Below are 57,671 nucleotides of genomic sequence, written 5' to 3'. Positions count from 1 at the left end.
GCGGCGAGGGCTGCCTGTCGGTACCGGGTCTGTCGGCTGCCACCCCGCGCAAGAACTGGGCGCGCGTGACCGGCGTGAACTGCAAGGGTGAGCCGGTGGTCTACGAGGGTGAGGGGCTCTTTGCCCGCATGCTCCAGCACGAAACCGACCACCTCTACGGCACCATGTTCATCGACCGGGTCGAGGGCGAAGACAAGAAAAATATCTGGCGCAAGATCCGCCAGGCCGACTACAACCAGGTAGCCGCTGCTGTTCAGGGTGAACGCGCTGCCAAGACGTCATCGGGTTTCGGTGCCCTGGGCGGTTCCTTCGGCGCGGCTAGCCCGACCGGCGGGGCCCAGCAGCCTGCCGGTAAGAAGCCCGGCGCTTTTGGCATCTAAACCTGCTGGTTCTTAAGTTTGAGTGGAAAGGTAAGCATGAAGGTTCTCTACGCCGGTACCCCGGAGGTTGCCATCGCGCCCTTGAACGGCCTGCTGGAGGCAGGCTACGAGGTGGTGGGGGTTCTCACCCGCGAGGACGCCCCCGTGGGCCGCAAGCGGGTGCTCACCCCTTCGCCGGTGGCAGCCCGCGCCCAGGAGCTGGGCCTGCCCATCATTAAGGCCAACCGCTGGTCTGATGAGGTTGCGGACGCCGTCGCCCAGCTGGGTGCCGATGTTGCGGCGGTGGTGGCCTTCGGCGTCCTGCTGCCGCAAAGCGCTCTCGACCTGCTGCCCCAGGGCTGGATTAACCTGCACTTTTCCCAGCTGCCGGCCTGGCGCGGGGCCGCCCCCGTGCAGCGGGCCCTGATGGCGGGGGAAACCGAGATTTTCTCCAACACCTTCCGCATTGATGCCGGTCTCGATACCGGCCCGGTTTTCCGCTCTGAATCAGCCACGGTAGGGGAGCTCGATACCGCCGGGGATATACTGAACCGTCTGGCCACAACCGGTGGTTCCCTGCTGGCTGCGACCTTTGACGATATCGCTGCCGGCGCTACCGGTACCCCGCAGACCGGCGACGCCACCCACGCAGCCAAGCTCACCATCGCCGACGGGAAAGTGGACTTTACCCGCCCGTCCGCTGAGATTATCGCTCAGGTGCGCGGGGTCATCCCTGAACCCGGTGCCTGGGCTGAACTCGATGGCGCTCGCTTCAAGCTCGGAATGGTGCGGGCACTTGACCTAGCTCCGACCGGTAATCCCGGAACCCTCTTCTGGGCCGGTAAAAAGGTGGCCGTCACCTGTGCTGATGGGGCTCTTGAACTGACCCAGGTGCAGCCTGCTGGTAAGAAAATGATGAACGCCGCCGATTGGGCGCGCGGTCAGGGCACCGCCCTGGCAGAAGGGAAAGTGGTGCTGGTATGAGCATGAATGCAGGCGGACGCGGTTCAGGCGGCCGATCTAACAGCGGTAAAGGCCGGGCTGGAGCTAACCGCTCCGGCGCTAACCGAGCTGGCCAGGGCAGAAGCGGGGCCCGAAAACGCGACGACCGTACCCAGCAGGGGCAGCCCGGGGGCACCCCTAACCCCCGCGGCTCCCGCGGCAACCGCAACCCCGGTGGTGAGCCCCAGGCCAAGCAAGGTGGTGGGGGAGAGACCCGCCGCAACTCCAAGGGGCACGAGCGCAACCGTAAGGCGGTGAAGGACCGGGCGTTTTCGGCGTCCGCTCCCTCCCAGCGTGCCCGCACAGCAGATAGGGCCCGTGCAGTCGCCTTCGAGGTGCTAAGCGCTGTTGCCCTGGACGACTCCTACGCTAACCTGGTGCTGCCCAAGGCGATTCGCTCTGCCCGGCTGGATGCCCGGGACGCTGGCTTTGCCACCGAGCTGACCTACGGCACCCTGCGCAACCAGGGTACCTACGACGCGATTCTGGCTCACTGCGTTGACCGCCCTGTGGCGAAAATCGGCACCAAGATCCTGCTGGTGTTGCGTCTGGGCGTACACCAGCTGCTGGCCATGCGCGTGCCCGATCATGCCGCCCTCAACCAGACAGTTGCCCTGGCCCGGGCTGAGATCGGCACCGGCCCGGCTAACTTTGTCAACGCCGTGCTGCGCCGGGTCTCTGAGCGCACCCCGGAAGACTGGTACGCCCTGATTGTCGATGAGGCTCCCGATGAGCTGACCCGGCTGGCGCTGGAAAAGTCCCACCCGGCCTGGGTGGTGCGGTCCTTCCGTCAGGCTCTGGCGGCCCACGGCCGTAACCCTGGTGAGGTTGAGGCCCTATTGGATGCCGATAACGCCTCACCCGTGGTCAACCTGGTGGCTCTGCCGGGCCTGGGAACTCTTGACGAAGCCCGCGCCGCCGGTGCCGAGGAGGGCCCCCTGGTCGAGGGTTCCGCCCTCTACTCGGCAGGCGATTTGGCCCGCCTTGAATCGGTGCGGGAGGGAGTTGTACGTGCCCAGGACGCCGGCTCCCAGCTGGTTGCCCGCGCCCTGGCTGATGCCCCGCTTGAGGGCAGCGACAACAACTGGCTTGACCTCTGCGCCGGGCCCGGCGGTAAGGCCGCCCTGCTCGGTGCCCTGGGCACCCAGCGCGGTGCCCGCCTGCTGGCGAATGAAGCCGCCGACCACCGAGCTGAGCTGGTGCGTCGATCCCTGGCCCCGCTGCCGTCTGCCTCCTACTCGGTGATAGCCGGTGACGGCCGCCAGATTGAGCGCACCGTCGCTGCGGGTACCAACCTGCCCGAGAGTATGCCTGCCGATGTGCGCTTTGACCGTGTGATGGTCGATGTGCCCTGCTCCGGCCTGGGCGCCCTGCGCCGCCGCCCCGAAGCCCGCTGGCGCAAGAGCCCCCGCGATATCGCCGAGCTGCTGCCTCTGCAGCTCGACCTGTTTAAGGCAGCTGCCTCGGTGACCCGCCCCGGCGGTCTCATCGCCTACGTGACCTGCTCACCCCACACCGCTGAAACCCAGAGCATCGTGCACGACATTCTGCGCAAGGTCGATGTGACCCTGCTGGACTCCGGTGCCGCACTCCGGGCCGTTGCCCGCAAGGACGAGGCGGGGGCGTCCGCTCTATCTGGTGAACTGGACCCGGCCTTTACCCCGGAGGCCCCCAAGGGCGCAACCCTAGCTGAGGGAGCGACGACCGCCCAGCTCTGGCCGCACATCCACGGCACTGACGCCATGTTCTTCGCCCTCTTCCGCAAGAACTAGGCGCTCAGTCCTCACCGCAAACTTATGGCCACCCCACTGAACACGAGGGGACCTGAAAACTAAAAAAGGACCGCATATTATGCGGTCCTTTTTTAGTTTTCAGGTCCCCTTGCTGGGCGCTAGAGCACCATCGCCGCTACCCAGCCTGCAATCAGTAGAGGAATATTGAAGTGGAGGAAGGTGGGGATAACCGAGTCGCGGATGTGGTCGTGCTGGCCGTCCGCGTTCAGACCTGCGGTTGGGCCCAGGGTGGAGTCTGAGGCGGGGGAGCCCGCGTCCCCCAGGGCACCGGCGGTACCGATAATAGCCACGGTAGCCAGGGGCGAGAAGCCCAGAGCCAGGCAGAGGGGCACATAGATGGTGGTGATGATGGGCAGGGTGGAGAAGGACGAGCCAATGCCCATGGTGACAATCAGACCCACCACCAGCATCGCTATAGCGGCAGTCGCCTTGTTGCCAGCAAAAAGGTCAGCCACGGTAGTAACCAGGGGGGCGACATCGCCGGTGGCGTCCATGACGGCAGCGAAACCCTGGGCTGAAATCATAATGAAGCCAATCAGGGCCATCATGCGCATACCGGCGGTAAAAACGTCGTCGGCCTCCTTCCACTTAACCGCACCGGTGACCATGAAGATGGTCAGACCGACCAGGGCACCGACCAGCAGCGAGTTAGCTTCGGTGCCCAAAGCCTGCATGACTACCTGAACCAGGAAGGTGGCGATAATAGCAACAACCGCAACGATGACCTTGAACTTCTTGACCTCGGTGGTAGCTGTCTCTGTGGGAGCTAGATCGACAGTCTGGTAGGCGCGGGGCTTACGGTAGCTAACAAAGATGGCAAAGAGCAGGCCGATGACCATACCCAGGGCGGGGATAGCCATGGCGGCCATGACGTTGATACCGCTGGTATCCATGCCAGCCAGTTCAATGTTGCCCAGCAGAATATCGTTCAGGAAGATCGCGCCAAAGCCGACAGGCACATACATGTAAGTGGTGACCAAACCGAAGGTGAGCACACAGGCAATGAGTCTGCGGTCTAGCTTTAGGCGGTTAAAGACGGCCAGCAGGGGCGGGATAATCAGCGGAATGAAGGCGATATGAACGGGGATGAGGTTCTGCGACATCACTGACATGGCTAGAATACCGGCCAGCAGCATCCACTTGACGGTGAATTCGATGTGCCGGTTGGTCTCTGAGCTGTCTGAGCCGACCTTGGCAATGATGCCGTTGGCGATGAGCTGGGGCAGGCCCGAGCTGGATACCGCCATGGCGAAGGCACCGAGTAGGGCGTAGGAGAGGGCCAGCATGGCGCCGCCGGAGAGGCCTTCCTGGTAGGCGACCATGGTTCCGTCCAGTCCGAGCCCGCCGAGAAGGCCACCCACGAGAGCTCCGATGAAGAGTGCGAGGACGACGTGTACGCGTGCTGCGGAGAGGGCGAGCATGACCAGAACCGCAAGCAGAACCGAGTTCATAATTTTCCTAACCGTTGAATAAATATGTCAGAGACCGTTAAAGTGTAGTCCTCTCTAGGCGCGGGGTGTTCCTGAAAACCACCCATTGGACTGTGATGGGTCTTGCTTTTCGCTTGCCCGGGAGCACGGCACTACGATGGGTAGTAGACCAGCGATGAAAGGACGCCCATGACCTGCTTAATTAACCCCTCTATTTTGAGCGCTGATTTCTCCCGACTGGGGGAGGAGCTCACCGCTATCTCGACCGCTGACGCCGCCCACATCGACGTGATGGACGGCCACTTCGTGCCCAACCTGACCTGGGGGCTGCCCGTGGTCAAGCGCCTCAAAGAGGTCTCACCCGTCCCCTTTGACGTGCACCTGATGATTGAGGATGCTGACCGTTGGGCCCCTGCCTACGCTGAAGCTGGGTGCGAGTCGGTGACCTTCCACGCTGAGGCCGCTATCGCTCCCATCAAACTGGCCCGTACCCTGCGGGAAAGCGGTGCTAAGGTGGGTATGGCCCTGCGCCCTGCCACCGGTGTTGAACCCTACATGGACATGCTCAGTGAGCTCGACATGCTGTTGATTATGACCGTTGAACCGGGCTTTGGCGGCCAGGCCTTCCTGGACGTCACCCTGCCCAAAATCAAGCGGGCAGCTGCCGCGATTGAGGGTTCCGGAGCCGAGGTGATTCTGCAGGTGGACGGCGGTATTACCGAAGAAACCATTGTACGCGCAGCAGAGGCAGGGGCTACCTGCTTTGTTGCCGGTTCCTCTGTCTATGGAACCGAAGACCCTAAAGCCGCTATTGCGGGCCTACGGCGGGCTGCTGCGTCCGCCCACCACCACTAGGACGTCATGACCCAGAACCTAACTCCCCTTGAAGAAGCCGATCGTAAACTCGCCCGCGCCCAGGAACTTATTGCAGCTGGGCAGCTGACCGAGGCCCTGCCCGCACTTGAAAATGCCGTGGGCGGTTTTGAGAGCGCCAGCGAAGTCTTCGGGCAGATTCTGGCCCTCAAAATTCTGAGCGAGGTCAACCGCGACCTGGGGAATCTCGCGCCAGCTCTCACAGAAGTTACGCGCGCCCACGCCCTGCTGGCCGATGCTAAACCTGATGCCGAGCAGCTGCCCGACTTCGCCACCGAGGTGGGTTCCCTGCACGCTGAATTGGGCGACTTTGAGCGCTCCACAACCTGGTACACCCAGGGGCTGCGTGGCTATGAAGCCCTGAGTAATGCTGAGGGGCAGGCCCACAACCTGGTGGCCCTGGCGGGGCTGGCCCGGCAGGCTCAGGACGAAGCGCAAGCCCAGGATTACCTGGCCCAGGCTTATGACCTCTACAAGATGGGCAACCACACGGTGCAGCTGATGCACGTGCGCAATGCTCAGGCCCAGGGGCTATTGGCGGTAGGCGATACGGAGGCCGCCCGCCCCCTGCTGGCCGAAGCCCTTGACCTTGCCGGTGAGCTGGAAGACCACGCCTTCTTGGGCGAAACCTACCAGCTGCTAGCTCTAGTCACGGCCCAGGGCGAGGACGCGGACGCTGCCCAGGCTCACCTAGTGCGGTCAGCAGAGCACTATGCGCAGGCAGGGGATATCGATAATGAGGCCTTCGTGAAGGAACTGCTGAACCAGCTAACCGGTGGTCGCTAAGAGGCTGTTAGGCAGCGGGCAGGTTCTGTTCTGCCCGCTCGGCTGCCTGCTCATTGCCCATAGAGCGGTGAATGGTGGCGAGCATGGTGTAGTAGGCAGTGGCGTCCTCTGAGCCTGCTGCCAGCACCGGCTTAGCCAGGGTGAGCACGTTTAGGGCCTGCTTACCCTGGCCCTCGTCCAGTAGTTTCTGGGCACCCTTCACAGCCCGGGCAACGGCCTGCTGGGGCTTGCGCTTGACCAGGTGCGCCACAGCACCGTGCTCCTGCTTGAAGGTTGTATCGCGTTTTTGAATGTTGGCGGGTTTAGCGTCAGACACAGCTCACCTTAGGGTCGAAATCTTGCTTGTTTCCCCTCAAGTCTAGCGACTCCGGCCAGCGTAGGTGCCTTAGGCTAGCTGCCTGCCCCGAGTTTCAGGAAGTAGGAAGGTTGAGCCAGCTGCGGTGCAGAAGGCAAGGGCGAAGAGAACAAAGAGACCGGCTACACCCACCAGCGGTAGCAGGGCGGGCACCAGCAGGGGAGCGGTAATTGAGGCAAGCCGCCCGAAGCCGCCCGCTCAGGGTCGCTCCGATGGCCATGCCCAGAAAGCTAATAGAGCCCAGCAGCGACGCCTGCCCGGAGCTAATACCCCAGTAGGCAATCAGGGCGGCCATGACGAAGGAGACCAGACCGATATCCATAGCATCCAGGGCCCAGCCGATGCCGGTTACCCCCAGCAGGCGGGCGTGACGGCGGGTAACGGGTAGTTGGGCGAGGGTGGCGGTGAGCTGTTCGGTGTCCATGGCTTCGGGGGCGGACGCCTGGTAGCTGGGCTTATTCTGAGGCAACATAGGTTTTGGGGCAGACTAGATCGGCGGTATTGGCGGGGTAAGGTCTCACCGAATGTACCAATGCTCAACCTGTTACGGGCTTGCCCCAGCCCTCTTCCGGGCAATAAGTCACAATATGACACCGCACCCCCAGATAGGCCTGCGAGCGCCACCGTGCTATAACTTGAAGAGTAAAAGAAAAATATCGTGCTCCGGGACCTGGTGAAAATCCGAACCTGCGGTGACAGCCCGCTAATTGACGGCACACATCTGTGCCTGATACCTGCAAGGTGAAATTCCTTGGCAGACAGTACAGTCTGGATGGAAGGTAGCACGAGCAAACCGTAAGGTACCCCTAGCGGTACCTGCCGTACCCGATTGCTTGGCCCACCGGCGTCCTCACCGACGCCCACCGAAGCCAGCCAACGCCGGGTACCCTCGATTTGTTCTCCCGGAGCCACTCGCTTTGGGAGTTTTTTATGGATTTCTTGCGGTGGCTCTTCGACGCTCAAATTGCGATTGGTGATAACCAGTCCCTCTTGGTGCGCGAAGTCCTTGGCAACATCTTCGGCCTACTATCAGCCCTCGGCGGTATGCGTCGCAAAGTCTGGGCCTGGCCCGTCGGCATTCTCGGCAACCTGCTTCTACTCACCGTCTTTTTGGGTACCCTCTTCGGGTCAACCTACGGTACCGCTAACCTTTTGGGGCAGGCCGGGCGACAAATCATGTTCATCGCCGTCTCCATCTGGGGCTGGTACCGCTGGAACCAAACCCGCAAGACCGGCGCCGCAGGTCAGGCCGCGGTCGTGCCCCAGTGGGCCAGCTGGCGCGAACGAGCTTTCATGGTCGCCTTCATGGCTGTAGGCACCGGGGTGCTCACCCCCATCTTCCGCGCCCTTGGCTCCTACGAGCCGGTCTGGTCAGACGCCTGGATCTTCACCGGCTCCCTACTGGCCACCTACGGCATGGCAAAGGGCTGGGTAGAGTTCTGGCTGGTCTGGGTCGCCGTGGACGTGGTCGGCGTGCCCCTGCTCTGGTCGGCAGGCTACTACGCCAGCGCCTTCATGTACCTCTTCTACGGGGCCTTCACCCTCACCGGCTTCTTCGTCTGGTGGCGCACCCGCAACCGCGAGGCTGCCAAGGTCGAAGTTGAAACCAGCTTCCCCGACCCCACCGTAGAGGTGCGCTAGGCATGTCGCCCAAGGCCCATCTGCCTGAAGCGCCGCGCACTGATACCCAGCTCACCGACACTCAAGCCATGCAGCTTGCCCTCGATAGCGCCCGCAAGGGCGTGCGCGGGGCTAACCCCCTGGTGGGTGCCGTGATTGCGGACGCCACCGGTCAGGTGCTTGCTACCGGCTGGCACCGCGGCGCCGGCACACCCCACGCTGAAGCCGACGCCCTAGCAAACGCGCGCGAAGCCGGTATCGACGTGCGCGGGGCTCGCATGTTCGTTACCCTAGAGCCCTGCAACCACACCGGCCGTACCGGCCCCTGCTCAGTTGCTATAGCCGAGGCCGGTATCGCCGAGGTCACCTACGCCTACGCCGACACCACCGAGCACGCCGCAGGGGGAGCCACCTACCTGTGCTCCCAAGGCATCACCGTGCGCGGCGGGGTACTTGAGGACGAAGCCTACGCCCTCAACGCCCGCTGGTTCGAAGCCGCTGCCGGGCGGCGCCCTTTCGTCACCGCTAAAATCGCCAGCTCCCTCGACGGTTTTGTTGCAGCCGCAGATGGCAGCAGCCAGTGGATCACCGGTGAGCACGCCCGCGCCGACGGCCACACCCTACGCACCCGCGCGGACGCCATCATGGTCGGCACCGGTACCGCCCTGGCCGATAACCCCCAGCTCACCGCAAGGACGCCCGAGGGTCAGCTTGCCGAGCAACAACCCCTGCGCGTGGTGATGGGAACTAGCCAGATACCGGACGGACATCTTGCCGACGCTATCGGTGACGGCAAGGCCGTCCACCTGCCAACCCGCGACCCCCAACAGGCTCTCACCGAACTCTACGCCCGGGGCGTCCGGCATCTGCTCCTGGAAGGCGGGCCAACCCTCATCACCGCCTTTATGCGCGCCAACCTGGTCGACGAACTCTACTGGTACCGAGCGTCCCTGATGCTCGGCGCCGGAAAACCAGCCCTGGGCGACCTCGGAATCACCAGCCTGAACCAGGTGGGACGCTGGGAACTCGACCACCTCACCCACCACCCAGCAGTGCAAACCTCGGGAGCGGACGTCCGCACCCGGTTTGTACCTGCTCAGTAGAGATTTTGGGAGGCGGGGCAGGCTCACAGCGAAGCTGCTGGCTCGGGGCTGGCGTGAATCGCTTGTGAGCGCTAGCGAACCAGCGAGAGGGTCGGCAGCGAGCGTGAGCCTGCCACGCATCCTATCCCACAGAAAATCTCATAAGTTTTGAAAGACTTCATATGTTTACCGGAATCATCGCCGCGACCGGCACCGTAGAATCTCTTGAACCTGTACTCGATAGCTCGGGCCGGATCGAATCAGCCGTTGTCACGATCAAGGCGGGCCCGATTATCGACGACCTTGAGCACGGCGGCTCCCTGGCCGTCAACGGTGTCTGTCTGACCGCCACCCGCACCCGCCAACTAGCCGAGGGCTACTTCGCCGCCGACATGATGGGTGAAACCCTTCGCCGCACCAACCTGGGGCAGCTGGCCCCTGGCGCGCGCGTCAACCTTGAGCGCTGCATGCCAGCTGACGGCCGCTTCGACGGTCACGTCGTGCAGGGCCATGTGGACGGCCTGGGCACAGTGGTCAAGGTTGAAGACCACGAATCTTGGCGTACCGTGCGTGTACGCGTGCCGCGGGACATGGCAGCCCACCTCACCGAGAAGGGTTCTATCACTGTTTCGGGTGCGTCGCTGACCGTTACCGCCGTCTCCCACCCCCAGGCCGACACCCACTGGTTTGAGGTGGGGCTCATTCCCGCCACCCTCGAAGCCACCACCTTAGGTGAGCTGACCGTGGGCGATACCGTCAACCTCGAAACCGACGCCCTCGCCAAGTACGTTCAACGTATTCTGGCTGTCTCGGGTTCAGTGGCGGGTCTTGGTGTTACCCCGGGCAGTGCCGGCGGTGGAACCCAGCACCGGGTTGCAGCCCTCGATTCCGTCGAACGCGCTATCGCCGAGATTGCCCGGGGCGGGGCCGTCGTTGTGGTCGATGACGAAGACCGCGAAAACGAAGGCGACATCATCTTCGCCGCCGAGCACGCCACCCCTGAACTCATGGGCTTCACCATCCGCTATACCTCCGGCGTTATCTGCGCCCCTATGAGCGCAGCCCGGGCAGATGCCCTGAACCTGCCGCCCATGGTCGAGGTTAACGAAGACGCCAAGGGCACAGCCTACACCGTCACTTGTGACGCCCGCGACGGCGTCACCACCGGCATCTCAGCCGCTGACCGGGCCCGCACCGTGCAGGTACTTGCCGACCCGGCGTCCTCAGCTGGTGACCTGACCCGCCCCGGCCACGTCCTGCCCCTACGGGCAGTCGACGGGGGAGTGCGCCAGCGCCCCGGCCACACCGAAGCCGCTGTAGAGCTCTCCCGGCTCGCGGGCCTATCGGGGGTCGGCGTGATCTCTGAAATTGTGAACGACGACGGCACCATGATGCGCTTCGACGCCCTACGCGCTTTCGCCACCCAACACAACATGCCCATGATTTCCATCGCTGACCTGGTCACCTACCTGCAGGAGCGCGACGGTGAGCGATAAAAACATCCTGGTAGCCAGTAGCGAGCCGGTGCTGGTGCCCACCCCTCACGGCACCTTCGCCGTGTCTGCCCACGAGTTTGCTGACGGCACCGAGCACATGCTCGCCACCGCAGTCGGCGCGGACGGACGCCCCCTCACACCTGAGCAGGACGGGCAGGATCACCTGGTTCGGCTCCACTCCGAATGCGCTACCGGGGATCTGTTAGGGTCCTACCGCTGCGACTGCGGGCCCCAACTGGAAAAAGCCCTCGCCACCGTGCAGGAGCTGGGCGGCTCTGTGCTGTACCTGCGCGGGCACGAGGGCAGGGGCATCGGCCTGGTCAATAAGCTCCGTGCCTACGCCCTGCAAGATGCTGGGGACGACACTCTGGACGCCAACCTACACCTGGGTTTCCCAGCTGACGCACGGGACTACACCCAGGCGTCCGCTATCTTGAAGGCAGCCGGGCTGACCCGCGTGCGCCTGCTGACCAACAACCCGGCCAAGGCCGAGGCCCTGACCGCCCTGGGGGTGGAGGTGACCGGGCTGGTGCCCGACGTGATTGCACCCCGGCCTGAAAACGAGCGCTACCTGGCCACCAAGCGCGACCGTATGCGCCACATCCTCAACTACTAGTGGCCCCCGGGCTCGCGCTCACTGCGAGCCCGTGATGCCTTACCACTCAATCAATACAACCCTAGGAGAACACCATGAGCGGAGCAGGAGCACCCGCACACAAACCCAACCCCGCAGACACCGCAAGTCTGAAGGTCGCCGTCATTGCGGCGTCCTGGCACACCCAGATCATGGACGGCCTGCTCGACGGCGCCCAGCGCGCCGCCGCAGACGCCGGTATCGAACCAACCATCGTTCGCGTGCCCGGCACCTTCGAACTGCCCGTCGCCGCAGCCACCCTGGCCGACACATACGACGCTGTGGTCGCCCTGGGCGTGGTCATTCGCGGCGGAACCCCGCACTTTGACTACGTCTGCGACGCCGCCACCAGCGGCCTGACCAGGGTCTCCGTGGAGACCAAAACCCCCATTGGGTTTGGCGTGCTGACCTGCGACACCGAAGAACAGGGCATCGACCGTGCCGGCCTGCCCGGCTCCACCGAAGACAAGGGCTACGAGGTAATGGCCGCGGCGCTGGAAACCGTGGTGGCACTCAAGCAACTCTAAAACCTAGGGGGCCAGCTCCCGAACGTTATGAGCAGACGCCCGCCCTCCTATCTTTAGCGAAGATAGGAGGGCTCCTCTTTGTCTTCACCTATGCAATAGAACATATTTATAGTATTCTGGCGTTATGCAAGGGTGGACGGTTGAAGTAGGTTTCGTTCAAGACTGGCTCCTGGAACTGCCTAGCCAGGAGTATCTTCATGTGCTTGCAGCGCTTGAATACCTTGGGTCTGTAGGTCCTCATGGAGGCAGGCCCTTTATTGATCGCATTACCGGCTCGTCTTTACATAACCTCAAAGAACTGAGACCCCGTGGCCACGCAAAAAATATTAGAATTCTATTCATCTTTGATCCAGAGCAACAGGCGATTCTGTTGGTAGCTGGTGACAAAACCGGCCAATGGAACAAATGGTACAAACAGAATATCCCTCTTGCTGAGAAACGCTATGAAGAGTACCTAAGGAAGCGCCATGACAACTCTTGAAGAACTGAAGCAAATGCGCCCAGTCGATTCCCATGACCTACAGCGCCTAGTGAATGATATGCATGCTGAGGCTCGTGTTTTTCAGCTACAGGAGCTACGCAAAGATTTAGGTCTGACCCAGACCGATTTGGCTGAAAAAATCGGTGTCTCCCAAAAAAGAATTTCCCAGATGGAAAAAGGGGATATCGAGAGCGTTAGTATCAAAACCTTGCACAAATATCTTGCAGCCCTAGGTGCAGACCTTACCGTTACTGCCGATTTCCCGGTAGGTACGCGCCACAAGATTTACAGCACCTTGTAAGAAATAGCAGTATTGAAAACCGTGGTGGCTCTCAATCAGGTCTAAAACCTGCTCACAGGGTAAGCTGGTGCGCAGATCATCATGACACACGAAGCACCTACCTATAAACTGCTGGCTCTGCTGGGGGATTCACTGATCCGCAGCGGAGCCAGTTCTGCAACCACCACCAAAACCCTGCTCGCGGTCAGCTCAGCTGCGGGCCTGAGCGGGGTGACCGTCAGCGTCACTATGGGCCAGCTGATTATCAGCGACTCCCGCGGCGAAAACCAGCTGCCCTACACCGAAATCTTCGATATCACCCCGGGTAGCCTGGCTATCCAGTGGCGTTCAAAGACCGAAAAAATCATTGAGGGTCTGCTGACCCGGGACATCAGCACCGAGCAAGCCATCGAGCTTTTAGAGGAAGAAGACACCAGTTTGCACCCGGTGCACTGGGGCTTTTCCTTGCTGGGCTCTGGCCTGCTGGGCATTGGCTTCAGCCAGCTCCTGGGCGCGGGGAACGTAACAACCGTGGGTGCCTTTCTGGCGTCCGTGCTGGTGGCAGCGGTCTACCGCTGGGTCAAAATCGCACGAGCCCCCGGCATCTTCCGCTACGCTTTGGCTGGGGTTGTTGCGGTCATGGTCGCCACTATCTTCAACTTGGTTTCTCCGAATGGGGCGGATGTTGCCATCACCGTTGTTTCGTCCCTCGCTGCCTACCTGGCGGGGGTCGCCGCCTATGCTGCGGTGCAGGACTCCATCATGGGCTGGTACCTGTCTGCGGTAGGACGCCTGCTGGATGCTCTCATGTGTACAGCAGGTTTGGTCACGGGGGTGGCTCTCGGTATCGGGGTGGCGGGCTGGTTTGTCGATGACGAGTTTAGGTTCATCCGCACCCTTGATGCTGAAACCACGCAGATTATTGACCCCCTGCTAGGGGCTGCCCTGGTGAGTTTGGGCTTTGCCCTGACCTGTGGCGGTAAGAAGATTCAGCTGCTCATACTGACCATAATGGGGGCGCTAGCCTATGGTCTTCTGCTACTGACCGAAAACATGGGCCTGAGCTCCTACGGCGCTGTCGCCCTCACAGCGGTGCTGGTAGGTAGGGCCTGCGTCCTTCTTTCCAAGCCCATGCACCTGACCTCCAACGCGATTATGACGGTCGCCTTCCTGCCGCTCTTCCCCGGAATGCTCATCTACCAGGGCATCTTGGGCACCATCTTCGCTACTGAGGGTGCCGTTGAAACCCTGGGGGAGGCCCTGTTGACTACCTACTGCCTGTCGGTGGGCGGAACCGCAGGTCAGTACCTGGTCTCTGAGCTCCTGTGGGGTGCGCGGCGTGCCCAGTTCAGCAAAACTAAGCCCGGTGAAAAGTTCGATAAGGTCATGGTCGATGAATTCAACGCCCAAGACATCATCTTGCCGGTCTTCAGCAAGCCCTTTTCAAAAGTGACCGAAAGATGAAATCTAGATCGGTCCGGTAACGCCCCCGCTTCAAAGAGCGGTACGCTAGAGACCGTGAAGAACTTTGAAACCCTGTTCGCAGAACTGGCCGAAAAGGCTGAAACCCGCCCCGAGGGATCCGGCACCGTCGCAGAACTCGACAAAGGCGTGCACTTTATCGGCAAGAAAATTGTTGAAGAAGCAGCCGAGGTCTGGATGGCCGCTGAATTCCAGTCTGACGCCGAGTTCGCTGAAGAGGCTTCACAGCTGATTTACCATTTGCAGTGCATGATGATCGCTAAGGGACTGACTCCCGAAGATATCTACAAGTACCTCTAAACCATCACTGCAAAGGAAAAACCTATGCTGCGCGTTGCAGTTCCTAACAAGGGCATGCTTTCTCAGGCTGCCATCACCATGCTGACCGAGGCTGGCTACCTCCAGCGCCGCGACTCCCGCGAGCTGGTGCTCGTTGACCAGGACAACGAGGTCGAATTCTTCTACCTGCGCCCCCGCGACATCGCCGTGTACGTGGGCGAGGGTACCCTGGATGTCGGTATCACCGGCCGCGACCTGCTGCTCGACTCCGGCACCCACGCTGAGGAAGCGCTCAAGCTTGATTTTGCCCGCTCCACCTTCCGCCTGGCCGGGCCCGCCGGTACCTACACCGACCCGTCCGAACTTGAAGGTAGGCGTATCGCCACCAGCTACAAGCGCCTGCTAACCGACTACCTGGAACGCTCCGGTATCAACGCGTCGGTGGTGCGCCTGGATGGCGCTATTGAGTCCTCGATTCGTTTGGGCGTTGCGGACGCCATCGCCGACGTCGTCGAAACCGGCAACACCATGCGCGCAGCTGGCCTGGAACCTTTTGGCGACCCGATTATGCGCTCCGAGGCCCTGCTGATTAAGCGCCCCGGCGTTGAGGACCACGCCGGTCTTGAGCGCCTCCAGCGCCGCCTACAGGGTGTGCTGATTGCCCGCCAGTACGTGATGATTGACTACAACATCGAAGAGGCTAACCTCAAGGCTGCGACCACCCTGACCCCCGGCCTTGAAGCCCCGACCATCTCGCCGCTCTCGCGCGAGGGCTGGGTTGCCGTGCGCTCCATGGTGCCGCGCAAGGCAGCGAATAAGGTCATGGATTCCCTCTACGAGATCGGCGGCCGCGGCATCCTAGTCACCGCCATTCAGGCCGCGCGCCTGTAACCTTATCCGGCGGCGTCCTTGCCCCTGATATGGGCGGACGCCGCCGCTTTAGTTTTTGATTCAAGGAAAGGGGGCGCGCCCGTGGGTGTTGCCATTCGTGTTATTCCGTGTCTTGATGTAGACGCCGGCTGCGTGGTCAAGGGCGTCAAGTTTGAGGGCCTGCGCGACGCCGGGGATCCGGTGGAACTGGCTAAGCGCTACAACGCTGAGGGCGCTGACGAGCTGACTTTTCTTGATGTGACGGCTTCGTCCTCTGACCGTCAGACCACTTTTGATGTGGTCTCTTCCACCGCCGAGCAGGTCTTTATTCCCCTGACCGTGGGCGGAGGAGTGCGCACCCCTGAGGACGTTGACCGTCTGCTGCGCACCGGGGCTGATAAGGCCTCGATCAACACTGCCGCGATTGCCCGGCCCGAGGTCATCAACGAGATTACCGAGCGGTTTGGCTCCCAGGTGCTGGTGCTCTCGGCGGACGCCAAGAAGTCGGACGCTACCCCCTCCGGCTACGAGGTGACCACCCACGGCGGCCGCACATCTACCGGGCTTGACCTGCTCGAATGGGTTGCTGAGGCCCAGGAGCGCGGTGTGGGCGAGATCCTGCTGAACTCCATTGACGCCGACGGCACCAAGGCAGGCTTTGACCTGCCCATGATTCGGGCGGTGCGCTCTGTTGTTTCTGTACCCCTGATTGCTTCAGGTGGCGCTGGCGCCGCCGAGCACTTCCCGCCCGCCATCGAAGCAGGCGCGGACGCCGTACTCGCCGCTTCTATCTTCCACTTCGGCGAGGTCAGCATCGGCGAAGTGAAGGACGCAATCCGGGCGGCGGGGTACGAAGTACGGTAGGAAAGCATCTTGATGATGACTACTGAAGATGATTGGCTAGCAACTCAGGAAACTCTTTACCTTAGTTCTATCTCTGAAGTACGTGAGAGCATTGTGCAAGCTCGACTAGAGCCTTTAGATGAAGGCAGTGCTGAGCTTCCTTGGTGAACTAATTAATCCACCGAGTGCTTTTAACAACTTGTACATCCGATGTACAAAATTTTGTACATTGGATGTACAATTTGACCTATGACCTTCTATCCCAGATTCCTTGAGTCGAAGATCCTAGACCTACTTGCTGTTGCGCCTGTCGTGATTATCGAAGGCGCTCGTGCAGTGGGGAAGACAAGCTTGGTGAACAAGCTGACTCATGAGGGGCATTTGAAAGCAGTTTATTCGATGGCTGATGCCGGTCTGCGAGCAGTGGTTGAGGCTGATACAGTGGGTTGGCTCCGTGGTCTAGAGTGGCCCTGTGCAATCGACGAAGCTCAGCTGGTTCCTGAGCTACCGGTTGCTGTGAAACAGGTTCTAGATGAGAACCAGGACTCAATTCGTCTAGTTCTTACTGGTTCTTCAAGCATCGGGCAAAGCGGTTTTGGCGGCACTGACCCTCTGGCACGCAGGGCTTTACGAGTATCATTAGAGCCTTTAAGCGAGGCAGAAATCAGCTCTCTCCATCAGCAGCCGTGGTCTGTGATAGATGCTCTATTTGATGCAAATCCGGTTACAGGGGAACAAACTCAACCTCTGGATATTGAATCTGATGCGATTGTTCTAGGCGGTATGCCCCAGTATCGTCGGCTTTCTGGCAATTCAGTGACCTCTACTTTAGGCCTGGCTATTGATGAGGGTATAAGAAGCATCTTAACTCAGCGGGTAAAGCCAGGTGAGTCGTTTGATCAGGTGCGCGCACACGAGATTTTGGCTTATGTTTTAAGGCACCCTGCTTCAGAGCTAAATATCTCTGAAATGGGCAGAGAACTCTCAATGGACCGCCGCACAGTTGATTCTTATCTCGATGCTCTCGAAAAACGTTTCTTGATATATGAGGTTCCTAACCTACATCGGGCTTCAAAGAGGTCTTTGCGGTCTTCAGCTAAGTTTTTCCCCGCAGATGTGGCTTTAGCCGCCCGGTCTCTGGTAAGTACAAGTGATGCACAGTTAGTTGATGTAGATGTACGAGGGCGTCTGATTGAGACGCTGGTGATGCAGCAGATACGTGCCCATGCTGGATGGGCTGAGCGTAGTGTGGATATATTCCATTGGCGACAGCGGATTAAGAATAAGGACATTGAGGTCGATGTAGTCTTGCGTGATTCTGCGGGTTCTCTCATCGCACTGGAAGTGAAAGCTTCTGCGCGTGTAAAACCTGAATTCTTGAAGGGGTTGAAGAGCTTTCAAGAATTGTATGGTGACAGGGTTACACGGGGCTTCGTCGTTTGTAATGTGGCTCGGCCTGTGCCTTTAGGTGAGAAAATTTGGGCTCTTCCCTTGGCCGCCTTGTGGGACGCTAGTTTGTGGCAGGGGTTGATGAACAGAGCGCGCGCAACTGCGATAGAGCCACGGGCAGAGCTTGAGCCCTCTAAGAAAACTGGCGATGTTGATGTACGTGTCGTTGCTAGTTTCGCTGCGGCTGATGAGGGCTCTGCGTTAGCAGGGAATATTCGAGGCTTTGCTGAGGATGTTGCTGATGCTGTTGAGGGCCTGTCTGGGTTGAGCGTTGAGCTTGTTTTTGATAATGATCCGGCACATTTTGCTCATATACTGGGTGCGGACGCTGACGAGCAGGTTCCCCTTGTTGGCTTGGCTTTGATGACGCCTCGCTGGGTCAAGCAAATAGGTGACTTGTCTGTGTTAGACAGCAAGAATATTGTGCCGGTTCTGTGGATTGCTAACTCTAAGATTTCAGAGGAACAGAGTAGGGCTGTCCTTGATTTAACGGATGTGCGTCGTGCAGATCGTGATTCCGCACAGTACCGCCTGGGTGTGGAGCAGGTGGCGGAGAGCTTGCTCTCTAAGATGTCCCACAATATCTAGTGGCTCAGCTCCTCCACCTTTTCGCCCCGCAGCAGCTCGTACAGGCCCATGTGAAATATTAGTTATTCCAGATTTCTAATTCTTGCCAGTTGCTAGGAAAACCCATGTTCCGTTCAGCAGTAATAAGCGGTTCAGATAGTTCTTTCAGATATATTTGGGGTAACTTTTTAACCTGCGTTTTGAACGTATTGTGCCAGTTAGTACCGGATTCATGGCATCTAAGCATATGGGCGAGTAAGACACACGGCATGTATATTTTGTCGGCAGGGAGTTCCTTATCTATATGCTTTAAATATTTTTTGAAGTAAGAGTTTGAGTGAACAGACACATTCCTTTTCATGCTCTTATTGAAAACTCTAGCGCCATGAGCGCAGTCGTTTCTTAAGTCCATGATTGCAAGTAGCCAGGAGCCAAACTTGGTGCCTTGTCGAACCCCGAACTTTCTTGCCACATCATTTTGGTCTTCTACCTTCATCAAAAGATAAAAGTGAATTAGGGTTCCAAAGGACACAATTTCTAGTGCTGCCCACACAGGAATTTCTGTCTTGTAGACAAGAGTATGGTGCGCTATGAAATCGTCATTATTTTTGGATTTTTTAGCACTCTCGTACTGAGCTTTCCAAGCCTCAAACTTGGTTATTTCATCTCGAGATGAAGTAAGCTCATAGCATTTAGTGGAATCTAAGCATGAAATCTCAAGATGCCCTTTGGGATTTTTCTTTGCGATGACATGGGCGATAGCGGTTCTTAGTCTTACCTCTAAATCAAAGATACCGGTCAAAATGACGGCACGTAGCTTGGTGTCGAAATCTGCTAACGCTATAGAGTCTTCGAACCTTGAGCCAGCTTCAAACTCATCATGGCGGAACTCTCTGCGTCTCATGAGCTCATCTGTGAGGGGCTCTCGAAGTTTTCTAAAGGGATACCTGTAGCCACTCGTGCGGTGGTAGCCGAGTCTTCTGAGCTCTGTTTCAGCTTTAGTCTTATCGTCGATTTGCATTCCCAGCTGCTCAAGTCTGTTGATGAGATCTGGGTGGTCTAGGAACCCTTTTTCAGCCATAAGCACCTACTTAAAATGAAAACCGCCACATGATACATGCAGAACTTTGGGGTTCCATGTAACAGAGGTGGGCGGTGTCTGATACCTTTACCCTACCACATGCGATGTTGCATTTGAATGCTGGGAGAAACTTGATTCCAAACCGCGTAACAATTTCTAATAAGGTTATAGCCTACTTCGATTCGATGGTCGGAGTTATACCAGCATACAAAGATTGCTAAGGTGGTCCCCTTTTACGGAGTCAGCTCCTCCACCTTCTCGCCCCGCAGCAGCTCGTACAGGCCCATGTCGAGCATGAACTCCACGAACTGCTCCGGGGGCAGCTTGCGCACATGGTTAATGAGGTCAGCTGTATCTGAGCTGTAGTCCCAGAGCTTATTCGCCAGGCCAACGCGCACATTCTTTGAGTGGTAGAAGTCCACCTTGGTGTTGGCCATGGCGCTTTGCTTGAGCCCGGCGTCCTTGGCCGCCTCAGCCACGAAGGTCGTCGCAAAACCGACCTGGTGCTCGTCACTCAAATCAAGGCCGTGGAAGTACTTATTAATCTTCTCAATCAGTTCAGAGCGGGCTTTGCGCTCGCGCTCCTGAATACTGGCGAGGCCGGCCTCCGTCATGCCCTGCAACCCAGCTGCCTGCGAGGACGAGAGTTTCAAGTCTTCCTCTTCACGCAGCTTTTCGAGGCGGTAGTGGGTGAGTACGATGTCGTCCACGTTCACTACCTCGGGCGACACCTCATCGAGGGTGAAGCGGCGCAGCTTGCGCCCGAGCAGGTCAGCGAAGGCGGAGAGTTTCTCGTAGTAGGGGTCGCCGAAGTTGAAGATTTGCGAGAAGAAGGCGTAGGACTTCACGTACTGGGCGAGGGTTGAGCGGAACTCCAGCAGTACTTCAAGGGCGGCTCGGTCAGTAGAACCGTCAAGGCCCTCCTGCGCTGCCCGCCAGCGGGTCACAAACCGCTGCACAGGTATGGAGATGAGGGAGTCAAAGGACGCCTGCCGAGCACCGGGGGCAACCCACTTTTCCCAGAACTGTTCTACATCTGCCCGGTTGTAGATACCGGCCGCGTCGAGCTTGTCGACCTGTTTGGCAACCAGGTCGAGGTCCGATTCGGTCTCGATGCGGGCGTCCTCGTAGTACTCGGCGAAGGCAGCGCGAATCTGTTCGGGGTCGTTGACGAAGTCCAGAATGTAGGTGTTCTCTTTGCCGTCGGCCCGGCGGTTGAGGCGGGAGAGGGTCTGCACGGCGGTGATGCCCGAGAGCTTCTTATCCACGTACATGGCAACCAGAAGGGGCTGGTCAAAGCCGGTCTGGTACTTGTTGGCCACGATTAGAATATGCTGGCCGTCTTGGTTGAAGACCTCAGCGAGGTTCCTGCCTTTGAGGTCAGGGTTCATGGACGCCTCAGTCACGGTGGGGGTATCAACCCCGGGCACTGCCTCAAGGTCGGGGTCGGGCAGTTCACCGGAGAAAGCAACCAGCGTCTTCAGGGGCAGGGCTTTCTCGGTAATAGCCTTTTCAAAAGCCCGCTGGTAGCGCACAGCCGCGGCGCGCGAGGACGTCACCACCATGGCTTTGGCTTTACCGCCGAGCTCCTGCTTGACCCGGCCCTCAAAGTGTTCAAGAATCACCGCTACTTTGGAGGCAACATTGGTGGGGTGCAGCTCCACAAAGTTGATGAGGCTCTTGGTGCCCTTGCGGATGTCGATTTCTTCGTCTGCCCCGCTGTCCTCGTTTTTCTGGGCGATTTTGGCTGCCATCTGGTAGGTGGTGTAGTTCTTGAGCACGTCAAGAATGAAGCCCTCTTCAATGGCCTGCTTCATGGGGTAGAGGTCGAAGGGCTCGTGGGGGCCGGTGCCATCGGCCCGTCGCCCAAAGACCTCAAGGGTTTTAGCCTTGGGTGTTGCGGTGAAGGCAAAGAAGGACACCTGGTGGCCCTCACCCACCACACGCTGGGCCATCTTGGTCAGGGCTACCTGGTCAGCTTCGGGGTCTGACTCTTCGATACCGGCGTCAATCTCGGTGTTGAGCATTTCCTTGATGGAGTCGGTTGCCTTACCTGATTGGGAGGAGTGCGCCTCGTCCGCAATAATCGCAAAGTGCTTACCGGCGAGCTGGCCGCCCTCCTTGGTCATTTCTGCCAGGGCGAAGGGGAAGGTTTGCAGGGTGACGCCGATGATGGGCACACCGGTGGTCAGCGCTTCGACGAGCTGCTTAGATTTGGAGTCGCCGCTGCCGCGCGTAATAGGCTGGAAGGTGCCGGCGGTGGTGACGAGCTGGTCGATGGCGTCCTGGAGCTGCTGGTCGAGTACCTGCCGGTCGGCGATGACGATGACGGAGTCGAAGACGCGCTCGCCGTCTGGGGTGTGCAGGTTGGAGAGCCGGTGGGCTGTCCAGGCGATGGAGTCGGTTTTGCCGGAACCCGCCGAGTGCTGCACCAGGTATTTGTGCCCTGCGCCTTCGGTGCGGGCTGCGTGGACGAGTTTGGTGACGGCTCGCCACTGGTGGTAGCGGGGGAATCTGATGTGACTCTTCTGGGTGGTTTTGCCGGTGAGGGGGTCGGTGATTTTTTGGTGGTTGGTGTAGATGAATTTGGTGAGGATGGTGATCCAGGTGTTGGGGTCGAGGATTTCTTCCCAGAAGTAGCTGGTGGCGAGTTTGCCGTCGATAATGGGGTTGCCTGCGCCGCCGTTGGCTCAGCGGTTGAAGGGGAGGAAGTTGGTTGCTTTCCCTGCCAGTTTGGTGGTCATGGCGATTTCGTCTTGGGAGAGGGCGAAGTGGACGAGGGCGCCGCGGTGTTCTTGGAGCAGTGGTGAGGTGGTGGGGTTGCGGTCGGTGCGGTATTGGTTGATTGCGTCTTGGAGGGTTTGGGTGTATTCGCTTTTGAGTTCGATGGTAGCTACGGGGAGGCCGTTGATGAAGAGCACGAGGTCGATGCGGGCGGTTTCGTCTGTTGGGTTGTAGCGGACTTCTTCGACGACGCGCAGGATGTTCTTGTGGTAGAGGGCTGTGAGTTCGGGGTTGCGGTTGTCTTGGGGTGGGTAGGCGAGTAGGTGGAAGGGGCGGCGTGCGCCGGGTACACTGAAGCCTTTGCGCAGGACGTTGAGGGTTCCGCCGCCTTGTTCTTCTGGGGCTGCGAGTTTGGTGACGAGCCGGTCGAGCAGACGGTTTTCTTGGGCTTGTCGCGCGGTGGGGTCTGTGCCGGGTTTGATGAGGGTGGCGTAGTTTTTGGGGTCGCTGGTTTGTAGCCAGGTGAGGACGTCGGCGGGGTAGAGGGCTCGCCTGGCGTCGTAGCCTGCGGAGTTGGGGGAGTGCACCCACCCGTGAGCGGCCAGGTAGGCGCAGATGTCTTGCTGGAGAGGACGTTCGAGGTGGGTGCGGGGCATGGGGTGAGGCTCCTGCGATACTACGGGAAAATTTAAAAGACTGTCTTATTCTAAAGCACAAGGAATTAACTCAAATTTTATAATATTTTTTACTACCCAAATGCTGATCTATATCTATCTATTGAATTTTTTAATGCAAATTTCTTTTATTAATGAAATAGTATTTTGGAAAAATTCTTCATTAGATAAATTCTCTACATAGAACCTCAACGGCTCACGGAGGTATCCTTCAGATTTTGTTGGCACTCTGTTGAAAGTAGGTTCCGAATTTGAATCCTTATAAACGGATTTCAAAATCATATCATAGTCAGATTCTTTGAATGATTTCTTACCAAATCCAACATCGAAGTATAGCGATGTCGAACTGACACTCATTACACCTATTCGCTTTTTATTTTGCTTGTAAAGTACTGAAAATATCTGAGTTGATTTACCAATAGAAGAAGTTTGTAGATAAGGGAGTGTATCAGATTTCCTATAAAATGATTGAACAGTATCTATGGTTTCCTGTGAATGACCCCTCTCAGACATAGAGTTAATCAAATCTTCATAAAAAGCAGGATCCTCGTTTCGATCATACTCTTCTGCGCTATCGACTTCTACACCTTCATTTTCGATATCGTAAGGGAATTTTAGAATATCACGATAAAAGAAATGATGTTCAGATCTACTACGTTGAATACCATCTTCTTTTAATGCGGAGTCGTACATAATAAATAGTGATTGTGCAGCCTGTGGGTTTTCTTTATTAATCTCATATAATTTAACCCATCTTTCCCATTCTTCATTTCTGCGTTCAGAGGCGGCTTTGCGATTAATTTCCTTCTGATTTAAATGATACGTTGCAGTTGGTATTACTAAAAGTAAGAGTGGTAAAACTAAACTCCCCCAAAAACTTAACCATTCGTTAGCTTTTAGCCCTTTATACTCGCCATATCTTGCCCCGGGAATCAAACTAAAAATAATAAATCCAAAAACTATAGCTGATATAACTATAAGACCAATGTGTATGAATGGCAGTCTTTTAAATTGTAAATATATGGTATTGGCCGCAGATTTAATACCTGTCGTTTTTTCTTGAGATTTTTTGGTTTCAGTCACCCCTGACCTCCTAATGAAGAACCATTCCGATTGATAGATAGATAAATAGACGCTTAGTCAGAGTGAAGTTTAAATTTCATTTAATTTATTGACAAGTTTAACCATTTCTTTCTATATTATCTAAAATTTTATCAATATTTTCCATCATGATTAAAATATGAGATTTGTTAAAATAATGAGTTTTATCGTGCACTATCATGTTTCTGGTAGCCATTACCGACCGTAAGGAATCCCTCATCTCGATGTTGTGCTCTTGTTGATATTTATTTAATTGATAAATAATGGGGTCTTTGTGATATCCTTCTGTGCAATCTTTAAGGTTGTATTTATCTGATATTAAATTACTCATTCTATTGTATTTTTCCATGAATCTGATTTCGGGTAAATTCTTATTCATATGCTCATGTTGTATGATTTTTTCGAATCCATTTAATCTGGTAGCTTCTTTGAGTGTTCTTTTCGATAAAAATAATGCAACTACTGAACCTACTGAAGAAGTCAACGCTGCTAGAATCGGTAAAACTTCCGGATGGATATCTAAATAATCTGGATTTTTAATTAGTAAATAAATTATGCAAAAAAAGGACGCTAGTGAAATGAAGGATATGATAATTGTGAAATATCTATTATAATTCATCGTGTTTTACCTTTCGTTAAAAGGTGATTCCAAACCATGAAAACAAAGGTAAGTATAATAGCACCTACCAGAGTCGCTAGACCGATGGGTTCTTTGATAAAGTTTCCAGAAATTCCTGCAGCAACCCCACAAACAACTGAGAAAAAATTGGTTATTGGGATCATAATATTAAGCTTATCCTTGTAGTATTTTGTTCCTCCCCTTCTTAGTAGAGAGTTTGCATCATCAATCATTTTCGTTGTGTACTCAGGGCTATTGCTTTTTTTATCTCTATCTGCCAATCTTTCGCATTCAAGTGAAAAGTCATTTGAAAATTCTTCTAGGTAGTCCCTAAATCTTCTTTTAGAACTTTCGAAAGAATCAATATTATCTGGATATCTCATTTGTTAAATTCGTAAATTCCCACAATGTTGTCAGGTTAGATGTTTCGAGGGTTTATGCAAAATATTTTTTTATGTACCTATTCTTCCTTTCCTGTAGTAAATCTGATAATTCGACAGCTGTTGATAGTTTGCTGTTGATATTCTTTTGATAGTTATGTTTTTGCAAGATTGAGTGTTGCTGGTTGATACTAGGGAATGGGATTCTGAATTGTTGGATATTTTCACATGTCAATGACCCCTTTGTTGTTCCGTTGCCGGAGTTAATTTCGCGTAGCTCTGGGTATGCAGCTTCCAAAGCTAGTTTTGTGAAATCAATGCTTACTTGAGAATTCTGCATTGGAGTTAAATAAGCAATGTTCTGGCTTAAAGTGGCATCAATACCAGTCTTAGTTACTTTTCCCCGAGTCTTACCCTGACCAATCAGTCCCATCAACAGGCTGCCTTTAGGAATCATCGGTAAATGACATTCCTTGACTGCCAGCTCAGTAACGTAACGAGCAGGCTCAATTGCTAATTCTTGGTTTACAGTCGAGCTATTAAACCACGGTATATCAGTGCTGTCATCGCTCCAATAACTTTCGTTAGTGGAGAGTGGTGTGGATCCGTTACCGATTTTAAAATGCCAGCCAAGCTTTTGAAGAGTCCAGCCCCTTGGGAGGGTCTTCCAGAACGGATGACCAGTATCGTATCGGTCTGGATTCGAAGCATCTGTGGCTAAATCAAAAGTCAGAGATACTAGGCGTTCCTGAAGCAAATCCTGTAGACGTTGTTGATCATCAATGAACTCATCAATCTCCGCCAGCTCACGGTCAAGGTCATCTGCGATTTGCTTTTGCTCTTCAAGTGGAGGTAACGGAATCTGGATTGCTTTCATTGCTGAATATCTAGTTGTCCATAAGTCAGCAACAATCCCCGAGCCAAAACGGTAAAATTCTTCCTGGAATCCAACGCTAGTCAGTAGATATTTTGCAAACTGAGGATAGATACCTTTTGGCTCAAGCACGATGTTAATCAGAGAGACTGATCCATCCCGCGGTGCAATGCCAGCAGACCCTTTTCTATCCGAACGGCTATTAATAACAAAATCGCCTTTTCGAGCAACCTTTTTCGGCGCGCCAATCGCAGAAATAGCAACACTTTCCTGTTGCTCAACAACACCCTTCTTTGTAACTGAAAGAGGTGCTAAATCTTCTGCAGTAGTAGGTTCATTGCGCTCTCTGAACACAGAACCAAGTCGAACAATCCTCCAGCCTGAACGGACTGAACCGCCAAACCAATCGTAGGCTTTATTACCTGGCATTAGCCCAGCACCTCTTCCAGCCTCTTCCTAATCCGGCCCAGCACCTCGTTCAGGTCGCGGTCAATCTCCTCCAAGGAGCGGGGCGGAACGTACTCATAGAAGTGGCGGGTAAAAGGAATCTCCGCCCCCTCCTTGGTCTTAGACTCATCAATCCAGGTATCAGGCACAAAGGGTTTGACCTCACGCTCCAAATACTCGTGAATATCCTCGCCCCAGGGAACATTCTCAGTATCACGCAGGGTAGAATCAGCCACCGGCTTCTTAGCCTTCAACACCACCTCGGCGGATTCATCGCGTTCAGCCAACTCATCCACCAACTTAGCCAAAGCCGCAGGCTTCACCAGGGCACCGGCGTCCGCAAACACCTGCAACAGCTCAGCCTTCACACCAGCCACATCACCGCCAACGGCACCCGCTGTGCTCTCAACCAAAGAAGCAAGAGAAACCCGCACAGCGGTGTCCTCACCCTCAGTCAACTTGAGTTTGCCAAACTCCTTAGAAGCCAAGAGCCTCTCAACCCGCTCAGCAGTAAAGCCCCAATTCAACCGCAAAGGGCGCTCCACCGTAATCGTGCGGTACATAAACTCCTCACGATCAAAAACCTTAGACCGCTTATCATCCGCAGCATCAAAAGCAGCGTAAAGGCGGGTAATCTCAGCAATCTGCTCCTCACTCAGGCGCTTCCGCTTAGACCCCACCGACTTACGCATCTTCTCAAACATATTCGTCGCGTCAATCAGCTGAACCTTACCCCTACGCTCAGCCTTCTTCTGCTTATTCAACACCCAAATATAGGTAGAAATACCCGTGTTATAGAACATGTCAGTAGGCAGGCCAATAATCGCCTCAAGGTAATCCTGATCCAAAACCCACTTACGGATATTCGACTCACCAGACCCAGCGCCACCCGTAAACAGGGGAGAACCATTCAAAACAATGGCACCACGGCCCCCCACCTGGGCAACACCATTGCTAGCCACCGTCGGCTCATTGAGTTTAGAAATCAGATGCTGCAAGAAAAGGAGCGAACCGTCAGACACACGGGGCAGGCCAGCACCAAAACGGCCCGCAAAACCCTGGTTCTTATGCTCAGCCTCAACCACAGCCTTAGCACCCTTCCAATCCACGCCAAAGGGCGGGTTGCTCAGACCATAATGGAAGGTGCGGTTCTCAAAAGCCGGGTCAGTGAGCGTGTTGCCAAGAGCGATATTATCGACGTCCTGGCCCTTCACCACCATGTCCGCCTTACAAATCGCATAAGACTCGGGGTTGAGCTCCTGACCCAGCAAGCTCACATCGGCGGTGGGGTTCAGCTGATGAATCTTATCGTCAGCCACCGACAGCATGCCGCCGGTGCCAGCCGTAGGGTCATAGACCGAGCGGGCAATGTAGTCAGTGCGCAGGTCTTCATCGTCAGCCAGCAGCAGGTTAACCATGAGCTCAATAACCTCACGCGGGGTAAAGTGCTCACCGGCAGTTTCATTCGAAGCCTCAGCGAACTTGCGAATCAGCTCTTCGAAGATGTTGCCCATCTGCTCATTGCTCACCTGATCAGGGTGCAGGTTCACCCGCGAGAAATGCTGAATCACCTGATACAGCAGGTTATGGGCAGCAAGGTCTGCGATGGTGTCTTCAAACTTATACTTCTCAAAAATATCGCGCACGTTCTCACTGAACTGATTGATGTAAGAACGCAAGTTCTGTTCAAGCGTATCGGGGTCATTAGCCACGGTCTTGAGGTTGTGCTGGGAGAGGTTATAGAAACTGTAATCGTGCCCCGCCCGGGCAGACAGCATAGCCGGAGGAATCGTATCGAGTACATAGCCCTCTGTTGCCTCAAGAACAGCCTGCTTGGTCGGCTCAAGCACCGCATCAAGACGCGCCAACACCGTGAAAGGCAAAATAATCTGACCGTACTGATGCTGCTTATAGGTACCGCGCAACACATCAGCCACATTCCAAATGAACTGAGAATAGTTCAAAGAAGACACATACGCCCCTCAAGATTGGCAAACTAATGGCTCAGCATAAAAGCCCTAGCCACCAGGTAGAGCTTTTACCCTGATGAAAACTAATCATACTCAAGGGGCAGGCTGGGAAGTTGAAGTACAGCTCTTGTGTCTTACCTGCTCACCAGGGCCGGGCGGTGAGCTAGCCAGCTGCCGGGTAGGGTAGAAGTAAACCCCATAGCAGCGCAGGCGAAAGGACCCCACATGAAAACCCGCCCCTTCACCCAGGTCGATGTGTTCGGCTCGGTTCCGCTCAAAGGCAACCCCCTCGCCGTGGTGCTCGATGGCAGCGGCCTCACCGACGAGCAGATGCAGAGCTTCGCCCGCTGGACCAACCTCTCAGAAACCACCTTCATCACCCAACTGACTGACGCTCGGGCCGACTACGCCGTCCGCATCTTCACCCCCGGCGGCGAACTGCCCTTCGCCGGGCACCCCACCCTGGGCAGCGCCCACGCCTGGCTAGAAGCCGGTGGCCAGCCACAGCGCCCTGACGTCATCGTGCAAGAATGCGCTGCAGGGCTCATCGACATCACCCGCAGCGGCCAAGAGCTCGCCTTCGCCGCACCGGCAACCGTCCGCTCCGGTGCCCTCGATGAGGCAACCCTGGCAGACATCGCCACCGCCCTAGGGCTAGAGCGCAGCCAGATTCTCTCCCACCAATGGGTCGACAACGGGCCTGGCTGGTCCGCCGTCGAAATCGCAGACCCCGACCGTCTGCTCGCCCTCACCCCGGACTTCGCCCGCGGCACAGACCTCAAACTCGGCGTCTTCGCCATGCACCCGGAAGGGTCAGACATCGCCTACGACATCCGCGCCTTCGTGCCCGGAGTCGGCGTTTCTAAGGACCCGGTCACCGGCTCCCTCAACGCCTCCGTCGCCCAGTGGCTCGCCCGCGAAAACCGGGTCGCCGGAACCTACACCGTACGCCAGGGCACCTGTCTGCACCACGACGGTAGGCTCACCATCACGGTAGGGCAGGACGCCGGCCCCACCGGCACACCCGACATTTGGGTTGGCGGAAGAACTCACACCCTTATCAGGGGAGAGGTTAGCCTCTAGGTCTTTTGGTTACATTCGGGAGCAACTGTGATATAAAGGTGTGTGGCGTCACCCACCGCCCAGCGCTTTGCCCCTGTGACTCTAGCAAGCAGGCCACCAGCGCGAAGGGAAGAGAATTCTCGGGTTGCACCGGCATACCATGGCCGGGGTAGGCACCACCGAACCGTCGATTGATACCGCAGCTAGAGTGCGAAGAAAGTCGATACCCGTGACTGCCCAATCAAACTTCAAAAAGCTCGTGCGCGCCCGTATGGAAGAAACCGGTGAGAACTACACCACCGCCCGAGCAGCCCTCCTCGAGACCAGACCGTCGACCGATGTCCTGAACGATCCCCGCGAACAAGCCTACGCAGAGCACCGCACAGTCGTTGACCGTTTTCTGCAGGGCGGACGCCTGACCTCCTGGCCCTCCAAACGCCGCACCCGCGCCCACCTGCTGCTGCACCTAGTGACCTATTTTGAGCCAGGGCGCACCTACACCGAGAAACAGGTTAACGAGATTCTGGCCGCCCTCTGGCAGGACTATGCCTTTATGCGTCGGGAAATGGTCGAGTACGGTTACCTGGTGCGAACCTCTGACGCCTCCGCGTATTGCCTGGCAACCCGGGCTCCCGACCGGGAAGGTACCGTGCTGGCTGCCGAGGCCCCGGCCTGGGAAGCGATGTGGCTGCCGGGCTACCTGGCAAGCTAAGTAGGTGAGGGATCCATGTTTGGGCTGAAAACAACCGTGAAAACGGTGATCTTTCTCGATGCCTTTGCCAGTGCAACTATATATTTTCTGCTTCTTTTCCGCTTCGCCCAGGACTCAAGCCCTTGGGGAATGACAGCTGTAGCTTTGGTCAGCATGCTCACCGGCGCAGTCTGCGCTGCACCATTAGGAGCATGGGTTGACCGGAGCAACCTAAGAACTTTGTGGATTGGCGCTACTAGCACGAGTGCCTTTTTGACCTTGGGGTTACATCTAACTTCTACTCCGTGGTTTTGGCTAGTACTCCTAGCCTGTATAACTGCTGCTGAGGTGGTCAGTGGAACTGCTATTTTCAAGGCTCTTCCTAAGACTCCCGGTATGACGCAGACTTCTGCAAGTTCATTCCTTGTGGGGATGGGAGCTGTGCTGGGTGTGGTCACTCCGGCAGGTGCGGCTTTGCTCTACGCAGTAGCACCCCACGCTTGCTTCCTGTTTGCCTTCGCATTACAAGTCCCGGCAGTACTGCTGTTACTTAAGGTGGCTCCGAAGGGTGAGGCTCCTCAACTTGAGAAACTCAGTTTCAAAGACGCTGCCCTCGGGCTGGGGGCTTTGAGTAAGAGTTTAGGGCTTCTAGCGTACCTTCCGGTGATGTACTTGGTTGTGATCGCAACGTCAGCAGAAGACCTCTCTGGCCTTATCTACCTCCAGCAGGTGGGTGGCGATTTTATCGCCGGAGCCTTCTCTGGCATGGTAGAAAATCCAGGGCCAGCGGGTTATGCTGCCTTAACCGCCTTCTGGTCATTGGGGCTTCTACTTGGTTCGGCTATACCCAATCGGCGCTGGTTTTCACTGTCTACCTATCAATCTTTGATACTAGGCGGTCTGGCTATTTCCCTGGCCATTGTGGTGGAAGGAATGCTTCCCTATGCACCTGTGATTGCTGTGGCCTTTTTGATCGGGGGGATAGGTAATGCCGTGCATAACGTGGGGGTGCGTTCTTCTGTTTATGAGCAAGTTCCTGAGGAACATACCGGTCAGGTATGGGCTATGGTGAGTGTGAGCTTTACACTTCTAGCCGGATTAGGCAAGATGCTGGGAACCCCGTATCTCTTAGGCGAACCTCAGCAGGTGGTGATTGGCTGTGGGGCTATAGCCACAGGGGCAATATTGCTGTTCTTAGTTCTTCGGCAGATTCGTAAATGGAGTCGCTAGCGACCCGGGCTCCTGACCGGGAAGGTACCGTGCTGGCTGCCGGGCTACCTGGCAGCAGAGGCTATGTAGCAACTAGGGACCAGGTTCCTCCCGAAATCCTTGTGGTGCACACATACTATTGGGAGTTTTCTGGTCCCTACTTGGGGTGGGGCAGGTCGGAGCGCACGTGTGCCACAACCGGCCCTTAGCTCACCTCAACCCGGGCCGCAGCCTCGCGCCCGAACAGGTAGAGCACCAGTTCGCCCGGATCGCCGGTCAGCACGGTCGCAACCTGGCCAGTAGGCGGAGCAATCACAGTATGAACAGCGGGGGAGTAGCCCGGCGCTTCCAGCACCAGCCCGTGAGGGTACTTCTTCCCGGCCATCAGGCGAGCACGCGCCCGCAGCACCTTCCACATCTTCTCCTGCACACCCTCAGCCAGCTCGCGCGGGGCAGGCTGCTCGCCGTCAGCGAGTAAGGCGCGGCGGACGTCCTCGGTATGCACAAAATACTCGACCAGGTTCATTGCTTCGTCCAGGCCCGGGAAGCGCCTGCGCATGTGTAGGTAACCCGGCTGCGCCTCAAAATCACGCAGGGCCTTCTCGTAGCGGCGCTGGCCGGTCAGCTCATCGGCGAGCTGGTTGGTGTGACGCTCGGTGCGTGCTTCCAGCGGCCCGCCCACCACGCCAGCTGCCAGCATTGGCTTGGACTCCCGCAGCAGCAGGTGGGCTGCCAGATGGCGGGTTTCCCAGCCCTCGCAGAGGGTGGGGGCGGACGGCCCCGCGTCAGCAAGAGCCTCGAGCAGGGCGGTGCGTTCTGAGGTAACAAGGGCAGAAGAAGTCATACACCCAGTCTAAACCCGAAGCCGGGCCCGGGAGGGCGAGTCGAGGCTGCCCTTGAGTCAGGTTACGGCTTGCAGGAAATATTCAGCGTCCGCCCATCCCGCCTTGACCCGCGGCCGCTAGGCTTTCACCAGAACCCAACCCCTGAAAGGTCGTATGACAGTTTCTACCAAATCTCGCATGACCCCCTTGCTTACCCTGGCTGTTCTAGCTGTGAGCGGTTGCTCATCCTCGTTCCAGGGTTCTTCACGGGAGGAGCTTCCCACCAGGCTGCCTGCCGCACCTGAGCAGGTGCTGCCGGCGTCCGCGCAACAGGGCGTAACAGAGCAGACCCCTATCGCCGAGCTGGCCGACAGTGCCTGGCTCGATGCCACAGCGGATACGACCGATATTCCCCGGCGGGTGCTGGCGGCGTATGCGGGGGCGTCCTTGCGCGTGGCGCAGACCTACCCGGAGTGCAGGTTGGGCTGGAACACCATCGCGGGCATCGGCGCGGTGGAAACCCTGCACGGCACCTACCGGGGTGCCAGCACCGATGGGGACGGCCAGGTAACCCCCAAGATTTTTGGCCCGGCCCTCGACGGGTCCGAAGGGGTGATGGCGATTGAAGACTCCGACGGCGGGCAACTCGATGACGACACCCAGTGGGACCGCGCCGTGGGGCCGCTCCAGTTCATCCCCTCCACCTGGGATTACATCGGGCAGGACGGCAACGCCGACGGCAAGCGCGACCCTCACCAGATCGACGACGCGGCTCTGACCACCGCCGTCTACCTCTGCCAGGGGCAGCGCGACACCAGCACCGACGAGGGCTGGCAGCGCGGAGTGCTGGCCTACAACCGGTCGGTGGTCTACGCCAACCAGGTAGCTCACCACGCAGAAACCTACCGGCAGGTTGCTCCACCTAGCGCAGGCACTAGCCCTACAAGCACCAGCACCAGCCCGTAGCCAGATGGTGAGAGCCGCCCGAGAGCCGCTAGCGCCATCAGCTAGGATGGAAAGGTGAGTACACCAGCACCCAGCGCCACCGAGGGCGCTTCACTGCCCGCCGATATCGCCGCCCGCCTCAAACGCGATGAACACGGCCTATTCGCTGCCATCATCCAGCAGTACGACACCCGCGACGTGCTCATGCTCGGCTGGATGAACGACGAAGCCCTACGCCGTACCCTCACCGAAGGGCGGGTCACCTTCTGGTCCCGCTCCCGCCAGGAATACTGGCGAAAGGGCGACACCAGCGGCCACTACCAGTATGTCAAAAGCGTCAGCATCGACTGCGACGGCGACGCCCTGCTCATCGAGGCAGACCAGGTAGGGGCAGCCTGCCACACCGGCACCACCACCTGCTTCCACGCCGGGGGCGCCCTGCCAGCTGCCACCGGCGTCCGCCCCGAATAGCACCCCAGACACACCACAACCAGAGGACACCATGCACGACTTGGGAATCGTAGAACCGACCCTAGAAGAGTTCCGTGAACTAGCTGCCAGCCGCCGCGTTATTCCCGTGCGCGTCAAAGTTCTCGCAGACGCCATGACCCCCATCGGTATCTACCGTGCCCTGGTTGCCGCCGACGGCGCACCCGCCCCCGGCACCTTCCTGCTGGAGTCAGCCAACGAGCAGAAGCAGTGGTCCCGCTACTCCTTTATCGGTGCCTCAAGCCGCTCAACCCTCACCACCAAGAACGGGCAGATTGTCTGGCAGGGCCTGACCCCTGCCGGTGCTCCCGTCGAGGGCGACCCCGTCGAAGCAATCCGCCAGACCCTGGAGATGCTGCACACCGAGCCCCTCGATAACCTACCCCCGCTCACCAGCGGCCTGGTCGGCTACATGGGCTGGGACGTCGTGCGCCACTGGGAGAAACTACCCGGCGGCCCGGCGGACGACGTCAACCTGCCCGAGTTCGCCCTGAACATCGTCTCAGACATGGCAGTGCACGATAACTCCGACGGCACCGTCACCCTGATTGCCAACGCCATCAACTTCAACGGCACCGACGACAACATCGACGCCGCCTACGCTGATGCGCTCTCCCGCGTCTACGCCATGATGGACAAACTCGCCCAGCCCGCCCCCGAGTCGGTCTCAACCCTCACCGGCACAGCGGACGTCGAGGCGCAGGTCGCCCAGGTCAAGCACACCTGGGCGGAGCAGGGTTTCTTGGACGCCATTGAAAAGTCCAAGAAAAACATCATCGACGGCGACGTCTTCCAGATCGTGATCTCCCGCCGTTTCGAGGCAGAAAACCGCGCCAGTGCCCTGGACGTCTACCGGGTGCTACGCCAGTCCAACCCCTCGCCCTACATGTATCTCTTCAACTTCGAATCCACCGAAGACGGCGAGCCCTTCCAGATTGTCGGTTCTTCCCCCGAAGCCCTGGTCACCCTCAAAAACGGCACCGCCACCACCCACCCCATCGCGGGGTCCCGTCCGCGCGGCGCCACCCGCGAAGAAGATCTGGCTCTGGCCGAAGAGCTGCTTGCCGACGAAAAAGAACGCTCCGAGCACCTCATGCTCATTGACCTGGCCCGCAACGACCTCTCCCGCGTCGCGGTACCCGGTTCCGTCAACGTCACCCAGTTCATGGAAATCGAGCGATTCAGCCACATCATGCACATCTCCTCCGAGGTGCAGGCCCAGCTGGCCGAGGGCATGAACGCCTACGACGTACTGCGCGTAGCCTTCCCCGCAGGCACCCTCTCGGGCGCGCCCAAGCCCCGCGCCATGCAGCTGCTCGACGAGTACGAGGTGAGCGCTCGCGGTGTTTACGGCGGGGTCTGCGGCTACTTCGACTTTGCGGGCAACATGGACATGGCTATTGCCATCCGCACCGCGGTGCTCAAGAGCGGACGCGCCTACGTGCAGGCTGGTGCCGGTATCGTCATGGACTCGGTGCCCGCTTCTGAAGCCCAGGAAACCGTAAATAAGGCAGCAGCGCCCCTGCGTGCGGTGCTTACCGCGTCGGGTCTGGCGCCCCTGTCGACCGAGGTGATTGACTAAATGAGCGAGTCACAGGCCCAGCCTGCTGAGGTTGCTACCGCGCGCCGGGTGCCGGGCTGGGCTAAGCCTGCCCGTGTGATGCTGGGGGCCATGGCGGTTTCTGCCGCCGCCTTCCTCACCACTTTGCCGACCTGGATTCGCGCCGAGGTCAGCACGGTCGTTTCGACCTCCACCCTGGACATTTCGGGGGCGGACGCCGGCCCTACCGTCTCTGCCCTGGCCCTGGTTGCCCTGGTGGCCTCCGTTGCCCTGCGGATTGCCGGTCCTAAGCTCCGGAAGGTGCTGGCCCTCTTGCTGGTGGGTGTAGGGCTAGGTCTGGCAGTAGCTGCATTTGGTGTGAACGCCGACCCACAGGCTGCGTCTATGGCCCAGGTCAGCGCGATGACCGGCACCAACGCCCCGGCTAACTCCTACGCTGTGACCGCCATGCCCCTGCTGGCGACCGTGTGCGGTGTGCTGGTTGCCCTTGCCGGTGTATGGGCCTTTGTTGCTACCTCCCGCTGGAAGACCGGGCGCAAGTACGATCGGTCAGCTGCCCGGGCAGCCCGCGTGGCTTCTGCCGAAGAAACGGACGAAATCGACGCCTGGGACTCCCTGAGCGAGGGTAAGGACCCCACCCTGTAAGAGGGGTAGGACGTCTAAAGCCGCAGACCCGCTGCGATAGCGGGCTGCGGCTTTGCTGTATCTAGAGGGGGTTATAGGCCGAAGGAGCCCTCTAGGCGGCTGCGGGAACCGGGGTGCAGGAGTACCACCTGGCTGATGAACTCATCGCCTGACCAGGTGCTGCGCAGTAGACGTAGGCAGGGCTCGGTGGGGTTGATCTGCAGGTCGGACGCCTGTGAGCTAGTGGGCAGCACCGCTTCAACGGTGTGCGTCCCCCGGGTGATAGGGGAGCACTGCCCCAGATAAAAGTTGGGGGTAATGCTGGTGAAGTCCTGCTCTAGATAGTCGGGTATGGCTACGGCGTTGACGTAGCGTTCTTCGCGCTGGATGGGCAGCCCGTCGTCGTAGTGGACCAGCACGCTGTGGAAGACCCTTTCGCCCAGCTCGGGGGCTAGGCGGCGCTGGGCCTGGGCTGCCGGTATCTCTTCGAGGGTGAGTACTGTACTGCTGTGGGTATGGCCCCGTTCGGCAATCTCATCTGCAATATTGCGCACCTCAAAGAGGGCAGATGAGTTCTTATGTTCGGCAACGAAAGTACCCACTCCACGCGCCCGCACGAGCAGGCCCTCAAGCGTCATCTCGCGGATAGCTCGGTTGACCGTCATGCGGGAGAGACCCAGGGCGTTAGCGAGCTCGTTTTCTGAGGGGATGGTTTCGCCCGCTGCCCAGTGGCCGCTGTTGATCTGCTCGGTGATGATGGTTTTGAGCAGCTGGTAGGCGGGGGTTTTTGCGGCCTTGTGGTCAGCGAACTGCTGGGACAAGTCGGTAATTTTTTCCACGCCTACTCCATTGACAACCAGTTGTATATACAAGAAGATAGGTGTGTGACCCTCTTCATCTTTCCACTGTACCGCCCCGGCGCGGTCAGGCAAAAGTAAAGAACCAGAAGCTGGGCAAAGCAGACCATCATGTACAAAGGAGTAGACATGACCACCAGCGGCCCCCGCCCCGTCCGCGCCCCTCGCGGCTCCGAACTCAACACCCTTGGCTGGCAGCAGGAAGGCGCCCTGCGCATGCTCATGAACAACCTCGACCCCGAGGTAGCCGAGCACCCCGATAACCTGGTGGTCTACGGCGGCACCGGCCGCGCAGCCCGCTCCTGGGAGGCCTTCGACGCCATTATCGCCACCCTCAAGACCCTTAAAAATGACGAGACCATGCTGGTACAGTCCGGCAAGCCCGTGGGCGTCTTCCGCACCAATGAGTGGGCCCCGCGTGTGCTGCTGGCCAACTCCAACCTGGTGGGGGACTGGGCCAACTGGGAGCACTTCCGCAAGCTCGAAGCCGAAGGTCTGATGATGTACGGCCAGATGACCGCTGGCTCCTGGATCTACATCGGCACCCAGGGCATTCTGCAGGGCACCTACGAGACCTTCGGTGCAGTAGCCCGCAAGCGATTTAATGGCACCCTGGCAGGTACCATTACCCTCACCGCAGGCCTGGGCGGCATGGGCGGGGCCCAGCCCCTGGCAGTGACCATGAACGAGGGCGTAGCAATCTGTGTGGACGTTGATGAGTCCCGCGTTGACCGCCGCATCGACCACAAGTACCTAGACATCAAGGCCCGCGATCTCGACCACGCCCTAGAGCTGGCCATCGAGGCCCGCGACGCTAAAAAGCCCCTGTCCATCGGCGTCGTCGGCAACGCTGCCGAGATTTTCCCCGAGCTGCTGCGCCGCAAGGCTCCCATCGACATCGTCACCGACCAGACCAGCGCCCATGACCCGCTCAGCTACCTGCCCACCGAGGTTACCTTTGAGGACTGGAAGGCAGAAGCCGCCCGCGACCCCGAGCTCTTCACCAAGCGTTCCCGTGAGGCTATGGCAGCCCACGTTGAGGCAATGGTTGGCTTTATGGACGCCGGTGCCGAGGTCTTCGACTACGGCAACTCGATTCGCGACGAGGCCCGCAAGGCCGGCTACCAGCGAGCCTTCGACTTCCCCGGCTTTGTGCCCGCCTACATCCGCCCCCTCTTCGAAGAGGGCCTGGGCCCCTTCCGCTGGTGCGCCCTCTCCGGCGACCCCGAGGACATCAAGAAGACCGACCAGGCCATTCTTGAACTCTTCCCCGAGAACGAGCACCTCAAGCGCTGGATCACCATGGCCGGTGAAAAGGTCGCCTACGAGGGTCTGCCCGCCCGTATCTGCTGGCTGGGCTACGGCGAGCGCCACAGGGCAGGTCTCAAGTTCAACGAGATGGTAGCTAGCGGTGAGCTCTCTGCCCCCATCGCCATTGGCCGTGACCACCTGGATTCAGGTTCGGTAGCCTCCCCCTACCGCGAAACCGAGGGCATGAAGGACGGCACCGACGCCGTTGCCGACTGGCCCCTGCTCAACGCCCTGGTCAACACCTCATCGGGTGCTTCCTGGGTCTCCATTCACCACGGTGGCGGCGTAGGTATGGGCCGCTCTATCCATGCGGGCCAGGTCTGCATTGCCGACGGTTCTGAGCTGGCAGCTGCCAAGCTGGAGCGGGTGCTGACCAACGACCCCGGCATGGGCGTGATTCGCCATGCGGACGCCGGCTACGAGTACGCCCAGCAGGTTGCCGCTGAGCGCGGGGTCCGTATTCCCATGCAGGAAAACCGCTAGCCATGACCAGCCGTCTCTTTACCAATATCGGGTCCCTGGTTACTAACGACCCCACTCTGGACCGCGGGCCCCTGGGTGTGCTTGAGAACGCCGCCTTTGTGGTGGAGCAGGGCCGGATTGCCTGGGTTGGCTCTACCAGCCAGGCACCGGCGTCCGACCGCTGCGTTGATCTGGGCGGGCGAGCTGTGCTGCCGGGCTTTGTGGAATCCCACTCCCACCTGGTTTTTGCCGGTGACCGCTCCCACGAGTTTGCTGCCCGCATGGAGGGCAAACCCTACGAGGCCGGTGGCATCCGCACCACCATCGAGGCCACCCGGGCAGCGAGTGCAGCTGAGTTGGAACTCAATACCCGCTTGCTTATGCAGGAGTACGCCCGGGCCGGGGCGACCACGATTGAGGTGAAGACCGGCTACGGCCAGTCGGCTGAGTCTGAGTTGAAGTCGGTGCAGGTTGCCGCTTCCTGTACCGAAGAGGTGACCCTGCTAGCTGCCCACGTGGCTCCGCCGGAGTACCGGGATAAGCACGATGAGTACGTGCAGATGGTGGTTGACACCATGATTCCCGAGTGCGCCCCCTACGCCTCATGGATTGACGTGTTCTGCGAACGCGGGGCTTTTAGCGAGGACGAATCGCGGGCTGTTTTGCAGGCCGGTATGGCTGCCGGTTTGAAGGCGCGCGTGCACGGGAACCAGTTGACCTACGGGGCCGGTGTGCAGCTGGCCGTTGAATTGGGCGCTGCCAGCGTGGATCACGTGGTTTACCTGACGGACGCGGACGTCGACGCCCTGGCTAATAGCTCCACGGTGGCTACCGTGCTGCCCGGGGCAGATTTCTCAACCCGGGGCGCCTACCCCGACGCCCGCCGCCTGCTAGACGCCGGGGCAACGGTGGCCCTGGGTGCTGACTGCAACCCCGGTACCTCCTTCACCACCTCCATCCCCTTCTGCATCGCCCTGGCCGTGCGAGATCTGCACATGAGCCCCGACGAAGCTGTTTGGGCAGCAACAGCCGGGGGAGCGGCAGCCCTGGGGCGCACCGACATCGGTGCCATCACCGTGGGAGCCCGCGCCGACGTCCTCGCCCTGGACGCCCCCAACCACCTGCACCTAGCCTACCGCCCCGGCGTGCCCCTGGTTGCAGGCGTCTGGAAGGACGGGCAAACCGTCGTACACCTGCACGAGGAGGAAAACTAGTGATTCAGGCAATCACCGACCGGCAGGCCCCGACCTGGAGCGGACGCAACGACGGGCCCGGTGCCGAGCACCGCAGGCTCTTCCAGACGGTGCAGCCGCTTGCCAAGGTGACTCAGCGCCCGGACGCGGTCTTCGTCGGCTTTGCCTCCGACGAGGGGGTCCGCCGCAACCAGGGGCGCACCGGCGCAGCAGAAGGCCCCAGCGCCCTGCGCTCAGCCCTGGGAACCCTAGCCCTGGCTCAGGGAACCACCGGTAACCGCCGCACTGACCTGGTCCTGGGCGATGCCGGTGACGTTGTCGTCACCCACCGCGACCTGGTCGGTGGCCACCGCAGGCTATCGGAGGCCGTCACCGCCATCATCGACGCGGGCTCCCTACCGGTGGTCCTCGGCGGCGGGCACGAAGTCGCCTATGGCACCTATAAGGGGCTGGCGGCGTCCGCCCGCAGAAAAAACCACTGGGGGCAGGGAAAACCTGCGCGTATCGGCATCCTGAACCTGGACGCCCACTTCGACCTGCGCCAAGCGGACGAACCCACCAGCGGAACCCCCTTCAGCCAGGCGCTCGCCGACGAAGAATGGGCAGGCACCGAGCTGACCTACGCGGTCGTGGGCATCTCTGAGGCAGCCAACACCCAGGTGCTCTTCGACGCCGCAGACCGCGCCCGCGTGCACTACCTACTCGATGAAGAAACCCACTGGGGCAACCTGCAAGCCATCGACAAGTTCATTGAGGTCTTCACCGCAAATGTTGACCTAATCTACCTGACCCTCGACCTTGATGTGCTGCCGGCAGCCGTTGCCCCCGGCGTCAGCGCTCCGGCCGCCCTCGGGGTTGATGCAGCCATCATCAACCGCATCATGGGTAAGGTCGCCGCCTCGGGTAAGCTCGCCGCCTTCGACGTGGCAGAACTCAACCCCTCCCTCGACATCGACGGACGCACCGCCAAGACCGCCGCCCGCCTGATGCACACCGTCCTGACCCGGCATACGCCTCTGCCGGAGTAAAACTCTATAGGTTCTGCAGGCTCGCGCTCGCTGCCGACCCTCTCGCTGGTTCGCTAGCGCTCACAAGCGATTCACGCCAGCCCCGCAGCCAGCAGCTTCGCTGCCGACCCTGCTTCACCTCATACACTTTCAAAGGAGAAAACCATGACCACCACTGTCACCGTAGGCCTTGGGCCCGTGAGCTTTGCCGACCTGATCGCAGTTGCCCGCCACGGCGCGGCCGTCACCCTCAGCGACGAAGCCCTGGCCGAAATCGAAAAATCTAGCCAGCGTATTCGCGACCTCGCTAACTCCGACACCCCCGTCTACGGCGTCTCCACCGGCTTTGGCGCCCTGGCTAACAAGCACATTCCCCTGGAGATGCGCAAGGCCCTGCAACGCGGCCTGATTCGCTCCCACGCGGCAGGCTCCGGCCCCGAGGTCGAGACCGAGGTCATTCGCGCCCTCATGCTTCTGCGTCTTTCAACCCTGGCAACCGGTCGCACCGGCGTCCGTCCGGTCGTCGCCCAGGCCTACGCCGATATGCTGTCAGCCGGGCTGACCCCGGTAGTGCGCGAGTACGGTTCGCTGGGCTGCTCCGGCGATTTGGCACCCCTGTCCCACTGCGCCCTGGCCATCATTGGCGAGGGCCAGGTGCGGGACGCCGACGGCCAGCTCTACGAGACCGCAGAGGCTTTCGAGAAGTTCGGGCTGACCGCGGTCGAACTGGCTGAAAAGGAGGGCCTGGCCCTCATCAACGGCACCGACGGCATGCTGGGCATGCTGGTCATGGCCCTGACCGACCTGGACGCCCTGGTCAAGCTCGCCGACGTCGCTGCGGCCATGAGCGTTGAGGGGCTTGCCGGTACCGACCGCGTCTTCGCCCCCGAGCTGCACGAGTTGCGACCCCACCCCGGCCAGGGGGCAGCGGCTGCCAACATGAAGAAGGTGCTGGAGGGCTCCGGTATTATCCAGCACCACGCCGAGAACGTGACCACCTACGTGCAGGACGCCTACTCCCTGCGCTGCGCACCCCAGGTTGCCGGTGCTGTGCGCGACACCATCGAGCACGCCCGCACTGTTGCCCTGCGCGAGCTGGCATCGGCGGTCGATAACCCCGTGGTGACCCTGGACGGCCGTGTGGAATCCAACGGTAACTTCCACGGCGCCCCGGTCGCCTATGTGCTGGACTTCCTGGCTATTGCCGTGGCCGATGCTGCCTCTATCTCGGAGCGCCGCACCGACCGCTTCCTCGATGTTGCCCGCAACCGCGGCCTGCCGCCCTTCCTGGCCGACGACCCCGGCGTGGACTCGGGCCACATGATTGCCCAGTACACCCAGGCCGCGATTGTCTCTGAGCTCAAGCGCCTGGCTGTTCCTGCTTCTGCCGACTCCATTCCTTCGTCTGCCATGCAGGAGGACCACGTCTCTATGGGCTGGTCGGCTGCCCGCAAGCTGCGCAAGGCGGTGGACGGGCTCACCCGCGTCCTCGCCATCGAAATCCTGACCGCCGCCCGCGGTATCGACCTGCGCGCCCCGCAGACCCCCGCCCCGGCAACTGCCGCTGTGGTTAGGCGCCTGCGCAAGGATGTCGCTGGCCCCGGCCCCGACCGCTTCCTCTCACCCGAAATCGAGCAGACCGTCGAACTAGTCGCCAACGGTGAACTGCTGGCTGCGGCTGAGAGCGTCACTGGCCGTCTTGCCTAGTTCTTCCGTCTTACGGAAATAAAAAGGCACACGGGTGCCTAAACTGGGCCAAAGAGCCCGCTATCTTCTAAGATAGAGATAAGCACCCGTGTGCTCAGCACCCCATACACCGGCAAGCGCACGCCCACACACTACAAGGAGACTCACATGGCACAGCAGACCGTTGAGATGGTCCCCGACCTGCCCTACAACAACCACGGCAATACCGCCGCCTCATGGGCCATGGTCATCATCATGATTGCCGGCGCAATCATCGGCGCCGTTGGCTTCTGCATCTCAAACACCCCCATCTTCGTTGTCGGTGTCGCCATCATCGCCATCGGCGTTGTCGCCGGTATCGTGCTTCGCTCAGCAGGCTACGGCCAGGGCGGCAAGCACACCAAGTACCATCACTAAAACCTGTACCCACCCGGGTGAGGTTTAGAGAAGGGGCACCCCGCACAGACGCGAGGTGCCCCTTGTGCTCTTCCAGCTACCCCGGTCATTCTTAGACTTGTTCTCACCGGGTGAACCCATCTGGCAAACGCTCAGCCACCTGAGCGATACTAGAGGGGCACGACCAACCCAACCTGCGCCGTCCGCGCACCAGCACCAAGGGGCACCATGACCGTACTTGACGACATCATCGTAGGCGTCCGCGAAGATCTCGAAACCCGCCGCGCCGCCCTGCCACTTGAAGAGCTCAAGAAGCAGGCAGCCGCCCAGGCTCCCGCGCTTGATGCCCTAGCTGCCCTGCGTGGTGCCGAAGCTGGCAGTGTTGAAATCATTTCTGAGGTCAAACGTTCCTCACCGTCTAAGGGCGCCCTCTCCGACATCCCCGACCCCGCCGAACTGGCCGCCGCCTACCAGGCCGGGGGAGCGGCCGCTATTTCGGTGCTGACCGAAGAACGCCGCTTCAAGGGGACCCTGGCTGACTTGGACGCCGTCCGTGCAGCTGTCAGTATCCCAGTTCTGCGCAAGGACTTCACCGTCGACGAGTACCAAATCTGGGAGGCCCGCGCCCACGGTGCCGACCTGGTCCTGCTCATCGTTGCTGCCCTCGATGACGACACCCTGCGCCGCTTCCTCGACCTCACGCATGAGCTGGGTATGAACGCCCTGGTCGAAACCCACACCCCCGAAGAAATCGAACGGGCTGTTGCAGTGGGCGCCCGCATCGTAGGCGTCAACGTGCGCAACCTCAAGACCCTCGAAGTCGATAACGCCAACTTCAGCAAGCTAGCCCCCCTGCTGCCCGCAGACGCCATCATCGTGGCTGAGTCGGGTGTTGCCAGCCCCGAGGACGTCGCCAACTACGCCTCACACGGCGCCAAGGCTGTGCTGGTGGGCGAGGCCCTCGTAAAATCTGGCACCCCCGCCGAGACCCTGCGCGACTTCCGCGCCGCCGGTAGCCAGGCCCGTCAAGCCTGGTTGGCGTCCGCATCAGCCTAACCCCACACCCCACTTACCCAGCACCGCGCCTGCCGTGCCCCGAGAGAGCCGAGCCCAGGCGTCCGCCCCACACCTAAAAACTTTACGACCAGCCCACCGAAGGGAAACCCCATGACTGAAACCCTCGCAGATCAATTCCTGGCCTCGGGCCAGAGCCTCAAAAACGCGCCCGGCCCCTACTTTGGGCAGTACGGCGGGCGCTACATGGCAGAATCCCTGATCGCCGCCATGGATGAGCTCGAAGCCACCTTCAACGAGGCTAAAAACGACCCCGAATTCCTAGCCGAGTTCCGCCGCCTGTCAGCCGAATACTCCAACCGCCCCTCCCTGCTGACCGAGGTGCCCCGCCTCTCGGCAGAAGCCGGGGGAGTGCGCTTCTTCCTCAAGCGGGAAGACCTCAACCACACCGGGTCTCACAAAATTAACAACGTCATCGGCCAGGCCCTGCTGGCCAAGCGTATGGGTAAGACCCGCCTCATTGCCGAAACCGGTGCAGGCCAGCACGGCGTTGCTACCGCCACCGCCGCCGCCCTCTTCGGCATGGAATGCGTGGTCTACATGGGCGAAGAAGACACCGAACGTCAGGCCCTGAACGTCGCCCGCATGCAGCTACTGGGTGCCACCGTCATTGCCGTGCAGACCGGTTCCCGCACCCTCAAAGACGCCATCAACGAGGCCCTGCGCGACTGGGTCTCCAATGTCGACACCACCCACTACCTGCTGGGAACTGCAGCCGGCGCCCACCCCTTCCCCGCCATGGTGCGCTACTTCCACGACGCCATCGGCACCGAAGCCCGCGAACAGTTCCTTGAAGCAACAGGCACCCTACCTACCGGCATCGCAGCCTGCGTCGGCGGTGGCTCCAACGCCATCGGCCTCTTCCACGCCTTCCTCGACGACGCCGACGTCAAAATCTACGGCTTCGAAGCCGGCGGCGACGGAATCGATACCGACCGCCACGCCGCCACCATCTCCCTGGGCCGCCCCGGCATGCTCCACGGCGCCATCACCTACCTCATGCAGGACGAGGACGGCCAAACCATCGAGTCCCACTCCATCTCAGCGGGCCTCGACTACCCCGGCGTCGGCCCCGAACACGCCTACCTCTCAGACATCGGCCGCGTCGACTACCAGGCTGTCACCGACACCGAAGCCATGGACGCCCTGCGTCTGCTCTGCCGCACCGAAGGTATCATCCCCGCCCTCGAATCGGCTCATGCGCTGGCAGGTGCCCTGCGCGTTGCCCGTCAGTGGGCGGCAGAAGACCCCGCCACCGCGCACGAAAAGTCCATGATTGTCTGCCTCTCCGGACGAGGAGATAAGGACATGGAAACCGCTCTCAAGTGGTTTGGCCTGGGCAAGGCCATTCCCTCCACCAGCTTGAACGTGGGCAACAAGGAAGCGGCGGCAGAGACCACCGCACAGAACGACAAGGCTATGCGGAACGAAAGCAAGGGTGCCTAATGAGCCACATCGATTTTCAGGACGAAACCCGCTACTCCGCGCGCAAGGGTAGCTTCCCTGCCCCCAACCCCAACTCCAAGCTGGCAGCCTGCCTCGCCGAGTGTAAGGCTGAGGGGCGCGCTGCCCTCATCGGCTACCTGCCGGTGGGCTACCCCAGCGTGGACGAGTCTATCGAGGCTGCCATCGAGATGGGCAAGAACGGGGTCGATATTATCGAACTCGGCCTGCCCTACTCGGACCCGGTCATGGACGGCCCCGTAATTCAGCGGGCCACCGTTGAGGCCATTGAGAAGGGCTTCCGCACCGACGATCTCTTCCACGCTGTGCGCGAGATTACCGCCGCCACCGATGCTGTGGTACTGGTGATGACCTACTGGAACCCCGTGCTGCGCCGCGGCGTCGACCGCTTCGCAGAGGAACTTGCCGCTGCCGGTGGCGCCGGTCTGATTACCCCCGACCTGGTACCCGATGAGGCCGCCGACTGGTTTGAGGCCTCCGAAAAGCACGGCCTGGACCGTATCTTCCTGGCAGCTATCTCATCTAGCCCCGAGCGTCTAGCCCTGATTTCGCAGGCATCAAGTGGCTTTGTCTACGCTGTCTCTGTCATGGGCGTAACCGGTGCCCGCTCGTCGGTGAACACCGCCGCAGAGACCCTGGTATCTGACCTGCGCGCCGCCGGTGCCCCCGCTGCCTGCGTGGGGCTGGGCGTTTCAAAGCGCGAGCACGTTGAAGAAATCGGTGCCTACGCCGACGGCGTCATCGTGGGTACCGCCCTGGTGAAGGCTCTGGCTGAGGGCGGCCCGTCCGCCGTTGGTGCCCTAACCCGCCAGCTGGCTGGCCGCGAGTAGGGTAGGGGCTGTGACTTCAACTGTTCTTGCATCTATCCCCTCGCCGTCGATTTCGACCATTGAGCTTGGCCCCCTGACTATCCACTTCTATGCCCTCTGTATTTTGGCGGGCATCGCGGTGTGCATGTGGCTCACCGGCCGCCGCTGGGCCGCCTGGGGCGAAGACCCCGAACGTGTCTGGGACGTTGCCATGTGGGCCATTCCCTCCGGCATTATCGGTGCCCGCCTCTACCACGTGCTGATTACCGACCCCGGCTCTTACTTCGGTGAGGGTGCTGACCCGCTTGATGTCTTCAAGATTTGGGAGGGCGGTATCGGCATCATGGGCGCGATTTCGGTTGGTGGCCTGGGCGCCTGGTACGCCTGCCGCCGCTACGGGATTTCGCTGGCTAAGTTTGCGGACGCCGCCGCCCCCGGCATCATGATCGCCCAGGCTATGGGCCGCTGGGGCAACTGGTTTAACCAGGAGCTCTTTGGTAAGCCCACCACCCTGCCCTGGGGCCTGGAAATTTCGGCCACCTCGCCCAACTTCCCTGACCAGTACCCGGCGGGCACGCTCTTTCACCCGACTTTTCTCTATGAGTCCCTGTGGAACTTACTCGGCGCGGCCCTGCTGATTGCCCTGGGCAGCCGCGGTATCTTCCAGCTGGGCCAGACCTTCTGGGCCTATGTTGTCTGGTACGGTTTTGGCCGTCTCATGATTGAGACTTTCTTGCGCATCGATACCGCTGAGATGCTGCTGGGGGTTCGTATTCACGTGTGGACTTCTGGTTCTATCTTCTTGCTGGGTATCGTCATGTTCGCGCTGATGGGGCTACGAGCGCGCAGACGCGGCGAGCTGCCCGGTGCCTATATGGAAGGGGGTCTCGAGTCTAACGAGGACGAGCCTAGCGCGGACGAGCCCGCCCCGGCGTCCGTCCGCTCCGGCAACTAACGTAGGTACCCGAGCCTAGCGCCCTCCACGAAGCTAATCCGCACTTATTCTGAATAGTCCGCAACTAGTTGCGGGTACATCAGAATAAGTACGGATTACTTTTCGCCCCGAGCCAGTACAAGATTGATATGTCTACTTACTAAATGGTAGGGTAGAGGTAGTCAGTTTCACAGAGGGGGTAATCATGAAGTATTCATCTTTCCCAAATCTCACAACGGTTCCGGCGTATCTACTGTCTTCTGCCCTGTATGCGCTGGCAGGTTACGGGCTGCTTGCCTCGCTAGGAACAGTTTTTCCTTCGCAATTTTTCCAGCCTGGGCTAACGGTTTTGTTCGGAGCCTGGTGTGGTGGCGCGCTGGCGTTCTTGGCTCTACACCACCAGGTCAAAGCTGAGCGTGAACAAGCCGAGGGCGCACAGCGCCGTGGAAACTTCGACTCCTGGCTGCCGGGTAACCCTGTTGAAGCTGTGATGGCACTTCTTGTATATGGTTGTGCTGTCAATGGTGCTGTGTATGTAATTGGGTTAGTAACTGGCGCAGATTTCACCTGGGTCACGGCGCTCATGGGGCTAGTGGCAGCGCTTCCACTCGCCGCTACTGGTTTTAACCGAAACCTAGCTCGCGATGGTAACACCTAATCCGGGCTCCTGATCCGCACTTATTCTGAATAGTCCGCAACTAGTTGCGGGTACATCAGAATAAGTGCGGATTACTTTTCTCCACGGGCCAGTCTGGTCAGCAGGGCGGACGCGCGGTGGGCCCGCATACTCACCAGCGATGAGTTCGTAGAGTCACTGGGCTTCTGCATCGAAGCGTAGAGATAGTAGCCCGCTAGCGCGACGACATTGGCCTTCAAAAACTCAAGCGGAGGGCGCCCGGACGCCGGGACCAGCTCTCTCACCTCGGTGAGGCTCAGACTAGGGTCGGCAATCAGGGCGTCCGTCGCTACAGAAGCGACGTCATAGTGGGGATTGCCCACCGTTGCCCAGGGCCAGTCAATCAAAACGGCCTCGCCGGTGAGGCGAATCAGAATGTTGTCGCCCCGCAAATCGGTATGCACATAGGAGCTCCCCGCCAGGTGGGCAACCAGGTGCTTGTCTACAAAGGCGGCAAACTCAGCGGCCTTCTGGTTGATCAAGGGCAGTAGCTGCACTAGCTGCTGGTAGGAATCAGTGGCCTGAACATAGACCAGGTGCTCCAGAGTCACACCCCGAGCGAGTTTGTGCCAGAAGATGAGTTCTTCGGTCAGGTCAGCTTCGATGGCCGGCAGGTTGAGGCTTGGGTCAACCGGAACCTGGCTCATGCTCTCTAAAGCCCGAAAAACAGCGGCCAGTTCCTCTCTTCGCCAGGGGTATTCTGGGTGCCGCCCCTCGATATCTTCCAGAAGCAGGGCAACCCAGGCTGTGCCGTCCGCCCCTGAAAAATCACGGGTGGCGAGGACGGCCGGGGTCGGGGTGTTGCTGGGGAAGGAGGCGGTGATGCGGCCCTCCTGCCGGTGCAGGTCAGCTGTTTGTGGGTGAAGATTGGCGTCAACAGCCTTAAGGAAAGCCCTGCGCCCTGTGCGGGTGACCAGGCGGTCTGCGGTGCCCAGGCTGAACCCACCGCTTTGCGACTCGGCCCCGACTACGGCGTCACCCAGCTCTTCTTCCACCCAGGCCTGCACGGAATGAGGGAGGTCTGCCCAGGTAGCACGCTGGGTGCGGGGCTTTTCGGAGGGCATCTGATCACTCATGGCTCTAGCTTAGTACATTTCTTTTTTGGGGGTAATAGATTATTGCCGAACTAGAGCCCTTAGGGGTAAAAGCGCCGTAACAGAGTAGAAAAAATATCCAACCCCTGGCGCCTGGATACTCCCAGAATTTAGGCTTTAAGTGAGCCACAACACTCAATCTGCTGTATTTCTAAGGAGCTCTCGCATGGCCACCATGAAAGCTGTTGTTGTTTCTGACCGTCTTGATGGAACCGTGGATATCAAAGATGTGCCCGTACCCGAGGTGGGTCACGGTCAGGTGCTTGCCAAGATTGAATACTCAGGTATCTGCCATACCGACCTGCATGTAGCAGCCAGCGACTTTGGCGAAAAGCCCGGTCGTATTCTGGGTCATGAGGGTGTAGGTGTCATCACTGAAGTTGGCCCCGGCGTAGACCATCTCAAGGTGGGTGACCGCGTCTGTGTTCCCTGGTTCTTTAAGGGCTGCGGTCACTGCGAATACTGCACGGACGGCCGTGAAACCTTCTGCCGTTCCGTCATCAATGCGGGCTACACGGCAGACGGTGGCATGAGTGAATACACCCTGCTCTACGCTGACTACACCGTCAAGGTTCCCGATGCTCTCGACCCGGTTGAGGCAACCTCCATCACCTGCGCCGGTGTGACCACCTATAAGGCCGTGAAGGAATCAGGCGTCCGTCCGGGTCAATGGATTGTCTGCTTTGGTGCAGGCGGCCTGGGCAACCTCTCTGTGCAGTACGCCAAGAACGTCTTCGGGGCCCAGGTTATTGCGGTTGACCTTAATGAAGACAAGCTGCTGCTGGCAAAGGATAGCGGGGCAGATGTGGTCATTAATGCTAAGAATGTCGAAGATGTCGTGGAAGAAATCAAGAACACCACAGGCGGGGCTGGTGCCCATGTTGCGGTGGTCACCGCGGTAGCTAAGGCTGCCTTTAATCAGGCTGTTGATTCCGTCCGCGCCGGTGGCACCGTGGTTGCTGTTGGCCTGCCCACCGAGTCTATGGATCTCAACATCCCCCGCCTGGTGCTAGATGGCATCAAGGTGCAGGGCTCTTTGGTGGGAACCCGTCAAGACCTGGCAGAAGCTTTTGAATTCGGTGCCCAGGGTCGTGTTAAGCCCGTGGTCCAGCTCCGCCCGGTCGAAGATGCCCAGGCTATCTTTGATGAAATGCATGCCGGTTTGATCAACGGGCGCATGGTGCTCGACTTTACCGGCGCCACCCGCTAACTTGCCTATCTGGTCAGTGGGGTTCTGGGATGTTCCAGGGCCCCACTTGTCTATCCCCTATATGAAATAACTGTCTCATTTTGCGAGATTTAAAGTTTCAAGTCTGTTTCAATTAACCACTCTCGCGTAACAATAAACCCTGCATAATTACGAAAATTATTCATGTTCTAATTCGGTTTCCCCTAGGCTGCACAGGGTAAAGATCAAGCAAAAGGCGCTATCTAGTAGGGGAGGGGCTCCGAACCACCGCGTGGAATCTACGGGCACCTGTTGAATCTTTACACGCAGGGGCGTATAAATTTACACATACGTAACGAAGTCTCTAGAGACTGATGGACGATTACTCTCGCACCTACCCGAATGCGAGGCGAACCGCAGGCTCAAGCCCCTACCCGGGCGTCCTTGAGTCACCACACGCTCCATCGTCACAGCGAGGCGACCACCGACATCTTGTGCTGCAAGGGAGCGGCTAAACCGCAGGCGTCCTGTGACTACCAGCTCCCGCGCGCCAGCCGTTTAGCCCACTCCACCGGCACCAGAGCCCAACGTAAGTAGGAACGGCCCACATGAGTCACACCATGCTCGGCAATGCAGACCACGCCGATAAGACCTTCACCCAGGACCCCCACACCCTCGGGCACGCCCCCTCACCCTTCACCACTTTCGCCTCCATTCCCGAGGCAACCGGTCTCTATAGCCCGGAGAACGAAAAGGACGCCTGTGGCCTGGCCATGATTGCCACCCTACGCGGCACCCCCGGCCACGACATCGTTGATCACGCCCTAACCGCCCTACGCCGTCTGGAGCACCGCGGTGCTGTGGGCGCGGACGAGGGTACCGGCGACGGCGCCGGTATTCTGCTGCAGATTCCGGACGCCTTCCTGCGCGAGGTCGTGGACTTCGCCCTGCCCGAACTGGGTAAATACGCCGTAGGTACCGCCTACCTACCCACCGGTGGCGAGAACGCAGATGAACTCAAGGAGGGGCTAACCCAGATTGCCCAGCGCGAGGGCCTGCGCGTGCTCGGCTGGCGCGAGGTTCCGGTCAAGGCAGATATCGTCGGTAAGGCCGCCCGCGAGGTCATGCCCTACTTCGTGCAGATGTTCATCGCAGAGGCATCCGGCGAAGATCTGGACGCCGTTAACGCCCCCTTCACCGGCCACATCCCCGTGGTCAACCTGGACGAAGATTCAGAGCGCCGCCAGCTCGACCAGAAGGCCTTCCGCGTGCGCAAGCGGGCCCAGCACAAGCTCGGTGTCTACTTCCCGTCCTTCTCATCGCGCACCATCGTCTACAAGGGCATGCTGACCACCGCGCAGCTTGAACCCTTCTACCCGGACCTCTCTGACCCGCGTTTTGCCACCAAGCTGGCGATCGTCCACTCGCGTTTTTCCACCAACACCTTCCCCTCCTGGCCCCTGGCCCAGCCCTTCCGCACCATCGCCCACAACGGTGAAATCAACACGGTCAAGGGCAACCGCAACTGGATGCGCGCTCGCCAGTCCCAGCTTAAGTCCCCGGTGCTGGGCCGCAACCCCGAAGAGCTCTTCCCGATTTGCTCGGTGGGTGCCTCTGACTCCCAGAGTTTCGACGAGGTCGCTGAACTGCTGATGCTCTCAGGCCGTTCGGCTGCCCAGGTACTCATGATGATGGTTCCCGAGGCCTGGGAAAACCACGAAACTATGGACGAGGACCGCCGCGCCTTCTACCGCTACCACTCCTCCCTCATGGAGCCCTGGGACGGCCCCGCCGCGATTGCTTTTACGGACGGCGATAACGTGGGCTCCGTCCTTGACCGTAATGGTCTGCGCCCCGGCCGCTACTGGGTCACCGACGAGGGCCTGGTTATTTTGGCCTCTGAGGTCGGTGTGGTCGACATGCCCGAAGAGAAGATTGTTGAGAAGGGCCGCGTTTCGCCCGGCAAGATGTTCTTTGTTGACACCAAGGCAGGACGCCTGGTGCCCGATGAAGAAGTCAAGGCAGCGGTTGCTGCCGAGCAGCCCTGGAAGCAGTGGGCTGATGAGAACATCGTTGACCTTGCTGATCTGCCTGAACGCGAGCACATCCGTGCCTCCCGCAAGTCGATTCTCAAGCGTCAGCAGACTTTCGGCTACACCGAAGAAGAGCTGCGTAAGATTCTCGTCCCGATGGCAAAGACCGGCACTGAACCCATCTACGCTATGGGTACCGACACCCCCATCGCGGTGCTCTCCACCCGCCACCGCCTGCTCTTTGACTACTTTGTGCAGTCCTTTGCCCAGGTGACCAACCCGCCGCTGGACTCCATCCGTGAAGAGCTGGTGACCAGCCTCAAGACCTCTATCGGTGCCGACGGCAACCTGCTGCGCAACGGCCGCGTCAAAGTTCAGCACGTGGGGCTCAACTTCCCCGTCATCAACAACGATGAACTCGACAAGATCGCCCATATCGAGGACGAGGACGGCATGCCCGCCGCCCTCAAGGTCAGCGGCCTCTACCCGGCTCACGGGGGAGAGGACGCCCTGCGCGCCCGTATCGCTGAAATCTGCGAAAAGGTATCAGCTGCGGTAGAGCGCGGTGTGCAGTTCCTGATTCTCTCTGACCGTAACTCTAACGGTGCCTGGGCGCCCATCCCGTCCTTGCTGCTGACCAGCGCCGTCCACCACCACCTGTTGCGTTCAGCAACCCGCACCAAGGTTGCTCTGATTGTTGAAGCCGGTGACGTGCGCGAAGTCCACCACGTTGCTACCCTCATTGGTTACGGCGCTTCGGCGGTCAACCCCTATCTGGCTATGGAATCAGTAGAAGAGCTGGTAGCCCAAGGCGAGATCACCGGTATGACCGAGTCTGAAGCCGTCTACAACCTGATTAAGGCCCTGGGTAAGGGCCTGCAGAAGATTATGTCCAAGATGGGTATCTCTACTGTCTCCTCCTACTGCGGTGCTCAAACCTTTGAGGCCCTTGGCCTTTCCCAGCAGGTCGTTGACCAGTACTTCACCGGCACCCACTCCCAGATGGACGGCGTGGGCCTGGACGTCATCGAAGCTGAAACCCGCAAGCGCCACCACGACGCCTACCCCGACGACGGTGTCTCCGTGCCCCACCGCGCCCTGGAAACCGGCGGTGAGTACGACTGGCGCCGCGAGGGCCCGCCCCACCTCTTCAACCCCCAGACCATCTTCCGTCTGCAGCACTCGACCAAGACCCGTCGCTACGACATCTTCAAGTCCTACACCAAGCTGGTTGACGACCAGGCTAAGGACCTGATGACCCTGCGCGGCCTCTTCACCTTCACCGAAGACCGCACCCCCATCTCCATCGACGAGGTTGAGCCCGTCAGCGAAATCGTCAAGCGTTTCTCCACCGGTGCTATGAGCTACGGCTCTATTTCCAAGGAAGCCCACGAGACCCTGGCAATTGCCATGAACCGACTGGGCGCTAAGTCAAATACCGGCGAGGGCGGCGAGGACGTCGACCGTCTGCTGGACCCCGAACGTCGCTCAGCCATCAAGCAGGTAGCCTCCGGCCGTTTCGGCGTTACCTCTCTCTACCTGACTAATGCCGACGATATCCAGATCAAGATGGCCCAGGGCGCCAAACCCGGTGAGGGCGGCCAGCTCATGGCTGCCAAGGTCTACCCCTGGGTAGCTAAGACCCGCCACTCCACCCCCGGCGTCTCCCTGATTTCGCCCCCGCCCCACCACGATATCTACTCCATAGAGGACCTCGCCCAGCTCATCTACGACTGCAAGCGGGCTAACCCGTCCGCCCGCGTCCACGTCAAGCTGGTCTCCGAAATCGGTATCGGCACCGTGGCGGCTGGCGTCACTAAGGCGAAGGCTGACGTCGTGCTCATCTCGGGCCACGACGGCGGCACCGGCGCAGCCCCGCTCAACTCCCTCAAGCACGCAGGTGCCCCCTGGGAGCTCGGCCTAGCCGAAGCCCAGCAGACCCTCATGATTAACGGTCTGCGCGACCGCGTGGTGGTGCAGGCTGACGGCCAACTCAAGACCGGCCGCGACGTCATCATCGCCGCCCTGCTGGGTGCCGAAGAATACGGTTTCGCCACCGCACCCCTGGTCGTCGAAGGCTGCATCATGATGCGCAAGTGCCACCTGGACACCTGCCCCGTGGGCGTCGCTACCCAGAACCCCGACCTGCGTGCCCGCTTCACCGGCCAGGCAGACCACGTGGTCAACTTCTTCGAGTTCATCGCCGAAGAGGTGCGCGAATACCTGGCTCAGCTGGGCTTCCGCACCCTGGACGAAGCTATCGGCCACGCCGAGGTACTCGATATGTCGCAGGCCATCGACCACTGGAAGGCCGACGGTCTTGACCTGACCAAGGTACTGACCTCAACCGCCGTCGCCTACGAGGGCCGGGGCATCCGCCACCTCAAGGACCAGGACCACGAACTAGAGGCGCACATCGATAACACCTTCATCGCTGCCGCCCAGGCAACCCTGAGCGATCGCACCCCGGTTACTATCGACTCACCGGTGGTCAACACCGACCGCTCTGTGGGCACCATGCTGGGCCACACCGTCACCAAAACCTTCGGTATCGAGGTGCTGGACCACGACTCCATCACCCTCAACCTCACCGGCCATGCCGGTCAGTCACTGGGTGCTTTCCTGCCGCAGGGCATCACCATCCGCCTGACCGGCGACTCCAACGACTACGTGGGCAAGGGTCTCTCCGGCGGCCGCATTATCGTGGCTCCGGACGCCGCAGCCCCCCTGGTTGCCGAAGAGAACGTGGTTGCCGGTAACGTCATCGGCTACGGGGCCACCAGCGGCGAAATGTTCATCCGCGGTATCGTCGGTGAGCGCTTCCTGGTACGTAACTCCGGTGCCACTGCGGTTGTTGAAGGCATCGGCGATCACGGCTGCGAATACATGACCGGCGGTAAAGCCCTGATTCTGGGCTCAACCGGCCGCAACTTCGGCGCGGGCATGAGCGGCGGTACCGCCTACGTGCTCGACCTCGATATGGCCAAGGTCAACAAGCAATCCCGCGAATCCGGCGAACTCGGCTTCCTGGAACTCTCAGAGGATGACCGCGCCGAGGTCGCCCAGCTGCTGACCCGCCACCGCACCGAGACCGGCTCAACCCTGGCGTCCGCCCTGCTGGAAGACCTGGAGGGCACCTACGCCCGCATCACCAAGGTACTGCCGCGCGACTATGCCGCCGTACAAGCTATCCGCGCTGAGGCCGAAGCCGCCGGCGAAGACACCGAATCCATGCAGGTTTGGAACAAGATTTTGGAGGTGACCGCTCGTGGCTGATCCCCGCGGTTTTCTGAAAGTAACCACCCGTCAAGACCGACCCAAGCGCCCCGTACCCGTCCGTATCCTGGACTGGAAGGAAGTTCAGGTCGCCCAGAACTCGGCTGTGCTCAAGACCCAGGCCTCCCGCTGTATGGACTGCGGTGTTCCCTTCTGCCACGTCGGCTGCCCCCTGGGTAACCTGATTCCTGAATGGAACGACCTGACCTGGCGGGAGCAAACCGAAAAGGCCGTAGAGCGCCTGCACGCAACCAACAACTTCCCCGAGTTTACCGGACGCGTCTGCCCGGCCCCCTGCGAAACCTCCTGTGTGCTGGGCATCAACCAGCCTGCGGTGACCATCAAGCAGATTGAATACACCATTGCTGAACAAGCTTTCGAAGGCGGCTATATCGAGCCCATTATGCCCGACCGTATGCTCGATAAGACCGTGGCAGTGGTCGGCTCAGGCCCTGCCGGTCTAGCAGCTGCCCAGCAGCTGACCCAGGCAGGTTTTACCGTCGCCGTCTTCGAACGCGACGATAAGATCGGCGGTCTGCTGCGCTACGGTATTCCCGACTTCAAGCTTGAAAAAGATATCGTGGACCGCCGTATCGAGGTCATGAAGGCTGAAGGGACCCGCTTCCGCACCGGCGTTGACATCGGCAAAGACATCACCTGGGACGACCTCAAGCGTCGCTACGACGCCGTCATCGTAGCAACCGGAGCCACCGCCCCCCGCGCCCTGCCCATCCCCGGGGCCGACCTTGAGGGCGTCCACTACGCCATGCCCTACCTGACCGAAGCCAACCGGGTGGTAGCTGGTGACCTCGAAGAGCCGACCATCAACGCCGCAGGCAAGCACGTCATCGTGCTGGGCGGTGGCGATACCGGCTCAGACTGCATCGGCACCGCCGTGCGCCAGGGAGCTGCCTCCATCACCACCCTGGCCATCGGCGCCCAGCCCCCGGCAGACCGCGCCGACCACGAGCCCTGGCCCATGTTCCCCAAGGTCTTCGAGGTCTCCTCCTCTCACGAAGAGGGTGGCGAACGCAAGTACCTGGCCTCCACCGTCGAATTCATGGGGGAGAACGGTAAACTCACCGGCCTCAAGGTCGCTGAAACCGAATACCTGCCCGACGGGCGCCGCGTGCCTAAGGCAGGTACAGAACACGTCATCCCAGCCGACCTGGTCTTCCTAGCCCTGGGCTTCACCGGCCAGGAGAACGATAACATCACCACCCAGGTAGGTGCAGATCTCGACCGCCGCACTAACGTAGCCCGCGACGAGAACTACATGACCAACGTCCCCGGCGTCTTCTCCTGCGGGGATGCCGGCCGCGGCCAGTCCCTGGTCGTCTGGGCCATCGCTGAAGGACGCGCTTGCGCAGCAGCCGTCGAAAAGCACCTGACCGGCTCCACCGAGCTGCCCTCACCGGTAGCCCCCAGCGACCGGGCAATTGATTTGGTGCTCTAATAAAGAAACCGGCCCCGCCTCAGAATCTCTGGGGCGGGGCCGGTTTTCTGCGTGAGGATCAGCCTTCCCTTAGGCCAGGGCAGCTACTTCCTGCACCAGGGGAGCGATCTGCTCTTCACTGGAGTAATCCACTGTCTTTTGGGTGAAACTGTCGAGCATCTGCTGGTTAGCCTCAGATTTCTTGGGCAGAGCGGCAATGGCTGAGCGGATGCCCACCATCACGGTCTTGTGCTTGAAAGAAAGCCGGGTGTGGTCCAGTCCTCCGCGCAGGTGATAGGTGCCCAGGGCGTCCTGAACCAGGCTCTCACCCAGGTTCTTGGCCAGCAGGGCATCGAGCTTCTGCTGGCTTGCACCCGCTAGACCGCTAAAGGAGACGGTAAAGAGGGCGTAGGGCTTAGACCGTAGCTCCTGCTCGTACTTTTTTAGCTCTTGGGCGCCGGTGAGAAAGCCGCCGTAGTCGCTCAGGCCTGCCACGAGCACGTCCGCATCTGCCACGGCTCGTTCGGTCAGCGCATCCAGGGGAAGTAACTGCACGGCGTACTGCCCGTCAAGCTGCTGGCCAGCCCAGCGGGCGTACTGCTCGGTATAGCCGTACTGGCTCCCGTAGGTAATGAGAAGAGTTTTCATGACTATGAGGCTGCGATGTCGGTCAGGCAGGTCTCGACCTCGGCGATTAGAGGCTTAGTCCAGTCGCGGTTGGTGTGGTCTGCGCCCCCGTTTTCGAAGGCTTCGATCAGCTGCTTGTCGTACTCGTTCTGCTTGGGCTTGAGCTTGTAGGCGGTCTTGACGCCGGTGAGGGCAGTCTTGTGGAGCTTAGACATTTCGTCCATCTTGAGGCCCCCGCGGAAGTGGAAGGCGGGGCAGTCACCGGCGACGTCTGCCTTGTAGCTCTTCATGACGCGCTCATCCAGGTAAGAGCGGGGGTAAACCTCGGTGCCGTTAAAGGAGACGGTGTAGAAGACACGGTTGGGCACCTTGAGCATGGCTTCGCGGCGCTTGCGCAGGGTGGGGGCGCCGGTGAGGAAGCCACCCAGATAGCTAGCACCGACGATGAGAACGTCGGCTGCTTCGATCATCTCGTCGGTTGCTTCGGCAACGGGGGAGAGGGAGACCTGAGGGGCGGACGCGTGGGCGCGCAGGTCTTCGGCAATCCAGTGGGCGTAGCGTTCGGTGTGGCCGTAGGTTGAACCGAAGAGGATCAGGACGTTGGGGGTAGGCATGGGCACTCTTTCGTTTGTTTGCGGGCCGGTGGCTTACCGGGGCCTCTGCATACAGAATACCGTGCTACCGGC

General features: G+C 59.4%; 53 protein-coding genes and 1 riboswitch (1 of these 54 only partly in view). Of the genes, 37 read left to right on the top strand and 16 right to left on the bottom strand.

What is annotated here, in order from left to right; genetic code table 11:
- The 3 genes in view from def to QM007_RS06880 are tightly spaced (at most 36 nt apart) and all read left to right on the top strand, a layout consistent with a single transcriptional unit that may run on beyond the window.
- Positions 1–380: the 3' portion of a peptide deformylase gene (gene def, locus QM007_RS06890; RefSeq protein ID WP_283489287.1), read on the top strand. 253 nt of this gene lie to the left of the window's left edge; only the last 380 of its 633 coding nucleotides appear in the window; its start codon lies beyond the left edge, outside the window; it ends in the stop codon at positions 378–380.
- A 36-nt stretch (positions 381–416) separates the two neighbouring features.
- Positions 417–1,343, top strand: coding sequence for a methionyl-tRNA formyltransferase (gene fmt / locus QM007_RS06885; RefSeq protein ID WP_283489286.1), 927 nt, complete (start codon positions 417–419; stop codon positions 1,341–1,343).
- Complete coding sequence (locus QM007_RS06880) at positions 1,340–3,133, top strand: RsmB/NOP family class I SAM-dependent RNA methyltransferase (RefSeq protein WP_283489285.1); 1,794 nt, start codon at positions 1,340–1,342, stop codon at positions 3,131–3,133. The genes fmt and QM007_RS06880 overlap by 4 nt, the downstream gene beginning before the upstream one ends.
- A 119-nt stretch (positions 3,134–3,252) precedes the next feature.
- Here the strand turns inward: QM007_RS06880 and QM007_RS06875 are convergent, their stop codons facing one another.
- A complete protein-coding gene (locus QM007_RS06875; protein WP_502949099.1) occupies positions 3,253–4,608 on the bottom strand; it encodes a Na+/H+ antiporter family protein in 1,356 nt (451 codons plus the stop codon).
- A 165-nt stretch (positions 4,609–4,773) separates the two neighbouring features.
- Between QM007_RS06875 and rpe the strand changes: the two genes are divergently transcribed.
- Positions 4,774–5,439, top strand: coding sequence for a ribulose-phosphate 3-epimerase (gene rpe / locus QM007_RS06870; protein ID WP_283489283.1), 666 nt, complete (start codon positions 4,774–4,776; stop codon positions 5,437–5,439).
- A 6-nt stretch (positions 5,440–5,445) separates the two neighbouring features.
- Positions 5,446–6,243 carry a hypothetical protein gene (locus QM007_RS06865; RefSeq protein ID WP_283489282.1) on the top strand — a complete coding sequence of 266 codons (798 nt, stop codon included), beginning with the start codon at positions 5,446–5,448 and terminating at the stop codon, positions 6,241–6,243.
- A 7-nt stretch (positions 6,244–6,250) separates the two neighbouring features.
- Here the strand turns inward: QM007_RS06865 and QM007_RS06860 are convergent, their stop codons facing one another.
- The gene (locus tag QM007_RS06860; protein ID WP_237223096.1) at positions 6,251–6,559 is read right to left on the bottom strand and encodes a hypothetical protein; all 309 of its coding nucleotides are present in this window, start codon (positions 6,557–6,559) and stop codon (positions 6,251–6,253) included.
- A 94-nt stretch (positions 6,560–6,653) separates the two neighbouring features.
- On the bottom strand, positions 6,654–7,070 hold the full coding sequence (locus QM007_RS11145; protein ID WP_502949051.1) for a hypothetical protein: 417 nt from the start codon (positions 7,068–7,070) through the stop codon (positions 6,654–6,656).
- Between the two features lie 183 nt (positions 7,071–7,253).
- A riboswitch (FMN riboswitch) is annotated at positions 7,254–7,387 on the top strand.
- Positions 7,388–7,528: 141 nt separating this feature from the next.
- On the opposite strand from QM007_RS11145, the gene pnuC reads away from it, so the two are divergent.
- The 12 genes from pnuC to QM007_RS06795 all read left to right on the top strand — a co-directional run bounded on the left by pnuC (position 7,529) and on the right by QM007_RS06795 (position 18,229).
- Positions 7,529–8,239 carry a nicotinamide riboside transporter PnuC gene (gene pnuC, locus QM007_RS06850; protein WP_283489281.1) on the top strand — a complete coding sequence of 237 codons (711 nt, stop codon included), beginning with the start codon at positions 7,529–7,531 and terminating at the stop codon, positions 8,237–8,239.
- A 2-nt stretch (positions 8,240–8,241) separates the two neighbouring features.
- The gene (ribD, locus tag QM007_RS06845; protein WP_283489280.1) at positions 8,242–9,321 is read left to right on the top strand and encodes a bifunctional diaminohydroxyphosphoribosylaminopyrimidine deaminase/5-amino-6-(5-phosphoribosylamino)uracil reductase RibD; all 1,080 of its coding nucleotides are present in this window, start codon (positions 8,242–8,244) and stop codon (positions 9,319–9,321) included.
- A gap of 161 nt (positions 9,322–9,482) precedes the next feature.
- A complete protein-coding gene (gene ribB, locus QM007_RS06840; protein ID WP_283489279.1) occupies positions 9,483–10,796 on the top strand; it encodes a 3,4-dihydroxy-2-butanone-4-phosphate synthase in 1,314 nt (437 codons plus the stop codon).
- A complete protein-coding gene (locus tag QM007_RS06835; RefSeq protein WP_283489278.1) occupies positions 10,786–11,412 on the top strand; it encodes a GTP cyclohydrolase II in 627 nt (208 codons plus the stop codon). The genes ribB and QM007_RS06835 overlap by 11 nt, the downstream gene beginning before the upstream one ends.
- 74 nt (positions 11,413–11,486) lie before the next feature.
- Positions 11,487–11,957: a 6,7-dimethyl-8-ribityllumazine synthase gene (gene ribH / locus QM007_RS06830; protein ID WP_283489277.1), complete on the top strand. Its 471-nt coding sequence runs from the start codon at positions 11,487–11,489 to the stop codon at positions 11,955–11,957.
- Positions 11,958–12,081: 124 nt separating this feature from the next.
- Positions 12,082–12,438: a type II toxin-antitoxin system RelE/ParE family toxin gene (locus QM007_RS06825; protein WP_283489276.1), complete on the top strand. Its 357-nt coding sequence runs from the start codon at positions 12,082–12,084 to the stop codon at positions 12,436–12,438.
- Positions 12,425–12,739: a helix-turn-helix domain-containing protein gene (locus tag QM007_RS06820; protein WP_237195687.1), complete on the top strand. Its 315-nt coding sequence runs from the start codon at positions 12,425–12,427 to the stop codon at positions 12,737–12,739. Before QM007_RS06825 ends, QM007_RS06820 begins: the two co-directional genes overlap by 14 nt.
- 81 nt (positions 12,740–12,820) lie before the next feature.
- A complete protein-coding gene (locus QM007_RS06815; RefSeq protein WP_283489275.1) occupies positions 12,821–14,182 on the top strand; it encodes a threonine/serine exporter family protein in 1,362 nt (453 codons plus the stop codon).
- Between the two features lie 54 nt (positions 14,183–14,236).
- Entirely contained in the window at positions 14,237–14,500 is a 264-nt protein-coding gene (locus tag QM007_RS06810; protein ID WP_135012131.1) for a phosphoribosyl-ATP diphosphatase, read from the top strand.
- A 24-nt stretch (positions 14,501–14,524) separates the two neighbouring features.
- Positions 14,525–15,370 (top strand): ATP phosphoribosyltransferase, encoded by an 846-nt coding sequence (hisG, locus tag QM007_RS06805; RefSeq protein ID WP_283489274.1) that lies wholly within the window; start codon positions 14,525–14,527, stop codon positions 15,368–15,370.
- An 81-nt stretch (positions 15,371–15,451) separates the two neighbouring features.
- On the top strand, positions 15,452–16,213 hold the full coding sequence (gene hisF, locus QM007_RS06800) for an imidazole glycerol phosphate synthase subunit HisF (protein ID WP_283489273.1): 762 nt from the start codon (positions 15,452–15,454) through the stop codon (positions 16,211–16,213).
- Positions 16,214–16,441: 228 nt separating this feature from the next.
- On the top strand, positions 16,442–18,229 hold the full coding sequence (locus tag QM007_RS06795) for an ATP-binding protein (RefSeq protein WP_283489272.1): 1,788 nt from the start codon (positions 16,442–16,444) through the stop codon (positions 18,227–18,229).
- A gap of 58 nt (positions 18,230–18,287) precedes the next feature.
- On the opposite strand, the gene QM007_RS06790 is transcribed toward QM007_RS06795, so the two are convergent.
- From QM007_RS06790 to QM007_RS06755, 8 genes are all read right to left on the bottom strand, one after another.
- Complete coding sequence (locus tag QM007_RS06790; RefSeq protein ID WP_283489271.1) at positions 18,288–19,289, bottom strand: Abi family protein; 1,002 nt, start codon at positions 19,287–19,289, stop codon at positions 18,288–18,290.
- Between the two features lie 233 nt (positions 19,290–19,522).
- Complete coding sequence (locus tag QM007_RS06785) at positions 19,523–21,808, bottom strand: DEAD/DEAH box helicase family protein (protein ID WP_283491016.1); 2,286 nt, start codon at positions 21,806–21,808, stop codon at positions 19,523–19,525.
- A gap of 171 nt (positions 21,809–21,979) precedes the next feature.
- Positions 21,980–22,669, bottom strand: coding sequence for a type I restriction endonuclease (locus QM007_RS06780; protein WP_283489270.1), 690 nt, complete (start codon positions 22,667–22,669; stop codon positions 21,980–21,982).
- 114 nt (positions 22,670–22,783) lie between these two features.
- Entirely contained in the window at positions 22,784–23,770 is a 987-nt protein-coding gene (locus QM007_RS06775; protein ID WP_283489269.1) for a hypothetical protein, read from the bottom strand.
- 97 nt (positions 23,771–23,867) lie between these two features.
- Positions 23,868–24,407, bottom strand: coding sequence for a hypothetical protein (locus QM007_RS06770; RefSeq protein WP_283489268.1), 540 nt, complete (start codon positions 24,405–24,407; stop codon positions 23,868–23,870).
- Complete coding sequence (locus QM007_RS06765) at positions 24,404–24,790, bottom strand: hypothetical protein (protein ID WP_283489267.1); 387 nt, start codon at positions 24,788–24,790, stop codon at positions 24,404–24,406. Before QM007_RS06765 ends, QM007_RS06770 begins: the two co-directional genes overlap by 4 nt.
- 52 nt (positions 24,791–24,842) lie before the next feature.
- The gene (locus tag QM007_RS06760) at positions 24,843–26,090 is read right to left on the bottom strand and encodes a restriction endonuclease subunit S (protein ID WP_283489266.1); all 1,248 of its coding nucleotides are present in this window, start codon (positions 26,088–26,090) and stop codon (positions 24,843–24,845) included.
- Entirely contained in the window at positions 26,090–28,081 is a 1,992-nt protein-coding gene (locus tag QM007_RS06755) for a type I restriction-modification system subunit M (protein WP_283489265.1), read from the bottom strand. Before QM007_RS06755 ends, QM007_RS06760 begins: the two co-directional genes overlap by 1 nt.
- 222 nt (positions 28,082–28,303) lie before the next feature.
- Between QM007_RS06755 and QM007_RS06750 the strand changes: the two genes are divergently transcribed.
- From QM007_RS06750 to QM007_RS06740, 3 genes are all read left to right on the top strand, one after another.
- Positions 28,304–29,161: a PhzF family phenazine biosynthesis protein gene (locus QM007_RS06750; protein WP_283489264.1), complete on the top strand. Its 858-nt coding sequence runs from the start codon at positions 28,304–28,306 to the stop codon at positions 29,159–29,161.
- Positions 29,162–29,369: 208 nt separating this feature from the next.
- On the top strand, positions 29,370–29,852 hold the full coding sequence (locus QM007_RS06745; protein WP_283489263.1) for a DUF2087 domain-containing protein: 483 nt from the start codon (positions 29,370–29,372) through the stop codon (positions 29,850–29,852).
- A gap of 15 nt (positions 29,853–29,867) precedes the next feature.
- A complete protein-coding gene (locus QM007_RS06740; RefSeq protein WP_283489262.1) occupies positions 29,868–31,061 on the top strand; it encodes an MFS transporter in 1,194 nt (397 codons plus the stop codon).
- A gap of 184 nt (positions 31,062–31,245) precedes the next feature.
- Here the strand turns inward: QM007_RS06740 and QM007_RS06735 are convergent, their stop codons facing one another.
- Positions 31,246–31,884 (bottom strand): TIGR03085 family metal-binding protein, encoded by a 639-nt coding sequence (locus tag QM007_RS06735; RefSeq protein ID WP_283489261.1) that lies wholly within the window; start codon positions 31,882–31,884, stop codon positions 31,246–31,248.
- A gap of 178 nt (positions 31,885–32,062) precedes the next feature.
- On the opposite strand from QM007_RS06735, the gene QM007_RS06730 reads away from it, so the two are divergent.
- The 4 genes from QM007_RS06730 to QM007_RS06715 are packed head-to-tail and all read left to right on the top strand — an operon-like array spanning position 32,063 to position 35,504.
- A complete protein-coding gene (locus QM007_RS06730; RefSeq protein WP_283489260.1) occupies positions 32,063–32,830 on the top strand; it encodes a lytic transglycosylase domain-containing protein in 768 nt (255 codons plus the stop codon).
- Positions 32,831–32,884: 54 nt separating this feature from the next.
- Complete coding sequence (hisI, locus tag QM007_RS06725) at positions 32,885–33,280, top strand: phosphoribosyl-AMP cyclohydrolase (RefSeq protein ID WP_283489259.1); 396 nt, start codon at positions 32,885–32,887, stop codon at positions 33,278–33,280.
- Between the two features lie 31 nt (positions 33,281–33,311).
- A complete protein-coding gene (locus QM007_RS06720; RefSeq protein ID WP_283489258.1) occupies positions 33,312–34,880 on the top strand; it encodes an anthranilate synthase component I in 1,569 nt (522 codons plus the stop codon).
- Positions 34,881–35,504 carry a Trp biosynthesis-associated membrane protein gene (locus QM007_RS06715; protein WP_283489257.1) on the top strand — a complete coding sequence of 208 codons (624 nt, stop codon included), beginning with the start codon at positions 34,881–34,883 and terminating at the stop codon, positions 35,502–35,504.
- A gap of 71 nt (positions 35,505–35,575) precedes the next feature.
- On the opposite strand, the gene hutC is transcribed toward QM007_RS06715, so the two are convergent.
- Positions 35,576–36,322, bottom strand: a complete 747-nt coding sequence (hutC, locus tag QM007_RS06710) for a histidine utilization transcriptional repressor HutC (RefSeq protein ID WP_283489256.1) — start codon at positions 36,320–36,322, stop codon at positions 35,576–35,578.
- Between the two features lie 147 nt (positions 36,323–36,469).
- Here hutC and hutU point away from each other — a divergent pair, with 147 nt between their 5' ends.
- The 10 genes from hutU to QM007_RS06660 all read left to right on the top strand — a co-directional run bounded on the left by hutU (position 36,470) and on the right by QM007_RS06660 (position 47,334).
- Complete coding sequence (hutU, locus tag QM007_RS06705; RefSeq protein ID WP_283489255.1) at positions 36,470–38,134, top strand: urocanate hydratase; 1,665 nt, start codon at positions 36,470–36,472, stop codon at positions 38,132–38,134.
- 2 nt (positions 38,135–38,136) lie between these two features.
- Complete coding sequence (gene hutI, locus QM007_RS06700) at positions 38,137–39,327, top strand: imidazolonepropionase (protein ID WP_283489254.1); 1,191 nt, start codon at positions 38,137–38,139, stop codon at positions 39,325–39,327.
- Complete coding sequence (hutG, locus tag QM007_RS06695) at positions 39,327–40,334, top strand: formimidoylglutamase (RefSeq protein ID WP_283489253.1); 1,008 nt, start codon at positions 39,327–39,329, stop codon at positions 40,332–40,334. The genes hutI and hutG overlap by 1 nt, the downstream gene beginning before the upstream one ends.
- A gap of 144 nt (positions 40,335–40,478) precedes the next feature.
- Positions 40,479–42,020, top strand: a complete 1,542-nt coding sequence (hutH, locus tag QM007_RS06690) for a histidine ammonia-lyase (RefSeq protein ID WP_283489252.1) — start codon at positions 40,479–40,481, stop codon at positions 42,018–42,020.
- Between the two features lie 147 nt (positions 42,021–42,167).
- On the top strand, positions 42,168–42,416 hold the full coding sequence (locus QM007_RS06685) for an HGxxPAAW family protein (protein ID WP_283489251.1): 249 nt from the start codon (positions 42,168–42,170) through the stop codon (positions 42,414–42,416).
- Positions 42,417–42,623: 207 nt separating this feature from the next.
- Entirely contained in the window at positions 42,624–43,451 is an 828-nt protein-coding gene (trpC, locus tag QM007_RS06680) for an indole-3-glycerol phosphate synthase TrpC (protein WP_283489250.1), read from the top strand.
- Between the two features lie 111 nt (positions 43,452–43,562).
- The gene (gene trpB, locus QM007_RS06675; RefSeq protein ID WP_283489249.1) at positions 43,563–44,915 is read left to right on the top strand and encodes a tryptophan synthase subunit beta; all 1,353 of its coding nucleotides are present in this window, start codon (positions 43,563–43,565) and stop codon (positions 44,913–44,915) included.
- Positions 44,915–45,763 carry a tryptophan synthase subunit alpha gene (trpA, locus tag QM007_RS06670; RefSeq protein ID WP_283489248.1) on the top strand — a complete coding sequence of 283 codons (849 nt, stop codon included), beginning with the start codon at positions 44,915–44,917 and terminating at the stop codon, positions 45,761–45,763. Before trpB ends, trpA begins: the two co-directional genes overlap by 1 nt.
- A 10-nt stretch (positions 45,764–45,773) precedes the next feature.
- On the top strand, positions 45,774–46,697 hold the full coding sequence (gene lgt / locus QM007_RS06665; protein ID WP_283489247.1) for a prolipoprotein diacylglyceryl transferase: 924 nt from the start codon (positions 45,774–45,776) through the stop codon (positions 46,695–46,697).
- Positions 46,698–46,881: 184 nt separating this feature from the next.
- Complete coding sequence (locus tag QM007_RS06660; RefSeq protein WP_283489246.1) at positions 46,882–47,334, top strand: hypothetical protein; 453 nt, start codon at positions 46,882–46,884, stop codon at positions 47,332–47,334.
- A 71-nt stretch (positions 47,335–47,405) separates the two neighbouring features.
- Here the strand turns inward: QM007_RS06660 and QM007_RS06655 are convergent, their stop codons facing one another.
- A complete protein-coding gene (locus tag QM007_RS06655; RefSeq protein ID WP_283489245.1) occupies positions 47,406–48,428 on the bottom strand; it encodes an aminoglycoside phosphotransferase family protein in 1,023 nt (340 codons plus the stop codon).
- 184 nt (positions 48,429–48,612) lie between these two features.
- On the opposite strand from QM007_RS06655, the gene adhP reads away from it, so the two are divergent.
- The 3 genes from adhP to QM007_RS06640 all read left to right on the top strand — a co-directional run bounded on the left by adhP (position 48,613) and on the right by QM007_RS06640 (position 56,379).
- Positions 48,613–49,656, top strand: coding sequence for an alcohol dehydrogenase AdhP (gene adhP, locus QM007_RS06650; RefSeq protein ID WP_237206879.1), 1,044 nt, complete (start codon positions 48,613–48,615; stop codon positions 49,654–49,656).
- Positions 49,657–50,222: 566 nt separating this feature from the next.
- The gene (gene gltB / locus QM007_RS06645; protein WP_283489244.1) at positions 50,223–54,923 is read left to right on the top strand and encodes a glutamate synthase large subunit; all 4,701 of its coding nucleotides are present in this window, start codon (positions 50,223–50,225) and stop codon (positions 54,921–54,923) included.
- Entirely contained in the window at positions 54,916–56,379 is a 1,464-nt protein-coding gene (locus tag QM007_RS06640; RefSeq protein ID WP_283489243.1) for a glutamate synthase subunit beta, read from the top strand. The genes gltB and QM007_RS06640 overlap by 8 nt, the downstream gene beginning before the upstream one ends.
- A gap of 69 nt (positions 56,380–56,448) precedes the next feature.
- Here the strand turns inward: QM007_RS06640 and QM007_RS06635 are convergent, their stop codons facing one another.
- Together QM007_RS06635 and QM007_RS06630 are read right to left on the bottom strand one after the other, a co-directional pair.
- Complete coding sequence (locus QM007_RS06635) at positions 56,449–57,006, bottom strand: flavodoxin domain-containing protein (RefSeq protein WP_283489242.1); 558 nt, start codon at positions 57,004–57,006, stop codon at positions 56,449–56,451.
- 2 nt (positions 57,007–57,008) lie between these two features.
- Positions 57,009–57,599: a flavodoxin domain-containing protein gene (locus QM007_RS06630; protein ID WP_283489241.1), complete on the bottom strand. Its 591-nt coding sequence runs from the start codon at positions 57,597–57,599 to the stop codon at positions 57,009–57,011.
- Positions 57,600–57,671 lie beyond the last annotated feature (72 nt).

Origin of the sequence: Rothia sp. SD9660Na (assembly GCF_030064065.1) — a bacterium.
In the GTDB taxonomy this organism is placed as follows: Bacteria; Actinomycetota; Actinomycetes; order Actinomycetales; family Micrococcaceae; genus Rothia.
This window is presented reverse-complemented; position numbering and strand designations above follow the sequence as displayed.

Bases quoted from the DNA above. Each gene is read 5' to 3' on its own strand.
- fmt (WP_283489286.1), top strand. From the start codon at position 417: ATGAAGGTTCTCTACGCCGGTACCCCGGAGGTTGCCATCGCGCCCTTG.
- QM007_RS06880 (WP_283489285.1), top strand. From the start codon at position 1,340: ATGAGCATGAATGCAGGCGGACGCGGTTCAGGCGGCCGATCTAACAGC.
- rpe (WP_283489283.1), top strand. From the start codon at position 4,774: ATGACCTGCTTAATTAACCCCTCTATTTTGAGCGCTGATTTCTCCCGA.
- QM007_RS06865 (WP_283489282.1), top strand. From the start codon at position 5,446: ATGACCCAGAACCTAACTCCCCTTGAAGAAGCCGATCGTAAACTCGCC.
- QM007_RS11145 (WP_502949051.1), bottom strand. From the start codon at position 7,070: ATGTTGCCTCAGAATAAGCCCAGCTACCAGGCGTCCGCCCCCGAAGCC.
- pnuC (WP_283489281.1), top strand. From the start codon at position 7,529: ATGGATTTCTTGCGGTGGCTCTTCGACGCTCAAATTGCGATTGGTGAT.
- ribD (WP_283489280.1), top strand. From the start codon at position 8,242: ATGTCGCCCAAGGCCCATCTGCCTGAAGCGCCGCGCACTGATACCCAG.
- ribB (WP_283489279.1), top strand. From the start codon at position 9,483: ATGTTTACCGGAATCATCGCCGCGACCGGCACCGTAGAATCTCTTGAA.
- ribH (WP_283489277.1), top strand. From the start codon at position 11,487: ATGAGCGGAGCAGGAGCACCCGCACACAAACCCAACCCCGCAGACACC.
- QM007_RS06825 (WP_283489276.1), top strand. From the start codon at position 12,082: ATGCAAGGGTGGACGGTTGAAGTAGGTTTCGTTCAAGACTGGCTCCTG.
- QM007_RS06820 (WP_237195687.1), top strand. From the start codon at position 12,425: ATGACAACTCTTGAAGAACTGAAGCAAATGCGCCCAGTCGATTCCCAT.
- QM007_RS06815 (WP_283489275.1), top strand. From the start codon at position 12,821: ATGACACACGAAGCACCTACCTATAAACTGCTGGCTCTGCTGGGGGAT.
- hisG (WP_283489274.1), top strand. From the start codon at position 14,525: ATGCTGCGCGTTGCAGTTCCTAACAAGGGCATGCTTTCTCAGGCTGCC.
- QM007_RS06795 (WP_283489272.1), top strand. From the start codon at position 16,442: ATGACCTTCTATCCCAGATTCCTTGAGTCGAAGATCCTAGACCTACTT.
- QM007_RS06790 (WP_283489271.1), bottom strand. From the start codon at position 19,289: ATGGCTGAAAAAGGGTTCCTAGACCACCCAGATCTCATCAACAGACTT.
- QM007_RS06780 (WP_283489270.1), bottom strand. From the start codon at position 22,669: ATGCCCCGCACCCACCTCGAACGTCCTCTCCAGCAAGACATCTGCGCC.
- QM007_RS06770 (WP_283489268.1), bottom strand. From the start codon at position 24,407: ATGAATTATAATAGATATTTCACAATTATCATATCCTTCATTTCACTA.
- QM007_RS06765 (WP_283489267.1), bottom strand. From the start codon at position 24,790: ATGAGATATCCAGATAATATTGATTCTTTCGAAAGTTCTAAAAGAAGA.
- QM007_RS06760 (WP_283489266.1), bottom strand. From the start codon at position 26,090: ATGCCAGGTAATAAAGCCTACGATTGGTTTGGCGGTTCAGTCCGTTCA.
- QM007_RS06750 (WP_283489264.1), top strand. From the start codon at position 28,304: ATGAAAACCCGCCCCTTCACCCAGGTCGATGTGTTCGGCTCGGTTCCG.
- QM007_RS06740 (WP_283489262.1), top strand. From the start codon at position 29,868: ATGTTTGGGCTGAAAACAACCGTGAAAACGGTGATCTTTCTCGATGCC.
- QM007_RS06735 (WP_283489261.1), bottom strand. From the start codon at position 31,884: ATGACTTCTTCTGCCCTTGTTACCTCAGAACGCACCGCCCTGCTCGAG.
- QM007_RS06730 (WP_283489260.1), top strand. From the start codon at position 32,063: ATGACCCCCTTGCTTACCCTGGCTGTTCTAGCTGTGAGCGGTTGCTCA.
- QM007_RS06720 (WP_283489258.1), top strand. From the start codon at position 33,312: ATGCACGACTTGGGAATCGTAGAACCGACCCTAGAAGAGTTCCGTGAA.
- QM007_RS06715 (WP_283489257.1), top strand. From the start codon at position 34,881: ATGAGCGAGTCACAGGCCCAGCCTGCTGAGGTTGCTACCGCGCGCCGG.
- hutU (WP_283489255.1), top strand. From the start codon at position 36,470: ATGACCACCAGCGGCCCCCGCCCCGTCCGCGCCCCTCGCGGCTCCGAA.
- hutI (WP_283489254.1), top strand. From the start codon at position 38,137: ATGACCAGCCGTCTCTTTACCAATATCGGGTCCCTGGTTACTAACGAC.
- hutH (WP_283489252.1), top strand. From the start codon at position 40,479: ATGACCACCACTGTCACCGTAGGCCTTGGGCCCGTGAGCTTTGCCGAC.
- QM007_RS06685 (WP_283489251.1), top strand. From the start codon at position 42,168: ATGGCACAGCAGACCGTTGAGATGGTCCCCGACCTGCCCTACAACAAC.
- trpC (WP_283489250.1), top strand. From the start codon at position 42,624: ATGACCGTACTTGACGACATCATCGTAGGCGTCCGCGAAGATCTCGAA.
- trpB (WP_283489249.1), top strand. From the start codon at position 43,563: ATGACTGAAACCCTCGCAGATCAATTCCTGGCCTCGGGCCAGAGCCTC.
- trpA (WP_283489248.1), top strand. From the start codon at position 44,915: ATGAGCCACATCGATTTTCAGGACGAAACCCGCTACTCCGCGCGCAAG.
- QM007_RS06660 (WP_283489246.1), top strand. From the start codon at position 46,882: ATGAAGTATTCATCTTTCCCAAATCTCACAACGGTTCCGGCGTATCTA.
- QM007_RS06655 (WP_283489245.1), bottom strand. From the start codon at position 48,428: ATGAGTGATCAGATGCCCTCCGAAAAGCCCCGCACCCAGCGTGCTACC.
- adhP (WP_237206879.1), top strand. From the start codon at position 48,613: ATGGCCACCATGAAAGCTGTTGTTGTTTCTGACCGTCTTGATGGAACC.
- gltB (WP_283489244.1), top strand. From the start codon at position 50,223: ATGAGTCACACCATGCTCGGCAATGCAGACCACGCCGATAAGACCTTC.
- QM007_RS06635 (WP_283489242.1), bottom strand. From the start codon at position 57,006: ATGAAAACTCTTCTCATTACCTACGGGAGCCAGTACGGCTATACCGAG.
- QM007_RS06630 (WP_283489241.1), bottom strand. From the start codon at position 57,599: ATGCCTACCCCCAACGTCCTGATCCTCTTCGGTTCAACCTACGGCCAC.